This window comes from Neorhizobium sp. CSC1952, from assembly GCF_030378245.1.
GTDB classification, from domain to species: Bacteria; Pseudomonadota; Alphaproteobacteria; order Rhizobiales; family Rhizobiaceae; genus Neorhizobium; species Neorhizobium oryzae_A.
Genome location: NZ_CP128416.1, coordinates 446,109 through 498,720, shown reverse-complemented (window position 1 = coordinate 498,720; position 52,612 = coordinate 446,109). Strand labels below are relative to the sequence as shown.

Annotated in this window: 68 protein-coding genes (1 of these 68 running past the window's edge); 57 read left to right on the top strand and 11 right to left on the bottom strand. The window is 63.7% G+C overall.

Features of this window, described 5'->3' with window-relative positions:
- Positions 1–549: 549 nt before the first annotated feature.
- Positions 550–726: a hypothetical protein gene (locus tag QTA58_RS02620; protein ID WP_289671612.1), complete on the top strand. Its 177-nt coding sequence runs from the start codon at positions 550–552 to the stop codon at positions 724–726.
- Positions 727–749: 23 nt separating this feature from the next.
- On the opposite strand, the gene QTA58_RS02615 is transcribed toward QTA58_RS02620, so the two are convergent.
- Positions 750–1,331, bottom strand: a complete 582-nt coding sequence (locus tag QTA58_RS02615; RefSeq protein WP_289671611.1) for a DUF1254 domain-containing protein — start codon at positions 1,329–1,331, stop codon at positions 750–752.
- Complete coding sequence (locus QTA58_RS02610; RefSeq protein WP_289671610.1) at positions 1,324–1,911, bottom strand: DUF1214 domain-containing protein; 588 nt, start codon at positions 1,909–1,911, stop codon at positions 1,324–1,326. The genes QTA58_RS02615 and QTA58_RS02610 overlap by 8 nt, the downstream gene beginning before the upstream one ends.
- Positions 1,912–2,044: 133 nt before the next feature.
- On the opposite strand from QTA58_RS02610, the gene QTA58_RS02605 reads away from it, so the two are divergent.
- Positions 2,045–2,452 carry a type II toxin-antitoxin system PemK/MazF family toxin gene (locus tag QTA58_RS02605; RefSeq protein ID WP_289671609.1) on the top strand — a complete coding sequence of 136 codons (408 nt, stop codon included), beginning with the start codon at positions 2,045–2,047 and terminating at the stop codon, positions 2,450–2,452.
- Positions 2,453–2,599: 147 nt separating this feature from the next.
- Positions 2,600–2,920 carry a HigA family addiction module antitoxin gene (locus tag QTA58_RS02600; protein ID WP_289671608.1) on the top strand — a complete coding sequence of 107 codons (321 nt, stop codon included), beginning with the start codon at positions 2,600–2,602 and terminating at the stop codon, positions 2,918–2,920.
- A gap of 2 nt (positions 2,921–2,922) precedes the next feature.
- Here QTA58_RS02600 and QTA58_RS02595 read toward each other — a convergent pair whose 3' ends face one another.
- Positions 2,923–5,154 carry a transglycosylase domain-containing protein gene (locus QTA58_RS02595; protein WP_289671607.1) on the bottom strand — a complete coding sequence of 744 codons (2,232 nt, stop codon included), beginning with the start codon at positions 5,152–5,154 and terminating at the stop codon, positions 2,923–2,925.
- A 185-nt stretch (positions 5,155–5,339) separates the two neighbouring features.
- Here QTA58_RS02595 and QTA58_RS02590 point away from each other — a divergent pair, with 185 nt between their 5' ends.
- Positions 5,340–5,801 carry a YcgN family cysteine cluster protein gene (locus QTA58_RS02590; RefSeq protein ID WP_289671606.1) on the top strand — a complete coding sequence of 154 codons (462 nt, stop codon included), beginning with the start codon at positions 5,340–5,342 and terminating at the stop codon, positions 5,799–5,801.
- 163 nt (positions 5,802–5,964) lie between these two features.
- The gene (locus QTA58_RS02585; protein ID WP_289671605.1) at positions 5,965–7,062 is read left to right on the top strand and encodes a helix-turn-helix transcriptional regulator; all 1,098 of its coding nucleotides are present in this window, start codon (positions 5,965–5,967) and stop codon (positions 7,060–7,062) included.
- Here QTA58_RS02585 and QTA58_RS02580 read toward each other — a convergent pair.
- Both QTA58_RS02580 and QTA58_RS02575 read right to left on the bottom strand, forming a co-directional pair.
- Positions 7,059–7,874, bottom strand: a complete 816-nt coding sequence (locus QTA58_RS02580) for a hypothetical protein (protein WP_289671604.1) — start codon at positions 7,872–7,874, stop codon at positions 7,059–7,061. The genes QTA58_RS02585 and QTA58_RS02580 overlap by 4 nt on opposite strands.
- A gap of 2 nt (positions 7,875–7,876) precedes the next feature.
- Complete coding sequence (locus QTA58_RS02575) at positions 7,877–8,212, bottom strand: hypothetical protein (protein WP_289671603.1); 336 nt, start codon at positions 8,210–8,212, stop codon at positions 7,877–7,879.
- A 226-nt stretch (positions 8,213–8,438) separates the two neighbouring features.
- Here QTA58_RS02575 and QTA58_RS02570 point away from each other — a divergent pair, with 226 nt between their 5' ends.
- The 17 genes from QTA58_RS02570 (at position 8,439) to QTA58_RS02490 (ending at position 24,167) form a co-directional block, all read left to right on the top strand.
- Entirely contained in the window at positions 8,439–11,084 is a 2,646-nt protein-coding gene (locus QTA58_RS02570) for a heavy metal translocating P-type ATPase (protein ID WP_289671602.1), read from the top strand.
- Entirely contained in the window at positions 11,081–11,542 is a 462-nt protein-coding gene (cueR, locus tag QTA58_RS02565; RefSeq protein WP_289671601.1) for a Cu(I)-responsive transcriptional regulator, read from the top strand. Before QTA58_RS02570 ends, cueR begins: the two co-directional genes overlap by 4 nt.
- A 567-nt stretch (positions 11,543–12,109) precedes the next feature.
- A complete protein-coding gene (locus tag QTA58_RS02560; protein ID WP_289671600.1) occupies positions 12,110–12,310 on the top strand; it encodes a heavy-metal-associated domain-containing protein in 201 nt (66 codons plus the stop codon).
- A 195-nt stretch (positions 12,311–12,505) separates the two neighbouring features.
- The gene (locus QTA58_RS02555) at positions 12,506–13,930 is read left to right on the top strand and encodes an MFS transporter (protein ID WP_289671599.1); all 1,425 of its coding nucleotides are present in this window, start codon (positions 12,506–12,508) and stop codon (positions 13,928–13,930) included.
- 90 nt (positions 13,931–14,020) lie between these two features.
- Positions 14,021–15,481 (top strand): YdiU family protein, encoded by a 1,461-nt coding sequence (locus QTA58_RS02550; RefSeq protein ID WP_289671598.1) that lies wholly within the window; start codon positions 14,021–14,023, stop codon positions 15,479–15,481.
- A 442-nt stretch (positions 15,482–15,923) separates the two neighbouring features.
- Positions 15,924–16,574 carry a hypothetical protein gene (locus QTA58_RS02545; RefSeq protein WP_289671597.1) on the top strand — a complete coding sequence of 217 codons (651 nt, stop codon included), beginning with the start codon at positions 15,924–15,926 and terminating at the stop codon, positions 16,572–16,574.
- A gap of 277 nt (positions 16,575–16,851) precedes the next feature.
- Positions 16,852–18,027, top strand: coding sequence for a terminase family protein (locus QTA58_RS02540; protein WP_289673344.1), 1,176 nt, complete (start codon positions 16,852–16,854; stop codon positions 18,025–18,027).
- A gap of 233 nt (positions 18,028–18,260) precedes the next feature.
- The gene (locus tag QTA58_RS02535) at positions 18,261–19,058 is read left to right on the top strand and encodes a helix-turn-helix domain-containing protein (RefSeq protein WP_289671596.1); all 798 of its coding nucleotides are present in this window, start codon (positions 18,261–18,263) and stop codon (positions 19,056–19,058) included.
- 107 nt (positions 19,059–19,165) lie between these two features.
- Positions 19,166–19,504: a hypothetical protein gene (locus QTA58_RS02530; RefSeq protein ID WP_289671595.1), complete on the top strand. Its 339-nt coding sequence runs from the start codon at positions 19,166–19,168 to the stop codon at positions 19,502–19,504.
- Positions 19,491–19,760 (top strand): helix-turn-helix domain-containing protein, encoded by a 270-nt coding sequence (locus QTA58_RS02525; protein ID WP_289671594.1) that lies wholly within the window; start codon positions 19,491–19,493, stop codon positions 19,758–19,760. Before QTA58_RS02530 ends, QTA58_RS02525 begins: the two co-directional genes overlap by 14 nt.
- A gap of 87 nt (positions 19,761–19,847) precedes the next feature.
- A complete protein-coding gene (locus QTA58_RS02520; RefSeq protein ID WP_289671593.1) occupies positions 19,848–20,882 on the top strand; it encodes a phage major capsid protein in 1,035 nt (344 codons plus the stop codon).
- On the top strand, positions 20,879–21,064 hold the full coding sequence (locus QTA58_RS02515; RefSeq protein ID WP_289671592.1) for a hypothetical protein: 186 nt from the start codon (positions 20,879–20,881) through the stop codon (positions 21,062–21,064). Before QTA58_RS02520 ends, QTA58_RS02515 begins: the two co-directional genes overlap by 4 nt.
- On the top strand, positions 21,061–21,249 hold the full coding sequence (locus QTA58_RS02510) for a hypothetical protein (RefSeq protein WP_289671591.1): 189 nt from the start codon (positions 21,061–21,063) through the stop codon (positions 21,247–21,249). The genes QTA58_RS02515 and QTA58_RS02510 overlap by 4 nt, the downstream gene beginning before the upstream one ends.
- A 118-nt stretch (positions 21,250–21,367) precedes the next feature.
- The gene (locus QTA58_RS02505) at positions 21,368–21,517 is read left to right on the top strand and encodes a hypothetical protein (protein ID WP_289671590.1); all 150 of its coding nucleotides are present in this window, start codon (positions 21,368–21,370) and stop codon (positions 21,515–21,517) included.
- A 21-nt stretch (positions 21,518–21,538) separates the two neighbouring features.
- The gene (locus tag QTA58_RS02500) at positions 21,539–21,886 is read left to right on the top strand and encodes a gene transfer agent family protein (protein ID WP_289671589.1); all 348 of its coding nucleotides are present in this window, start codon (positions 21,539–21,541) and stop codon (positions 21,884–21,886) included.
- A gap of 3 nt (positions 21,887–21,889) precedes the next feature.
- Positions 21,890–22,294 carry an HK97-gp10 family putative phage morphogenesis protein gene (locus tag QTA58_RS02495; RefSeq protein ID WP_289671588.1) on the top strand — a complete coding sequence of 135 codons (405 nt, stop codon included), beginning with the start codon at positions 21,890–21,892 and terminating at the stop codon, positions 22,292–22,294.
- Positions 22,284–24,167 (top strand): hypothetical protein, encoded by a 1,884-nt coding sequence (locus QTA58_RS02490; RefSeq protein ID WP_289671587.1) that lies wholly within the window; start codon positions 22,284–22,286, stop codon positions 24,165–24,167. Before QTA58_RS02495 ends, QTA58_RS02490 begins: the two co-directional genes overlap by 11 nt.
- A gap of 52 nt (positions 24,168–24,219) precedes the next feature.
- Here QTA58_RS02490 and QTA58_RS02485 read toward each other — a convergent pair whose 3' ends face one another.
- From QTA58_RS02485 to QTA58_RS02475, 3 genes are all read right to left on the bottom strand, one after another.
- On the bottom strand, positions 24,220–24,645 hold the full coding sequence (locus QTA58_RS02485) for a hypothetical protein (protein WP_289671586.1): 426 nt from the start codon (positions 24,643–24,645) through the stop codon (positions 24,220–24,222).
- Between the two features lie 416 nt (positions 24,646–25,061).
- Positions 25,062–25,472: a hypothetical protein gene (locus tag QTA58_RS02480; protein ID WP_289671585.1), complete on the bottom strand. Its 411-nt coding sequence runs from the start codon at positions 25,470–25,472 to the stop codon at positions 25,062–25,064.
- Between the two features lie 125 nt (positions 25,473–25,597).
- A complete protein-coding gene (locus tag QTA58_RS02475) occupies positions 25,598–26,209 on the bottom strand; it encodes an Arc family DNA-binding protein (protein WP_289671584.1) in 612 nt (203 codons plus the stop codon).
- A gap of 121 nt (positions 26,210–26,330) precedes the next feature.
- On the opposite strand from QTA58_RS02475, the gene QTA58_RS02470 reads away from it, so the two are divergent.
- The 5 genes from QTA58_RS02470 to QTA58_RS02450 all read left to right on the top strand — a co-directional run bounded on the left by QTA58_RS02470 (position 26,331) and on the right by QTA58_RS02450 (position 28,793).
- Positions 26,331–26,516, top strand: coding sequence for an Arc family DNA-binding protein (locus QTA58_RS02470; RefSeq protein WP_289671583.1), 186 nt, complete (start codon positions 26,331–26,333; stop codon positions 26,514–26,516).
- Positions 26,517–26,558: 42 nt separating this feature from the next.
- Positions 26,559–27,071 (top strand): hypothetical protein, encoded by a 513-nt coding sequence (locus tag QTA58_RS02465; RefSeq protein ID WP_289671582.1) that lies wholly within the window; start codon positions 26,559–26,561, stop codon positions 27,069–27,071.
- On the top strand, positions 27,068–27,298 hold the full coding sequence (locus QTA58_RS02460; RefSeq protein ID WP_289671581.1) for a hypothetical protein: 231 nt from the start codon (positions 27,068–27,070) through the stop codon (positions 27,296–27,298). The genes QTA58_RS02465 and QTA58_RS02460 overlap by 4 nt, the downstream gene beginning before the upstream one ends.
- A 441-nt stretch (positions 27,299–27,739) precedes the next feature.
- A complete protein-coding gene (locus QTA58_RS02455) occupies positions 27,740–28,666 on the top strand; it encodes an integrase (protein ID WP_289671580.1) in 927 nt (308 codons plus the stop codon).
- A gap of 1 nt (position 28,667) precedes the next feature.
- A complete protein-coding gene (locus tag QTA58_RS02450; RefSeq protein ID WP_289671579.1) occupies positions 28,668–28,793 on the top strand; it encodes a large terminase in 126 nt (41 codons plus the stop codon).
- Positions 28,794–28,799: 6 nt separating this feature from the next.
- Here the strand turns inward: QTA58_RS02450 and QTA58_RS02445 are convergent, their stop codons facing one another.
- Both QTA58_RS02445 and QTA58_RS02440 read right to left on the bottom strand, forming a co-directional pair.
- The gene (locus tag QTA58_RS02445) at positions 28,800–29,135 is read right to left on the bottom strand and encodes a hypothetical protein (RefSeq protein ID WP_289671578.1); all 336 of its coding nucleotides are present in this window, start codon (positions 29,133–29,135) and stop codon (positions 28,800–28,802) included.
- 17 nt (positions 29,136–29,152) lie between these two features.
- Positions 29,153–29,281 carry a hypothetical protein gene (locus QTA58_RS02440; protein WP_272937844.1) on the bottom strand — a complete coding sequence of 43 codons (129 nt, stop codon included), beginning with the start codon at positions 29,279–29,281 and terminating at the stop codon, positions 29,153–29,155.
- 155 nt (positions 29,282–29,436) lie between these two features.
- On the opposite strand from QTA58_RS02440, the gene QTA58_RS02435 reads away from it, so the two are divergent.
- The 14 genes from QTA58_RS02435 to QTA58_RS02370 all read left to right on the top strand — a co-directional run bounded on the left by QTA58_RS02435 (position 29,437) and on the right by QTA58_RS02370 (position 37,896).
- Complete coding sequence (locus tag QTA58_RS02435; protein WP_289671577.1) at positions 29,437–30,051, top strand: hypothetical protein; 615 nt, start codon at positions 29,437–29,439, stop codon at positions 30,049–30,051.
- Positions 30,052–30,104: 53 nt separating this feature from the next.
- Positions 30,105–30,413, top strand: a complete 309-nt coding sequence (locus QTA58_RS02430) for a Dabb family protein (protein WP_085422750.1) — start codon at positions 30,105–30,107, stop codon at positions 30,411–30,413.
- Positions 30,414–30,478: 65 nt separating this feature from the next.
- Positions 30,479–30,766 (top strand): DUF6516 family protein, encoded by a 288-nt coding sequence (locus QTA58_RS02425; protein WP_289671576.1) that lies wholly within the window; start codon positions 30,479–30,481, stop codon positions 30,764–30,766.
- Positions 30,763–31,125, top strand: a complete 363-nt coding sequence (locus QTA58_RS02420) for a MarR family transcriptional regulator (protein WP_289671575.1) — start codon at positions 30,763–30,765, stop codon at positions 31,123–31,125. Before QTA58_RS02425 ends, QTA58_RS02420 begins: the two co-directional genes overlap by 4 nt.
- Positions 31,126–31,143: 18 nt before the next feature.
- On the top strand, positions 31,144–32,325 hold the full coding sequence (locus QTA58_RS02415) for a phage portal protein (RefSeq protein WP_085422753.1): 1,182 nt from the start codon (positions 31,144–31,146) through the stop codon (positions 32,323–32,325).
- A 58-nt stretch (positions 32,326–32,383) separates the two neighbouring features.
- Complete coding sequence (locus tag QTA58_RS02410) at positions 32,384–32,644, top strand: ribbon-helix-helix protein, CopG family (protein WP_085422754.1); 261 nt, start codon at positions 32,384–32,386, stop codon at positions 32,642–32,644.
- Positions 32,645–33,168: 524 nt separating this feature from the next.
- Positions 33,169–33,489: a DUF6107 family protein gene (locus tag QTA58_RS02405; RefSeq protein ID WP_085422755.1), complete on the top strand. Its 321-nt coding sequence runs from the start codon at positions 33,169–33,171 to the stop codon at positions 33,487–33,489.
- A 262-nt stretch (positions 33,490–33,751) separates the two neighbouring features.
- Entirely contained in the window at positions 33,752–34,333 is a 582-nt protein-coding gene (locus tag QTA58_RS02400; RefSeq protein WP_085422756.1) for an HK97 family phage prohead protease, read from the top strand.
- Positions 34,330–35,601 (top strand): phage major capsid protein, encoded by a 1,272-nt coding sequence (locus tag QTA58_RS02395; protein WP_289671574.1) that lies wholly within the window; start codon positions 34,330–34,332, stop codon positions 35,599–35,601. Before QTA58_RS02400 ends, QTA58_RS02395 begins: the two co-directional genes overlap by 4 nt.
- 138 nt (positions 35,602–35,739) lie before the next feature.
- Positions 35,740–36,309: a head-tail connector protein gene (locus tag QTA58_RS02390; RefSeq protein WP_289671573.1), complete on the top strand. Its 570-nt coding sequence runs from the start codon at positions 35,740–35,742 to the stop codon at positions 36,307–36,309.
- Complete coding sequence (locus QTA58_RS02385) at positions 36,309–36,641, top strand: phage head closure protein (protein ID WP_289671572.1); 333 nt, start codon at positions 36,309–36,311, stop codon at positions 36,639–36,641. Before QTA58_RS02390 ends, QTA58_RS02385 begins: the two co-directional genes overlap by 1 nt.
- Entirely contained in the window at positions 36,638–37,036 is a 399-nt protein-coding gene (locus QTA58_RS02380; protein WP_289671571.1) for a DUF3168 domain-containing protein, read from the top strand. The genes QTA58_RS02385 and QTA58_RS02380 overlap by 4 nt, the downstream gene beginning before the upstream one ends.
- 112 nt (positions 37,037–37,148) lie before the next feature.
- Positions 37,149–37,391, top strand: a complete 243-nt coding sequence (locus tag QTA58_RS02375; protein WP_289671570.1) for a DUF1778 domain-containing protein — start codon at positions 37,149–37,151, stop codon at positions 37,389–37,391.
- Positions 37,392–37,395: 4 nt separating this feature from the next.
- Positions 37,396–37,896, top strand: coding sequence for a GNAT family N-acetyltransferase (locus QTA58_RS02370; protein WP_289671569.1), 501 nt, complete (start codon positions 37,396–37,398; stop codon positions 37,894–37,896).
- Here QTA58_RS02370 and QTA58_RS02365 read toward each other — a convergent pair.
- The gene (locus QTA58_RS02365; RefSeq protein WP_289671568.1) at positions 37,893–39,101 is read right to left on the bottom strand and encodes an MFS transporter; all 1,209 of its coding nucleotides are present in this window, start codon (positions 39,099–39,101) and stop codon (positions 37,893–37,895) included. The genes QTA58_RS02370 and QTA58_RS02365 overlap by 4 nt on opposite strands.
- 93 nt (positions 39,102–39,194) lie before the next feature.
- Between QTA58_RS02365 and QTA58_RS02360 the strand changes: the two genes are divergently transcribed.
- The 16 genes from QTA58_RS02360 to QTA58_RS02285 form a co-directional block, all read left to right on the top strand.
- The gene (locus QTA58_RS02360; protein ID WP_289671567.1) at positions 39,195–39,602 is read left to right on the top strand and encodes a phage major tail protein, TP901-1 family; all 408 of its coding nucleotides are present in this window, start codon (positions 39,195–39,197) and stop codon (positions 39,600–39,602) included.
- Entirely contained in the window at positions 39,602–39,967 is a 366-nt protein-coding gene (locus QTA58_RS02355; protein WP_289671566.1) for a gene transfer agent family protein, read from the top strand. The genes QTA58_RS02360 and QTA58_RS02355 overlap by 1 nt, the downstream gene beginning before the upstream one ends.
- The gene (locus QTA58_RS02350; protein WP_289671565.1) at positions 39,964–40,182 is read left to right on the top strand and encodes a rcc01693 family protein; all 219 of its coding nucleotides are present in this window, start codon (positions 39,964–39,966) and stop codon (positions 40,180–40,182) included. The genes QTA58_RS02355 and QTA58_RS02350 overlap by 4 nt, the downstream gene beginning before the upstream one ends.
- Before the next feature lie 83 nt (positions 40,183–40,265).
- Positions 40,266–40,802: a phage tail tape measure protein gene (locus QTA58_RS02345; protein ID WP_289671564.1), complete on the top strand. Its 537-nt coding sequence runs from the start codon at positions 40,266–40,268 to the stop codon at positions 40,800–40,802.
- A 21-nt stretch (positions 40,803–40,823) separates the two neighbouring features.
- Positions 40,824–41,462, top strand: coding sequence for a DUF2460 domain-containing protein (locus QTA58_RS02340; RefSeq protein ID WP_289671563.1), 639 nt, complete (start codon positions 40,824–40,826; stop codon positions 41,460–41,462).
- On the top strand, positions 41,459–42,334 hold the full coding sequence (locus QTA58_RS02335; RefSeq protein ID WP_289671562.1) for a DUF2163 domain-containing protein: 876 nt from the start codon (positions 41,459–41,461) through the stop codon (positions 42,332–42,334). The genes QTA58_RS02340 and QTA58_RS02335 overlap by 4 nt, the downstream gene beginning before the upstream one ends.
- Positions 42,331–42,774, top strand: coding sequence for an NlpC/P60 family protein (locus QTA58_RS02330; protein WP_289671561.1), 444 nt, complete (start codon positions 42,331–42,333; stop codon positions 42,772–42,774). The genes QTA58_RS02335 and QTA58_RS02330 overlap by 4 nt, the downstream gene beginning before the upstream one ends.
- 334 nt (positions 42,775–43,108) lie before the next feature.
- Entirely contained in the window at positions 43,109–46,909 is a 3,801-nt protein-coding gene (locus QTA58_RS02325; protein ID WP_289671560.1) for a glycoside hydrolase/phage tail family protein, read from the top strand.
- Between the two features lie 18 nt (positions 46,910–46,927).
- Positions 46,928–47,140 (top strand): hypothetical protein, encoded by a 213-nt coding sequence (locus tag QTA58_RS02320; protein WP_289671559.1) that lies wholly within the window; start codon positions 46,928–46,930, stop codon positions 47,138–47,140.
- 116 nt (positions 47,141–47,256) lie between these two features.
- Entirely contained in the window at positions 47,257–47,523 is a 267-nt protein-coding gene (locus QTA58_RS02315; protein ID WP_085422773.1) for a hypothetical protein, read from the top strand.
- A 49-nt stretch (positions 47,524–47,572) separates the two neighbouring features.
- Entirely contained in the window at positions 47,573–48,244 is a 672-nt protein-coding gene (locus tag QTA58_RS02310) for a response regulator transcription factor (protein WP_085422774.1), read from the top strand.
- A 10-nt stretch (positions 48,245–48,254) separates the two neighbouring features.
- Positions 48,255–49,658, top strand: a complete 1,404-nt coding sequence (locus QTA58_RS02305; RefSeq protein ID WP_289673342.1) for a HAMP domain-containing sensor histidine kinase — start codon at positions 48,255–48,257, stop codon at positions 49,656–49,658.
- 281 nt (positions 49,659–49,939) lie between these two features.
- Positions 49,940–50,371 carry a hypothetical protein gene (locus QTA58_RS02300; RefSeq protein WP_085422776.1) on the top strand — a complete coding sequence of 144 codons (432 nt, stop codon included), beginning with the start codon at positions 49,940–49,942 and terminating at the stop codon, positions 50,369–50,371.
- A 142-nt stretch (positions 50,372–50,513) separates the two neighbouring features.
- Positions 50,514–51,662: a c-type cytochrome biogenesis protein CcmI gene (gene ccmI, locus QTA58_RS02295; protein ID WP_289671558.1), complete on the top strand. Its 1,149-nt coding sequence runs from the start codon at positions 50,514–50,516 to the stop codon at positions 51,660–51,662.
- Positions 51,659–52,147, top strand: coding sequence for a cytochrome c maturation protein CcmE (gene ccmE, locus QTA58_RS02290; RefSeq protein WP_289671557.1), 489 nt, complete (start codon positions 51,659–51,661; stop codon positions 52,145–52,147). Before ccmI ends, ccmE begins: the two co-directional genes overlap by 4 nt.
- A protein-coding gene (locus QTA58_RS02285) for a heme lyase CcmF/NrfE family subunit (RefSeq protein ID WP_289671556.1) crosses the window boundary here: on the top strand, positions 52,144–52,612 show its 5' portion. Its footprint extends 1,520 nt past the window's final position; 469 of the gene's 1,989 nt are visible here — the first part of the coding sequence; the start codon lies at positions 52,144–52,146; the stop codon falls past the right edge of the window. Before ccmE ends, QTA58_RS02285 begins: the two co-directional genes overlap by 4 nt.

The window sequence follows — 52,612 nt, the reverse complement described above, 5'->3', positions numbered from 1 at the left end:
CTGCCGGAAGGGGGGCTCTGGTTTAACCGGATGCTAACCCTCTGAGGGTTAACGGTCGGTGAAAACGGATCGTTTTGATACGTCTGTCGTTTTCGGGAGTTCTGGTGTGCCGGTGCGGGAAGGGGATCTTTCCTCCGCCGGCATCGGCCCCGGGAAATGAACCAAACAGCCGCTTCCGCGTTTTCATGCGGGCAACAGACATGCATCGGTAGCAAATGCTATTTTAGCATTTATCGATTGTTAACGCTGCTCTGGCTGAATTTGCGAAGTACCGGCGCGTGATTGCCGGGTTCAGGTTCCGGATGGTTCCTGCGTTTCCGGCCGGGCTAAGTTCCAGGTCCGGCCTTCGGGGCCATCCTTCATCTCCGGCCGGTTCGGCGGGGCCGGCCGTCAATGCCGAAATGTCGCTGCGCTTTTTTGAAGGCGCTCAGACGAGAAAGGCGCGCATGCCCGGAACTTTCATTTCGGGAAGCGCCGGCCCTCGGAAAGAGGGCAGGGTGAGATCGGTCCGTCTTCATCCGTCTCGAATTCCTGAAAACGGAGACGAGCATGGCAGAGATCGTAGTGTTGAACAGGTGGAAGGCCGAGCATGTGCCCCGGCCGCAGATCAGGATCGGCGAGAGCGGGGATGCCGGCCGGCTTCTGCTGTTCACGGGCGTGCGTTACGAACGTTTCGACGACCGGGGGGACCGCAAGGCCGAAAATCACGCCGTCCGGGCCGATTGATCGGTCGGCCTTGAAATTCACCGTCAGAACCGGCTCCGCGACCGCCATTCGAAGGGCGTGCAGGTCGCCTGCGACAGGAATTGCGAGGCGATATCCGCAAAGCTCGGCTGCGGCACGAGGCTTCTGAGAACCACATATCCTTCCGCCTGCGTCGTCTCCACGAGGATGGACTGCGAGAGCGCGGGAGGTTGTGCCTGGCGCAGCGACGTGAGCTGCACCGGCGTGGCGATCACCACGTCCAGCACGCCGCCGGCCGAGGTGCGGTCGTTGATGCTGAAGACCTCGTTGGACGACTGGTCGTAGACGGCAAGCGACCAGAAGGGCACGCCGCCATTGGGGGCGGTGAGCCGCAAGGGTCCTTCCGAGACGTCGAAGGCGCAGACAGCCGTATCCACGAACGGATCGTCCTTGGAAAGTCCCGCCCGGTCCGGTTTTTCGCCGAGGCGGTAGAAACGGTGGCTCTCGCCTTCCGCCAGCACCCGCGTATAGGCGTCGCGCTCGCTGAAGTCCGGCAGCAGCAGCACGATGACCAGATGCAGCAGCGCCGCGCCGATGAGGCCCGTGACGACGGCGAAAAGGACCTGCAGCGCGAAAATTCTAGGCATTCCCGCACCCGGTTCTCTCGATGCGCGGCATGGAAAGATCGATGAGGCCGGAACTGCCGGCCGTCGGCGTGTCGAAGAGCGTCAGCGTCAGCCGGAACGGGCCGGCTTCCGGCACGGCGAGCCAGTTGCCGGGCTTCGCGGTCGCGGACATGACGATGTCGAAACCGCCGTCTCCGTCGCGCAGGACCATGCGCGAGTTGAGCGCCCTCGGCAGGTCGGATTGCGCCGAAGGCGGCGGGGCGCCCGGAGCCGCGGCGAACAGCGTCCAGAAGCGCGCAGGCGGCGTGTGGCCCGTCAGGCGGTAGGAGCAGTTTCCCGTAAGCCGCGCGCCCGTTTCGTCGACCGCGGCGGTGAAGACGAGGCCCTCGGCGCTCGCATAGAGCAGCTTGCCGGCATTCGCCCGGTGCGATTTCGCGTAAGGATCGGCTTTCGCCGTCTGCGCTTCCGGAAAGGCTTCCCAGGCGCCGAGCCTGATGGCGCCGAATCCGATGGTCGCATCGAGCGCCACGAGGGTGGACCAGATCCCGCCGCCGAAGGCGATGGCAAGCGCGATCGCGATGAGGAAGGGAACACGGAACACGGGTTTGCTTTGGCCCTCGGGATAGCTGTGTCGGAGGGTTAGCATTGATTCCCGCAGGGGGGAATGGGTTGTTGGCGACAAGGTGGCTTGAAGATGCAACGATAATTCAACCAGCGGACGATATTATTCCCCCATGCCGATTCGCTATGCCGTCCCGCCCGGCACACTTTTGTTGTGCGATTATTCTCTCGGTGGCTTCGTGCCGCCGGAAATGGTGAAACGACGGCTCGCAATCGTCATATCTCCACGCCTGCCTCACCGGGATGGGCTCTGCGCCGTTGTTCCTGTTTCTACGACGCCGCCTCCGCGCAACGTCGCTTATGTCATCGAGTTCAAGCTTGATCCGGTGCTGCCCGCTCCTTTTGATTCGCCTGTGATGTGGGCCAAATGCGATATGGTCGCGACAGTGAGTTTTAGCCGTCTCGATCTCTTCCGCACCGGGAGAGACCAGCAAGGCAAGCGTAAGTATCTGGCACGGCGAGTGGATCGGGAGACCTTCGAAAAGGTTTGCGCCGGCATTCGCGCCGGCCTTGGAATTTAACTTGATATTCAGACCGCAATCTCCATATTGGGGATGATTGCTGGCGGCGAAAGCCGTTCAGCCTCAAGACCTCTCTGGAGGCAGACCCCGTCACTGCGATAACAAGCATGGCGGGGTTTCTTGTTTCTGATTTTGCGAGGCCTGCCCATGTCGAAATCATCGACTACCACGGCTGAGACCGAACGGCTGCACAATCCCCATCCCGGAGAAATCCTTCTTGAGGATTTCCTCAATCCGATGGCGCTCAGCCAGAAGGGGCTGGCGCGTGCCATCGGCGTGCCGCCACGGCGCATCAACGAGATCGTGCTGGGCAAGCGTGCAATCACGGCCGATACCGATCTCAGGCTGGCCCGCTATTTCGGCATGTCGGAAGGTTTCTTTCTGGGGCTTCAGGCCGATTTCGATCTGATGCAGAGGCGCCGTGAACTCGGCGATGAACTCGGTCGTATCCGACCGCGCGCCGCCTGACCCTACCGACGCAATTCCACACTGGCCGGTGTTGCGGCGATGGCGGAGGGTTGGGCCGGTCCGTTTTCGCCGGCATCGGCCACTTTCGTGCCGGCGGGAGCGAGCGGGCCGGCATTCTTCAGGTTCTCGGCGATCTGTTTCAGGACCCGGGTGGATTCGGTCGAAAGCGAGCGCGGACGGACGAGCGCCGGCAGGGCGGGTTCGCCCTCCTTCTTCGCCACGGCGGTTCCCTTGTGGTCGCCGGTCGGGAGCGGGCCCTTGATGCCGGGGATGGGTTTCAGTTCGATGCCCTGATGGGCATAGTCCATCACGGTCTTGAAGGTCATGGCCGGCAGCGCGCCGCCCGTCATGTCCTTCATCGGCGTGAAGTCGTCGTTGCCGAACCAGACGGCGGTCGTGTAGTTGCCGGTAAACCCGATGAACCAGGCGTCGCGATAGTTCTGCGAGGTGCCGGTCTTGCCGCCCGTGACGATGCCGCCGTCGAGTGCGGCCCGGCGGGCGGTGCCGATCACCGGGATCTGCGTCAGGATGCGGTTCATCGACGACATCGCCTGTTCGGAGAGGACGCGCTTGGCCGGCGGTTCGTCGCGGTTGAAATCGTAGAGCACCTCGCCGCCGTAGCCCAGCACCTGTTCGATGCCGTGGCGGCGCGACTGCATGCCGCCCGCCGGCATGACCGCATAGCCCGTCGCCTGGTCGAGCACGGTCACTTCCGAGGTGCCGAGCGGGATGGTCTTGTCGGTCCTGAGCGGCGTCTCGATGCCCATCGCCTTGGCGGTCTTGGCGATCACCTCGGTACCGAGATAGTCCTTGGCGAGCCGGACGGGCACGGTGTTGAGCGACTGCGCCATCGCCGAAAGCAGCGTCACCTTGCCCTTGTAGGAGCGGCCGTAATTTTGCGGCGACCAGCCGCGCCAGGTGATCGGCGCATCCGAGATGACCGATTCCGGCGTGAAACCGTTCTCCATGGCGGCGGAATAGGTATAGAGCTTGAAGGAGGAGCCCGGCTGGCGCAGCGCCTTGGTGGCGCGGTTGAACTGGCTTTCGCCGTAGTCCCGGCCGCCGACCATGGCGCGCACGGCCCCGCCGTTCTCGATCATGACGAGCGCGCCCTGCTTGACCTTGTAGGCTTCGCCGTATTCGCGCAGGCTCGATTCCATCGCGGCGTCCGCCGCCTGCTGCAGGCCCATGTCGATCGTCGTGCGCACGACCACGGAATGTTCGCGGATCTTGCCGGCGGCGGCGAGCCGCTGCACCTCCTCGAAGGCCCAGTCGAGGAAATAGTCGGGCGCCTTGACATCCGCCCGGTCTACGACGGTGGCCGGGTTGCGGCGCGCCGCGATCACCTGGCCCTCGGTCATCATCCCGCCCTGCACGATGTTGGAGAGGACCTCGTTGGCCCGGCCGCGCGCCGCCGGAAGGTTGACGTGCGGGGCGTATTTCGCCGGCGCCTTGAAGAGGCCGGCGAGCATGGCGGATTCGGCGAGGTTCACTTCCGTGATGTTCTTGCCGAAATAGAACTGCGCCGCCGCCGCCGCCCCGAACGTGCCGGCGCCCATATAGGCCCGGTCGAGATAGAGCGACAGGATCTCCTTCTTGGAGAGGTTCGCCTCCAGCCACACCGCCAGGAAGGCTTCCTTGATCTTGCGCTCGATCGACCGTTCGTTGGTGAGGAAGAGGTTCTTGGCGAGCTGCTGGGTGATGGTCGAGCCGCCCTGCACGACGCCGCCGGCCTTGGCGTTCTCGGTCATGGCGCGGGCAAGCCCGATGAAATCGATGCCGTAATGGTCGAAGAAGCGGCGGTCCTCGGTCGCCAGCACGGCCTTGATCAGATGGTCGGGCAGTTCGTCGATCGGCACGGAATCCTCGTGGATGATGCCGCGGTGGCCGATGACGTTGCCGTACCGGTCGAGGAGGGTGACGGCGAAATCGCCACGGTTTCTCCAGTCCTCCTTGGTTTCCTCGAAGGCGGGAAGGGCAAGCACCAGAAGGGCGACGAAGCCGGCCGTGCCGAGCGTCATGGCTTCGCCGGCAACCTCGAAGGCGGCGCGCTTCCAGCCGCGAACGCGGAACCTGCGGGAAAAGATGGTGATCTCCTCCCATATTTCGCCGAGCTTGAAGCCGAGATTCCAGACGGTGGAGTCGATCCAGGAGTCGATGCGCAGCAGGATGTGGCGCTTCCTGCGCGGCTGCCCCGGAGGCAGCTCTTCGGATGACTTTGGCTCGTCCTGCACCGTGCAATAACCCCCGCCCATTGTGAGATGTGCTTGACGCCGTCCCGCGCAGGGATCAAGAGCATGAGCCTCTCACCGTTATTCAGCAATAGCTGACAAATGGTTGATACGCGATAGCCAAATCGCAACAGGGTAAAGGGCGGCGCGGGCATTTGTTCCACGTTGCCGCAAAAGTGATCCGAAGAATGACCGACGAACCTTTCTGGAAGACGAAACGGCTGGATGAGCTGAGCCAGAGCGAATGGGAAAGCCTCTGCGACGGCTGCGGGCTCTGTTGCCTCAACAAGCTGGAGGACTGGGATACGGGGGAGGTGGCCTTCACCTCCGTCGCCTGCCGACTGCTCGACGGGGAAAGCTGTCGTTGCAGGGACTACGAGAACCGTCAGGCGACGGTGCCGGACTGCATTCAGCTGACGCCGGAGACGGTGGAGGAGATCACCTGGCTGCCGCCCACCTGCGGCTACCGGCTCGTCCGCGACGGCGAGGATCTCTACTGGTGGCATCCGCTCGTTTCCGGCGATCCGGAGACGGTGCACCAGGCCGGCATTTCCGCCCGCGGCCGCACGGTGAGCGAAACGGAGGTCGATGTCGACGATTTCGAGGACTATCTGGTGGAGTGGCCGCTGACGGTCGGCGGCAGGGGGTAACGGGGCATCGGCGAGGCCGCTGCCGATCCGTTCGGTAATATACTGAAACCGGCTGTGATTTCACTTCTACGTAATTTGGCGGATATACCTTGTCCGACACACAGGCTAATCCTGACCTGTGGTCACACCTGCTCGGTGGCATCCGATGACGGCCGAAGGTACATTGACAGATCGCCTTTACGAGGCAGCCCTCGTCCCGGAACTCTGGACCGAGACTTGCGAGCGGCTGGCCCGCGAAGTGAAATCCAGCACCGCGTCGATCTTCACCATCGACCACCAGGGAACCCACCGTTACGTCACGACGCCCAATCTGGCCGAGACGTTCGTGCGGTTTGCCGGAAGCGATCTGCGGTTCAGCAACCTGCGTCCGGAGCGTGCGATGCAGCGGTTTCCCTTCTCCTTCGCGCGCTCGACCGATATTCTCACCGCCGACGAATATGCGCGCGATCCCATCCAGCGGGCATTCATCGAGCCCGCCGGCATGGAATGGGAGGCCGGCTGGGTCTTCCAGGAGCCCACGGGGCATACGGTCGTCATCACCCTGATGCTTGCCAAGGGGCTCGACAATTTCTCGGACGAGCAGCTGGCGCGATTGAACGTCCTGAAGCCGGATATCGCCAGGGCCGCCTACATGTCGTCCAGGCTTGCCTTCAACGAGGCGCGGTCGATGACCGAGACGCTTTCCCTGCTCGGCCTGCCGGCGGCGGTGATCGGCGACAACGGCCGGGTAATCGCCATGAACCCGGAGATCGAGGCCTTGAGCCCCCGCATCCGCACCGGCGCCGAAGACCGGCTCGTACTGGAGGGGGCGGGAGCCGATGCCCTGCTGTACGACGCGATCCAGCGCTACAAGGCGCAGGTCGTGCCGACGGTGCAATCCCTGCCGATGATGTCGCGCCACGGGGCGCCGGCTCTCATCCTGCATCTCCTGCCGATCCGCCGGGCGGCGCGCGACATCTTCTCCCGCTCCATGGCGGTGGTGGCCGTGACCGAGGTGGGCAAGGTCGGCCCGCCGGACATGCGGGTGCTCTGCGGCCTTTTCGACCTGACGCCGGCGGAAGCGCGCGTGGCGCGCGGCATCGCCATGGCCGGAAGGCCGGAGGCGATCGCCGCCTCGCTCGGCATCTCTCTCGAGACCGCCCGCTCGCATCTGAAGCGGATCATGAGCAAGACCGGCACCACCCGCCAAGCGGAGCTGGTGCTCCTGCTTTCGGGACTTTCCGCGCCGACATTCGGGGGTGGCGAGCCAAAAAAAGGCTAACCGCGGCCGCCCCAATCTTCCGTCCGCTTAGGAAAGTAAGGCATCACCTCCGGTTCGGCTGTCGCCCGCCTGAGTTCAAAGATCTGACCGGTTTCGCCGGGCACTTCCAAGGGAACGCCTTCGGAGTTGGCCGCGAGCAGTCCGGTGATCTCTGGTGGCGCGGATCGAACATAGCTCTCGGCGCGATCAAGCGCGGCTTCCAGTTTCCGCCGGATCGCCGGCGCATCATATTCGGCGGGAAGCCCCTTCACGGACTGGTAGTCTTCGGACGCGATGGACAAACCCCTGTGCCGGATTTCATCGACGATCCTGAGGGGGGAATAATGCGGCGGTTTGCCGGCTGCCGCCATCATAAGAGGCCCGAGCGGGCAGAAGCGCTCCTCGATCATGACGAGATCGGCATAATCTCGCGCTTTGCGGCGGGTCGACGCCGCCAGAACCTTGTTGACCGCAAGGTCGGTCTGATGAAGCCTCGCGCCCCACTCGTCGTCGCGGACGAGTGGAAAGAACCGGTGCCTGGATTCGCTCATCCACTGGATGATCGTGCTTTCTCCCCCGCGGGATATGGATGCCTCCACGCAGCCATAGATGAAGACGTCGACGGACACCGTAAAGCCATCTGCGCGCAGGGTCTCGAGGTCTCGTTCCGCGACGGCCCCGATCTCCTCATCCGTGTCCTGAAAGATATCGATGTCGTCTGAAAGGCGCGGCCAATCGCGATTGAGGACGAGACCGCCGGCAAGATAACTGGTTTCCGACCGGTTCTTCGCGATCGAGCCCATGACGTTCTTCTGAAGCGGAGTGAGTGCCACGATCAGCTCCCGAGCTCGGCAAGCATCCGCCGGCCGATGGCGAAAGCGCGGGCATCGCCCCGCTCCATCAGGGCATTGGCGACGACGCGAGATTTCTCTTTGAGATCGGACAGACGGTCGAGGTCGATATTGTCGAGAACCCGCAGTCGATAAAGGCTGAGCGCCTGATCGATGGAGCGCTGAAGCCGCTCCTTCCTCAGCCTGTGCTCGTTTCGCATCCGGGCCGCCTCAGAAAGAATGTCGCCCCGCCTGTCGGCAGGCACGAGAACTTCCACGCGAACGAGATCGGCCGCTCCTCCGCTTCGTCGATATCGCTTGATCCTATCCTGAACCGCCATGCCGGCCTCCTGCGAACAAAGATAGGCGTATCCGGGATACGGATCAATCCCGTCTTCATGCCTCCTCCAAAAAGGCGTAATTGCGAAAACAGCCCGTCCAGCCATCATCGCCGCATTCGGCTGAAAGTCCGGGGCTTCCGCTCATGCCTGAGAAATCTTGAGAACGGCCCTTGACCTTCCCATGATGGGAAGGTCCACATAAGGCGGGAAATGGAGATTTCCGCTTATGAATGAGACCGTAAAACCGATCCGTCCCGCCGAACCTTTCACCGTTCCCGTCGAGGGCATGACCTGCGCCTCCTGCGTGCGCCGCGTGGAAAACGCCGCCGCCAAGGTGCCGGGCGTCGACAGGAGCGCCGTCAATTTCGCGACGAAGAAGCTGACCGTCGAATCCGCTGAAGGCTTTTCGCCGGAGGCTCTCGAAAAGGCGATCAGCAAGGTCGGCTACGAAATCCCGCCCGCCGCCATGGCCCATGCCCTCCGCGAGGCCGGCATGCTGCCGGAGGCCGCGGAGCACGCCGGGCATCGGCACCATCACGACCATGCGCAACACGCCGTCCATGACGTAGATGCGCATTCGGGTCATGCCGGGATGGACGGCGATCACGCTGCACATCAGCACGAGGGACATGCCGGCGGGCATGACCATATGCACATGCATTCGGGCGAGGAGGGCGCTCTGAAGCGCGATCTCGGCCTCGCCTTCGTGCTCACGCTGCCGCTCTTCGTGCTGGAAATGGGGAGCCATTTCTACGATCCCTTCCATCACTGGCTGATGGGCGTGATCGACACGCAGAACCTCTATTACCTCTATTTCGTGCTGGCGACCGTGGTGATCTTCGGACCCGGCTTCCGGTTCCTGAAGATCGGGCTTCCCGCGCTTCTGCGCGGCGCGCCGGAAATGAATTCGCTGGTAGCGGTCGGCGTGCTGGCGGCCTACGGCTATTCTCTGGTGACGACGTTCGCGCCGCAATTGCTGCCGGAAAGCGCCCGTTTCGTCTATTACGAGGCGGCGACGGTGATCGTCACGCTGATCCTGTTCGGCCGGCTTCTGGAAGCCCGCGCCACGGGCCGTACCGGCGAGGCGATCGAGAAGCTCGCGGGCCTGCAGGCCAAGACCGCCCGCGTCGAGCGCGACGGCAAGGTTCTGGATGTCCCGGCGGGCGACGTCGTCGCGGGCGATATCGTGGTGATCCGGCCGGGTGAGCGCATTCCGGTGGACGGCACGGTGATCGATGGCCAGTCGAACGTGGACGAATCGATGATATCGGGCGAGCCGCTGCCGGTGGAAAAGGCGGCGGGCGCCACCGTGGTCGGCGGCACGATCAACAAGACCGGCGCCTTCCGTTTCCGTGCCGACAAGGTCGGCCGCGACACGATGCTGGCGAGCATCATCCGCATGGTCGAGCAGGCGCAGGGGGCGAAGCTGCCGATCCAGACGCTGGTCGACCGGATCACCGCCTGGTTCGTGCCCGCCGTGATCGGGCTGGCGGCCGTCACCTTCGCGGTCTGGTTCTTCATCGGGCCGGAACCGGCGCTCACCCATGCGCTGGTCAATGCGGTGGCGGTGCTGATCATCGCCTGCCCCTGCGCCATGGGACTTGCGGTGCCGACCTCGATCGTCGTCGGCGGCGGCCGCGCGGCGGAGCTCGGCGTGCTCTTCCGCAAGGGCGAGGCGCTGCAGGAGCTGCGCAATGTCGGGCTGATCGTGCTCGACAAGACCGGAACGGTCACCAAGGGCCGGCCGGAACTGACCGATCTCGTGGCCGCCGAAGGTTTTGCCGGGGACGAGGTGCTGAGGCTGGTGGCGGCCGTCGAGGCGCAATCGGAACACCCGATCGCGGACGCCGTCGTCAAGGCGGCGGAGGCAAAGGGCATCGCCGTGCCGAAGGCGGAAGGGTTCGAAGCCGTGACCGGCTACGGCATCCGGGCCGAGGTGGAAGGACGTGCGATTGCGGTCGGCGCCGACCGGTTCATGGAGAAGCTGGGGCTTTCGGTGGAGGCCTTCGCCGAAGCCGCGGCAAGGCTGGCAGACGAGGGCAAGACGCCGCTCTATGCCGCAGTCGACGGCAAGGTGGCGGCGGCGATCGCGGTTGCCGATCCGCTGAAGCCTTCGAGCCGCGCTGCGATCAGGGCGCTCAAGGACATGGGCGTCGAAGTGGCCATGGTGACCGGCGACAACCGCCGCACGGCCGAAGCCATCGCCCGGCAGGTCGGCATCGACAAGGTGGTGGCCGAGGTATTGCCGGAGGGCAAGGTCAGGGCGGTAAGGGAGTTGCGTATGGGCAACGCCGAGATATTGCACGAAGGACAGCACGGCACACTCCCGGTGATCTCCCCCCTTGAGGGGGAGATGTCGGCGAAGCCGACAGAGGGGGGTAAAGACGGTTCGGCCGGCGAAGACGCTAATGATGTGCCCGCGCAGCACCCCCCTCTGCCCTGCCGGGCATCTCCCCCTCAAGGGGGGAGATCGGCCGGTGGCAGCGCATCCGCTTTTCGAACTGTTGCCTTCGTCGGCGACGGTATCAACGATGCGCCGGCGCTGGCGGAGGCCGATATCGGCATTGCCATCGGCACCGGCACCGACGTGGCGATCGAGAGCGCCGATGTGGTCCTGGTCGGCGGGGAACTCACCGGCGCCGTCTCGGCGGTATCGATGAGCCGCGCGACGATGAGAAATATCAAGGAGAACCTGTTCTGGGCCTTCGGCTACAACGTGGCGCTGATCCCGGTTGCCGCCGGAGCGCTCTATCCGGCCTTCGGCTGGCTGCTGTCGCCGATGATCGCGGCCGGTGCCATGGCGCTGTCGAGCGTCTTCGTGCTCGGCAACGCGTTGAGGCTGAAGACCGTCAAGATTGGAGAGACAAGATGAACATAGGCCAGGCATCCGAAGCCTCCGGCGTATCCGCCAAGATGATCCGCTACTATGAGGAGATCGGGCTGATCCGGCCGATGGGCCGCACCGGCAACAATTACCGGGTCTATGGCGAGGACGAGGTGCATATCCTGCGCTTCATCCGGCGGGCGCGCTCGCTGGGCTTCTCGCTGGAGGAGACCGAGACGCTTCTGAAGCTCTGGCAGGACCGGAGCCGCGAGAGCGCCGCGGTCAAGGAGGTGGCGACCGCCCATATCGTCGATCTCGAACGCCGCATTGCCGAGATGCAGGGCATGGTGAAGACCTTGAAGCACCTCGCCGACTGCTGCGGCGGCGACCACCGGCCGAACTGCCCGATCCTCGATGATCTAGCGGGCGATAGCTCCGCAAAGGGCGATAGCTCCGCAGAGGGTGAGGCGTCGCGGTCGGCGGGGAAAACGAAACTGCATGCTTGATGCTTAAGGTGAAGGTGAGCGGGAAGGAAAGCGGAGCGGCATACCGATCTCCCCCCTTGAGGGGGAGATGCCCGGCAGGGCAGAGGGGGGTGTCGCCTCGATACCTCCCGGCCTCGTCGTCTGCAGCGCCGCCGCCACCCCCTCTGTCGCTTCGCGACATCTCCCCCTCGAGGGGGAGATCGACGGGAATGTGCCGCAGTGGTCCACTCCCCTTTGACCTTCTTCCGGCAGCAGCTTGCCTGTCCGAGGCCGCAGCGCGCTCCCCTTCTCCCCGGCGGGGAGAAGGTGCCGGCAGGCGGATGAGGGGGGGCGAAGCCAAACCGGCGGGCGAAGAGTTTGCCGTATGCGCACCCCCTCATCGCCTCGCTTTGCTCGGCACTTCTCCCCGCTGGGGAGAAGTGGGAGCAAGCAGAACCCGCTTGGTTCCCCATGTGCGTTTGTCCCGCCGTTAACGGGGAGATCCGTCCTTCGACACACCAAGGGCCAGAGGGGGAGTTTCCATATACCCACTTGACCTTCCCCCTGTTGGAAGGTGCAGAAGACATTCATCGAAAAGGAGAACCTTAAATGACGACGATTTTCACCGTGCCGGACATGACCTGCGGCCATTGCGAAAAGACGGTGCGCGGCGCGCTCGCCGACGCGCTGCCGGGTGCCGCCGTGGCGATCGATCTGACGGCGCAGACGGTGACGGTGGAGGGCGATGCGGCGAAGGCCGAGGACGCGATCCGGGAGGCAGGATACAGCCCGGAAAGGGCTGCGGGCTGAAATCGGCGCATGACGCTATTTAGATCATGACGCTATTCAGGTCATGACGCTATTCAGGTCGTGCTTCAATGGATGTTCGGAAAGCCGGGCCGGGATGTCATCGGCGTAAAACCAGGCGGTTCCGCAACCCATTGAAGTGAAACGATCTTATTTTCATCTCCCTTTCTTGACCTCAACGGCGCTTGAGGTTGTAGCGTGGCCGCCGACAGTGAGAACGGGAAAGGGCGTGGCGTGCTGCAGGACGTGAATGTGGGGTGGTCGAGGCTTCTGAAGGGCCGCGACGGGGCGATGCTCGGGCTGATTTCGGCGGGTATCGGGCTGCATGCCTTCAACCAGTTCGCGATCGTCGCGGCACTTCCGCCGGCGGCGGCGGAGATCGGCGGCACCGCCTATTTCAGCTGGGCCTACAGCCTCTATTTCATGGGCTCGATCGCCGGCGGCACCGGGGCGGCGGCGCTGCGCGACCGGTTCGGCGCCCGTGCGAGCCTGGTGTTCTCGACGCTTCTCTTCGCGGCGGGCGGGCTGCTGGCGCTGGGGGCGCCCGCCTTCTCCTGGATCATGGCCGGACGCCTGCTGCAGGGCGTTGCCGACGGGCTGATCGTGGCGATCTGCTACAGCCTGATCCCGGCGAATTTCCCCTCCGCGCTGATCGCCCGCGTTTTTGCCGTGGAGGCGATCGTCTGGGCGGTCGCGGCGATCGCCGGGCCGCTCGCCGGCGGGTATCTGACCGAGGCTTTCTCCTGGCGGGCGTCCTTCCTGGCGGTGGCGCCCTTCGTCCTGCTGCTGCCGGTCCTGGCGCTTGCCGCAAGGCCGCGGGTGACCGAAGCCGCACCCGTGCCGCTGTCGTCGGCGACGATCGCGCTCTGCCTCGCCGCCTCCTTCGTGCTGTCGCTGTCCTCGGTCGCGACCGGCGGTGCGATGCAAGCCGCGGCGATCGCGGCGGGAGCGGCACTTTTCCTGGCGGTGCTGAAGCTCGACGGGAAGATCGGCCCGAAACTGTTTCCGGCGGGCGCCTTCCGGCTCGGCTCGGTGCTGGGGCACGGGTTCTGGGTGCTGTTCCTGATGTCCGCCAGCCATTCGGTCGGCAGCGTCTACCTGGCGCTGATGATCGGCGCCGTCTTCGATTTCCGGCCTGCCGTGGTCGGCTATGTGGTCGTCATCATGGCGCTCACCTGGAGCGCGGTCGCCGTGCTCGCGAGCCGGGTGGTGGCGCCGGCACCCCGGCATATGTGGATGCGCAGCGGGGCGCTGTTCCAGCTTGCCGGTTTCCTGGCGCTCGGCACCGCGTTCGCGACCGGTTCCGTCACCCTGCTAGTTCTCGGCCAGGTGGCGGTCGGCACCGGTTTCGGAACCGCCTGGGCGAGCGTCAACCAGGCGGCGATGGAGGCGGCCGGCCGCGCCGAGCGGGACCTGACCAGTGCGCTCCTGCCGACCATCTCGACCGCCGGCTATGCGATCGGTGCGGGGATTTCCGGCATGATCGCCACCGCCACCGGGCTGGTCGCGGCGCTCGAAAACGGCGGGGCCGGCGGGCCGGCATTCTGGCTTTACGGCACGGCGGCGGCGGGGGCCGCGGTAACCTTCCTGCTCGGCTTCGGCGTGCGGCTGAAGGAGGCTTGAGCCGCGCAACAAAAGCGCATTTGGCTTGTTCGGCGGGGGAGATTCCCCATATTGGGGAAGGCCGGTCCGGTCCGAAGGAGTCCTTTTCCCGTGTTCCAGTTCGACAATTCCTATGCCCGCCTGCCGGACAGGTTTTTCGCCTCGGTCTATCCCGAACCGGTCGAGGGGCCGAAATTATTGAAGTTCAACGAGGAACTGGCCGTGGAACTGGGCATCGAGGCGGATTTTTCCGACCCCGCGCGGCTTGCGGCGATCCTTGCCGGCAATGTCGTGCCGCCCGGCGCCGAGCCGATCGCCATGGCCTATGCGGGGCATCAGTTCGGCAATTTCGTGCCACAGCTCGGCGACGGGCGGGCAATCCTGCTCGGCGAGGTGGTCGACCGGAATGGACGGCGCCGCGACATCCAGCTGAAAGGCGCGGGACCGACGCCCTTTTCCCGCCGCGGCGACGGGCGCGCGGCACTCGGGCCGGTGCTGAGGGAATATATCGTTTCGGAGGCATTCGCCGCGCTAGGGCTTCCGGCGACGCGCGCGCTAGCGGCCGTCGCGACCGGCGAGCCGGTCCGTCGCGAGCGCATGGAACAGGGCGCCGTCTTCGTGCGCGTCGCGGCGAGCCATGTCCGGGTCGGCACGTTCCAGTTCTTCGCCGCGCGGGGCGACAACGAAGGCGTGAAAACGCTCGCCGATTACGTGATCGAACGGCACTATCCGGAGCTGAAGACGGCGGAAAACCCTTACTCTTCGCTGCTGAGGGCCGTGGCGTTCCGGCAGGCGGATCTGATCGCCCGATGGATGGGCGTCGGCTTCATCCACGGCGTGATGAACACCGACAACATGACGATCTCCGGCGAGACGATCGATTTCGGCCCCTGCGCCTTCCTCGATGAATATAATCCTATGAAGGTCTTCTCCTCGATCGACCAGGCGGGCCGCTATGCCTATCGCAACCAGCCGGGCATCGGCCAGTGGAACATCGCGCGGCTGGCGGAATGCCTTCTGCCGCTGCTCGACGAGGATCAGGACAGGGCCGTGGATGCGGCGAATGCCGTCCTGAAGGAGTTCGGCGAGCGGTTCCAGCGCGAGTGGCTCGGCGTTTTCGCAAAGAAGATCGGGCTCTTTTCCGAAGCCGACGGCGACGAGGGACTCATCCAGGCGCTGCTGGCCGCCATGCATGAGGGGGAAGCGGATTTCACGCTCGCCTTCCGGTGGCTCGCCGATGCGGCGGAGGGCAGGGACGAGGCGTTCCTCGCCTGTTTCGCCGCTCCGGAAAAGGCGCGGGACTGGCTCGGCGCCTGGCGGGAGAGGCTGGCGGGAGAGGCGCGATCGGGCGAAGAGCGTGCGGCGGCCATGCGGGCCGTCAATCCGGCCGTCATCCCCCGCAACCACCGGGTGGAGGAGGCGCTTTCGGCCGCCAACTACAACGATTTCAGCTTCTTCGAACGGCTGCTGGAGGCGCTGGAAAACCCCTATGAGGAACGGCCGGAATTCGCCGACCTGATGGTCCCGCCGAAACCGGAGGAGCGGGTTTCGATGACGTTCTGCGGGACGTGAGTGCTGTTCAAGCATCGGAATGCCCCTCATCCGCCCTGCCGGGCACCTTCTCCCGCAGGCGGGGAGAAGGAAATATGCCGCCCCTTTCGCAGGTGCGGCGTTGGATACGGCACGTCCCCTCTCCCCGCCTGCGGGGAGAGGGTGAGGGGCAAATTGGAGAGGCGATGAGCAGCGCCTTCATAAAAATCCGCCAAATAGGAAAATAATCCTTGACGGCGTGACGGTGGTTTGATAGGGTTCTGCCACAGTCGAAGAATTGCGCCGGCGGGCAGCCTTCAAGGGGCTGGCGGCGCAAGGCTTCCAGTCATCGGCCCGGTTCTCCAAACCGGGCCTTTTTTATCTCTGCAATCGGCATCGGGGCGTCAGGCGGCCGGAAACGGGCGCGGCGCGATGCCGTGTGCGCCGAAGACGCGCGCCGGAGACACAGCTATGGAAACCGGCCATGGATGAATTCGAGACTTTCGATCCCGCGCTCTTCGGGCTCTGGGCGGAACGGCCCGTCTATGGCGAAGGGCCGGCGATGGACGATGCGGCGCTGGCGGACGAGGTACGCGGCGTGCTGCTGGAGACCAAGTCGGCGGAGGGTGCCATCCCGCCCGCCGAGGAATTGCGCGGCCTGCTCAATGAGATGACGGTCGAGATGCGCGACCAGTTCGCCACCTTCCGGCGCATGCGGGCCTTGGCCGGGAAGGCGCTCACGGACGGCGACGAGGCGGCGCAGAAACTGGCGCGTGCCGATATGAAGGCCGCGACCGACGCCATGTCGCTGATCGTCCGCACGCTCGAAAAGGTCGACGGCCTCCAGCGCCAGCTCGCCCGCGACCGGGAGCTGGAAGCGGAGCGCGCGGCGGACGAGGGCGGATATGAGGAGGCGAAGGCCCGCTTCATGAAACTGATCGAGGAGCGCGCCAATGAAAATGCCGTCCGCCTTTACGAGGCATGGAAACGCGATGGGCCGCCGCCATCGGTCACCGAGCTACTTGAACGCAAAGCCTCCAAGCCGCCGGACTCAACGGTTGGCGCAGGAGAAGACAGCGGCCAAGGCATTGGCGGCTTCGACCAAACTCCGGCAAGGGATACAGCAGATACGTGAGGAAAAGGCAGCAGTCTCTGCGGAGATCGAAGTTCTCAGTGAGCTGATTGGCGGCGCAGCAAGGTCACCCGGCAACGATCAGCCATCCGTTGCGGGGGAGATGTCACACGAGGTGAAAGAGGTGGATGGCCATCGAGCGGTAAAACCGATCATCGATGAAGAGGTCGGGGTGACACCCCCCTCTGCCCTGCCGGGCATCTCCCCCTCAAGGGGGGAGATCGATCTACCGCCCGGTCCCGCTTCCATATGCAATCGACCTCCGGAGCAGGAGGGGCAGATTGTTGATCTCGCTGGCTTCACGCTCGATCATGAGCGCGATTGGGATTTCAAAGGCCGCCCGGAACAAAAACCTCCGGCGGGCGACTGGCGGACCTGGCTGATCATGGGCGGACGCGGCTCCGGCAAGACGAGGGCCGGGGCAGAGTGGGTGCATGCGCTGGCCTCGGCCGGCGAGCGGTCCGCTCTCCGGATCGCGCTGGTGGCGGAAACGCTGGGCGACGCCCGCGAGGTGATGATCGACGGCGTTTCCGGCATCTGCCGGATCGCGCGCTCGAAGCGGCCGGATTTCGAGATATCGCGGCGCCGCCTCGTCTGGTCGAACGGCGCGGTGGCGCAGATCTTTTCCTCCGAGGACCCGGAGGCGTTGCGCGGGCCGCAATTCCATTTCGCCTGGTGCGACGAGCTCGCCAAGTGGAAACATGCCGAAGAGACATTCGACATGCTGCAGTTCGGGCTGAGGCTCGGCGCCGATCCGCGCCAGCTGGTGACCACCACGCCGCGGCCGGTGCCGGTTTTGAAGCGGCTGATCGCCGATCCGGGAACGCGGCTTGCGAGGATTTCGACCGAGGCGAATGCCGGCAACCTGGCACCGGGTTTCATCCAGGCGCTGGAGGCGCGCTACGGCGGCACGCGGCTCGGGCGGCAGGAAATCGCCGGCGAGCTGATCGAGGACCGCGAGGATGCGCTCTGGAAACGCGCCGACCTGGAGGCCTGCAGGATCGGCTTTCATGGCGGATATCCGGGAGGACGGTTCACCGGGGCGCTGAGGCGCATCGTGGTGGCGGTCGATCCGCCGTCCGGTTCCGGCGAGGGGTCGTGCTGCGGCGTCGTCGTGGCCGGCCTGGAGACGGGCGGCAGGGCGGTGGTGCTGGCGGATTGTTCGGTGGAAGGGGCAAGCCCGGCGGGCTGGGCGCATGCCGTGACGAAGGCTTATGCGCGCTTCCAGGCGGACCGGGTGGTGGCGGAGGTGAACCAGGGCGGCGAGATGGTGACGGCGATGCTGAGAAGCGTCGATGCGGGCCTGCCGGTGACGATGGTGAGGGCGACGCGGGGGAAATTCCTGCGCGCCGAACCGGTCGCGGCGCTCTACGAGCAGGGGCGGGTCGCCCATGCCGGGCGCTTCGCCGATCTGGAGGACCAGATGTGCGAAAGTATCGCCAAGCGGAAAAGATAAGCCTCCTCAATCACTTACGTTTTGCTGGGAGGATGCGAAAAACCGTGAACATGAACGGAACAATGAGCCTGACTGTAAAACGTCAGTAGACCGGGTTTTGCAGGCGGGTTCCTGGCTCGCACGGAACCGTGACGCAATTATCGGTCCTCTTCTTCCTACCCTTCGTCGCAAGTTCGATCTGACGATCATCGAAGCCATCGACGCGGCGAAACTCGCTCACCGGATCGAGCATGATGAGCGATCGACCTGAGCTTCCCGGCAAGAACGACTTTGCGGTGGCCTTCAAAGCCATTGCCCTGGCGCGGGGGCTGTCCGGGGATGCTAAGACCGTTGCTGCGGTCATCATTACTCATTTCAACGCCAAAACCGGCCAGTGCGATCCGGGGACGGATCGGCTTGCGGCAAAGGCTGGTATCAGCACACGTAACGTCGTGAAGGCAACCAATGTCCTGCACGAGAGCGGTCTGGTTGTAAAAACGCGGCATGGCGGTAACGGTTTTCGAAGCAGCTATCAGCCGAACTGGAGCAAGTTTCGAGAGATCGTCGAGACCTTCGAACGGCCTGACGGTGGAGCGGAGATAGTGAACAAACGTGCACTTAGTAAGTGCACAAACGTTCACTTAGACAGTGAACAAACGTTCACCCTAACTCATATAAGGAACTCACCTAAGAAACTCACTCATACGGACGGAGCAAGTGGAAGGGCGCAGCCCTCGATGCCGTCGAAAGTCTCACCGGCAGTCACTGCCGAGATGATTAATGGGCTTGTGAGAAGGAGTTTGTCTCGACCGTATGCGAGCAAGCGTCAACCACCCTCGGTTGTAGACCCGAAGGAGGGCTTGAGGGATCAGTTCTTCGCCGCGATCGAAACGCTTGGCGACACGATGAAGGCGGTCGTCCTTAGCCGCCTGACGTCCGACATCGAGCGAGAAGCATTGATCGCCGAGCAGAAAAGCCGAGGCGCAGGCCTGCGGTTGGTGGTTGATCGCGTGTCCGGCTTGGACGCGACGCGAGGCAATCGCGATGGATAGGGGGGGTGGTCTCAAACTTCGGAAAGCCGTCGCCTTTGGACCCGCGCCCCTCTCATTCGCAGATTTTTTATTTGGCATCGGATTATTTTCACGAAAGGCCCCGAAAAATGAGCTGCTACCAGAGTGGTCTATTCGAACCTGTTGAAAACATTGATGAAAGTTCCGACCTGTCGGCGGAAAGCGCCAAAAACGAGGAATTAGTTTCCGTCCCCTCGAAAGCGAGGGTTTGCGTCATTTGCGAGCGTGAGTTTGTCCCGAAGCCGCGTTCACTCGGCTACACCTGTTCCGATGACTGCCAGCGGACACGTCGACTGCGTTACGGCGCGGCCTATCGTCAGGATCTCCGGGACAAGAAGGCGCGAATAATCGACATGTTCGGCGGCCGGGAGCCGACCTACCAGGATTTCCTCGACCTGGTGCAACGGAGGCGGCATGACCGGGATTGATTCGGCCGAGCTATCGGCTCTCATTGATCGTGTTGTATCCGATCTGCTGGAACTCAAAGCAGCCCTCGGAGGTGACACGATCACTCCGGCTGTTGAGGATCTGATCGATACCGCCACCGCTGCCGAGCGCTTCGGAATGTCCTCCGACACCGTCCGCTGGCTATGCGAGTCGAAGGGGTTCGGCGAAAAGAGAGGCGGACGGTGGATGGTGAGCCTTTCGGCTCTCCAGGCCTACAAACGGGAGAAACGGGAGTGAATTGGGCCTCAAACGGGAGAAAATGCCGGTTGTGCACTCCCGTTTCGTTTCCGACCCTAAGCGCAGTCCAACGCAAAGGGTGAAAACATGAATGATCCCATCAGTTCCGACGTCGGCGTCATCGCGAAGGCACTTGCGGCCGCCGGCGGATCATATCCGCTGGCGCGGGAAATCGCGGAAAACCGCAAAGGCTCTCCGCGCGTGCTGCGCATCCTCGACAAGGCCGCGATCAGCGGCGGCAGCTTGAGCGACGGCGATTTCGGCGAGATCCTTGCCGACTGGCGCATATCCTCGGCCGGCTTTTTCACGAGCCTGCGCTCCCGATCGATCTTCTTCCGCCTTCTGGACTTCGGCTTTGTCCGGGTTCCTCTGCGCACGCGCCTCGGCGTCGTGACGGCCTCCGCGACCGGCTGGATCGTCGGCGAAGGTCAGCCTGTCCCGGTTTCGAAACTCACGCTCAAAGGCGGCTCGCTCGATCCCGTGAAGGCGGCGGCCCTGCTGGTCATCACCTCCGAAGTTGCCCAGTCCATGACGGACGGCGCTTACACGCTCGTCAACACCGAGCTGCGCGGCGCCGTGAGCGATACCGTCGATGAAAAGTTCTTCTCGGAGGTCATTGACGGGTCCTCGCTGTCGATCGTCAGCAGCGGCAGCGATATCGCGAGCGTCAAGGCCGATCTTCTGCGACTGCTGAACAACGTCAACGACGGCGGCGGCGGTCAGATGCTTTGGGCTATGTCGCCCGACGTGGCCAACGGCTTGGCACTGATGCCGGAAACGTTCCGCAACATGTCGCCTCAGGGCGGCGAGTTGCTGGAGCTTCCGGCCTATGTCAGCCGCACCATTCCCGCCGGAACGCTGCGTTTGATCAACGGCGCTGCGATCGCCGCCGACGCGGATACCGTCGCTCTCGATGCCTCGCGGCAGGCTGACATCAAGATGGCCGACAATCCGACGAACAACAGCGTGACGCCGACCCGCGAGGAATTGGTGAGCATGTTCCAGACCGGCAGCGTAGCCATGAAGGCGATCGTCAGCTTTGGCGTACAGCGCGTCCGTGACAACGCGGTCGCCGAGCTGACTGATATCGGATGGGGTATCCCGGCGGAGCCGGCGCCATGAGTGGTAACGGCGCAAAATTTGGGGCGGATCTCGCCGAGGCAGTCAAGGGTTACGTTGCTCGGTCGCTTGCAGATTTCGAGGCTCGTCATCTCGAGCTCGCCCGCCGCGTCTCTGATCTGGAAGAGCGGATGAAGGCGGAAAAGCCTCGGGTCCGCGTACCGGTCGGGAGTGAGCGGGTATGATCGAAGCGGAAGCGGTCCTTTGCGAGGATGGCAGGACAGTCATGGTCTACCTCTACCAGGGCAAAGATCTTGTCGACACGCGGAGCCAATCCCTCCCCTTTGTGATCTCCGATGATGCTTTCGAAGACGTGCGGGCGGAATGGGAGCGGGCGTGGGAAACTACCGCGCATCGGCTCCTGATCTGAGGCGGGCGAGGCAATGGCAAAGCAGGTCTATCTCCGCCTCGTGAACCCCTCGGAGAATGGCATCACCGCATTTTACTGGCGGGGGCGTTTCTCTTGAAACTTTAGCCGGAAGCGACCCTTGTGGCGCTTCACCCAGATCGATGATGACGCGATCGGTGGGAACTGGCGAAAGATCCATGACCTTGGCCAGCCTGTGGTAGCGGACGCGCTGGCATTCTTTGACGAATATTTCGATGAAACCGGAAAGCAGATCAAGCTGCTTCCATAAGCAAGCAAAAAGGCAAATTCGATGACCGAGAAGCACTATGCAGAAATCGTACTGCCGTTTGGTGACGGCGATTACAAGTTCTGCCTGACCTTTCAGGATGTGGCAGACTGGGAGGAGCGGAACGAGCGACGTTCTCTCTTTGCGACGTTCAACGATATGGTCTGCAACCGCGCAGGATTGCTTTCCGATGTGCGTTCCATTGTCCACATGGGGCTCATCGGCGGAGGGATGTCGCCCAACGACGCGACGGCAATGGTCAGGACCTATGTTGAGCGCCGGCCGATTTCCGAGACCTTGCCGCTGGCGGTCGCGATCATGGAGGCGGCCTTTCTCGGCAACGACGAGTATCGCGCCACCAAGGGAGAATGATCCATGGCGCGGTCCGATAACGCGGAGTTTCGCAGGCGTCTCGCGCGGCTGCCGAAGGCCATCCGCGATCAGGTAAGCGCCGCCATCGCGAAGGACGCCGACGAGTGGGTGAGGCTGTCCCGCGCAATCGCCCCGAAGGACCCCGAGGACGGCACGCCCCTGCATGACAGTATCCGGCATCATGAGACCGACACCGGCGGCCAGGTGGTGAGAGCCGGAGGCGAGGCGACGACGAAGCCGAGTGCAGGCGGGCCGTTTGATTACGCAGTCGGGCAGGAGTTTGGCACCGTGAACAGTCCGGCGCAGCCATTTTTCTGGCCCGCTTATCGATTGCTGAAGAAGAAATTCCTTAGTCGGCGCCGGAGCGCCCTGAACAAGGCTGTGAAGGATTTCAACAATGGCAGATGACGCCGTACTCTACACGCGCATGGAGATGCGCCTCACCGACGCGGAGAAGAAGCTTGCGAAGTTCCAGTCCAATGTCGACCGGAACATGGGCGGGATCGAGCGGCGCACGAAAAAGGCGGCGCAGAATATGGAAAGCTCGTTCTCATCGTCGATCTCGAAGATCAGCGGCATGTTCAAGAGTTTCGGCGCCGGTCTCTTCGCTGGCGTGGCGGCCGGGGGGATCGCCGGCGTTGTTTCAGGCTTCCGGGACGTTGCGAGGGGTGTCGCCGAAATAGGCGATGCTGCCAAGATCGCCGGCGTTTCCACGAAAGCATTTCAAGAATGGAAATTTGTCGCCGAACAGGCGCGTATTCCGGTCGACGCGCTGACGGACGGCCTGAAGGAGCTTTCCCTTCGGGCGGACGAGTTCGCGGTGACGGGCAAGGGCTCCGCAGCCGAAGCGTTCCAGCGGCTCGGTTTGTCGCCGCAGGAGGTCAAAGGGCGGCTGAAGGATCCGGCCGAGCTGCTGATTCTCCTGATCGAACGAACGCGCCAGCTCGGTGACACGGCGGCAGGTGTGCGTCTTTTCGACGAACTGTTCGGCGGTACGGGTGGCGAGCGCATGGTGGCGCTGATCGACCAGGGTGAGGCGGGCATTCGCGCACAGATCAAGGCGGCGAATGACTTCGGCATCGTCATGAACGATGAGATGATCAAGAAGGCGGCGGAAACCGATCGTCTCTTCAATCAGATTACCACTACCGTGGGCACAAGGCTTAAGGCCGCCGTGGTCGAGGCTGCTGGCGCCTTGCAGGTATTCATCAATCTTTACGATCAGTACCAGCAGCGGCTTAACCTTTCCGACGCGGGAGCCGAGATCGGCGCCATGGTGAATGGCCCGTTTGCACCGAGGGCTCCCGAGTCATCCCCCGCGGCACCCAAAACCGGGCGCCTGCCGTCCGGCGCGGATATCCTCCGGCAAAAGCTCATCCAGCAGCGGATCGATGCGGCTTTCGAATCGCCGGAAGGTTCGCTTCCGTCCGACAAGAAACAGTCCGGCCCGTCGCAGGCCGAGCGAGAGCGCCAGGCGATCAAGGATCTCATTTCGGAGCTTGAGGAAGAGCTGCGGCTGGTCAACGCCACGGATGCCGCAAAACGCGCCGCTGCGGCATCCAGGCAGGCAGGGGCGGCCGCCACGGAGGACGAACGCCAGAAGGTCATCAACCTTACGGAGGCGATTTACCAGCAGGAAGAAGCGCGGCGCCGGGCCGAGGAACAGATGCTTCTGTACAGGGACTTGACGCGCGCCGGCCTCGACGACCTGTTCAGCGCCCTCGAAAACGGAAAGAGCTTCTGGCAGTCCATGGGGGATGTCGCCGTCAACAGCCTAAAGCGGATTGGCGACACACTTCTTGACGATGTGCTCGACAGCCTCTTCAAGGTGAATAGTGCGGCGGGCGGCGGCAGCTTTCTTTCAGGTATCCTTGGCGTCTTGGGTGGCGGTGCCACGAAATTCCCGTCCGCGCCAGGTGGCCTCTATTCTGACGGAGGCTACACCGGGCCTGGTGGGAAATATGAACCTGCAGGGATTGTTCATAAGGGCGAATACGTCTTCGACGCCGACGCCACGCGCCGCCTCGGTGTGGATAATCTGCACCGGCTTCAAGGTTACGCGCAGGGCGGATTGGTAGGAGCGCCAAGGTTGCCATCGTTGTCCCTGCCAAGCAGGGGCGGATCTACTTCAATCAACTTCGCGCCGCAGATAGACGCGAGAGGGGCGTCCTTAGAAGCGGTGGCTCGGATTGAGAAGGTAATGGAGCAGCAGAAGCGGGATTTTTATGCAAATGTGCTGAATTCGCTAAACAAGGCACGCCGAGCCCGGGACTGGCCGTGACCGACAAGACCGGGGAGAAGATCGATGCGCTTAGGAAGGAGGTGGCCTCCGCTTAGCCCCGCTGCCAAAGATATCGTGGCACATACCCGAACTCCGATTGGCAATTAGGGCATTTGCTTTTGCCACCGCTGAGTTCTGCGATATGGAATAATCGCCCTTCCTTTTGCTCACATACAGGGCAGAACGGATCTCCCCTCGGTGTTCCATCTTCGAAAGCTAACATCGAGAAGCCATCCTTTTTAATGGTGGTTTCTTTGATCGCAAAAGAAGCTCGGAGGCGTTCAATTTCCTGATTCCGAGCCTTTAGTTCCTCTTGTGCATCAGCAAGCGCCATTTTGACGTCTGCAAGCGAGCTATAGAGCTCGGCCATCTTCGCCTTGAACTCGCCTGCGTCTAAGCCCTTGTCGATTTCGCGGAGATCTTTTGCGATCCCGATCGCCTGCGCGGCCATGCTGAGGCCTGTTGCTATGTCGACCATGCTTGTCCCTGTTGCCGTTTATATCGCTTCAGTTCGATTACTCGGCCTCAATCACCTAAGGTTTTTTCCAGGTAGCAGCAGACAAAAGGCGATTGGTAGATCCGCCGCTTGAAGGCGGAACTTGTGCGCCGGGCGAGTGCCCTTCGGATGGGAAATCCGACCGACTAAACCAGGGCCATGCCTCCGGCGGAAGGCGTCCACTAAGGTTTTCAGGGTTAACTTCTGCAATCAGGAAGTTTTGTAAACCAAGTACCGGCTCAAAGTGAGCGCGAAGTTCATTCACGCTCGCCCTAGACTTTATGCAGTACACTAGGGGAAGGTAATTCCAGTAGCTCAGCACATAAGGACTGTACGTAATCCACCGGTTCAGAGTTTCCACGTCTACCTTGGGATTGAAAAAGACGATTATGTAGGTTTTAACGTCCATCTATTTTCGCTACCTCTCCGCCTTCAACAAATACGTTCGGCTCTTGCTCTACGGAAAGATCTATGGTCGTTGGTTGCTTCCCGCTTTCCCTGAGCAAAGATATGCGCCGGATTTCTGTGAGATATTCCTCCGACTGCAGCCGGTCAGGATCGCGCAATGCAAAATAAGCGAAGAAGCCAACGCCGGATATTACAACGATGGCTACTAGGTAGGTGAGAATTTCTTGGACATGACCGGTAGTTAGATAAACTGCTGGTAGCAGCGTTGTCAGAGCGATGCCGAGTAACCACAACATTGGAGACATCGCGCTCTTTGTGGTCATTCGCTGTATGGCTTCACCGTGATGAGGCACACCTGGAATTGTTAGTCTGCTTGACTGATCTTTGGCTGAACTCGCCATCTACTCCCCCGAGCCTTTTCTAACATTACATTATGCTGTAGTCAGCCTTTTTGGGAACTGTCATTGTGACTTGCGGGAGCCTCATCCTCGTCGGTTGCTAAGATCTCCCTTTGGGTGCTCGATCGTCAGCCATCTTCCGGCCCATCTTCGTTGCGGCCAACCTCGTCCGCAATTGCCTTCATTTCCGTTTCACTGGCCGGTCTGCCCAAAATCGGACTGTAATCACTCTGGGGCTGCCTCAGATAATGGCGTCCACGGTTACCGATGGGATTAAGTTTAACGAACTTTCCGATGTCTTTCGATGAGACCTTCATCTTCCGCGCATACTCGGCAATTTCCGCTCGCTCCTCCAATAGCCGTCGCTCCTCTGGGGTGAGTTGAATGAAGAGCTTCAAAAGCTCTTCATATTGACGCTGCGCGTTCCACGCCTTGGTCTCCAGTTCCCCGATCACTGTACGTTCGGGTGCCAAGCTCTGTTTAAGTCGAAAAATCATCTCCTCATGAAGTGAGCGACTGTTGCGCTCAGCCGCCAGCATCAAGTCGAAGTCGAGTTCTTCGCCCAAGCCAAGCGCAAAATCGGCGAACTTGGGGTTGTCGAGGCTGTTAGCGAGCCGATGCACGATTTCTGCATTCATGGAGCGGCCAGATTTCGCCGCCTCCTCCTTTATACGGTCTCGCATGCCTTCGGGAAACCGCAGCATGAACTTATCGCTCTCGCGACCTGTGTTTGAACTCATGGATATCGGTTTACCGTAGCTGATGTGTGGGTGATGTCACCGTGACGCATTTTTGCGGTTGACGCAATGAAGTCACCGTGACATCTTTTGATGTGTCACGGTGACACATTGGAGGTTCGTCATGATCCAGCAGACACGCGAGAGCGGCCAGTTTCCCCTTAGGCTTCCGAGCGAGCTTCGTGAGGAAATCAAAGCGTCGGCATCCGAAAACGGCCGATCAATGAATTCTGAAATCGTATTCCAGCTAATGCGGGCCTTCCGGAAGGAAGGGGTCACCTCAACGAAAAAAGCCGACGCTCTGGCCTAGGAACCAGCGTCGGCTTTTTCTGCATCCAGAAAGGAAAATGAAATGCAGGAAAGACATACACCAACAGAAGGCGAGGGCGCAAGCCTTTCGCGACGCAACTTCATCACCATCGCCGCCGCCAGCACCGCCGCAACATTGCCGGCCGTGGCGCTCGCTGAGGCAAGCGGCAAGACCAGCCGCTTGCCTCAGTCCCTCGATGCGCAGTTTGACGCCTGTGTGGCGCAGCTCCGCGAGATCCTGGCGAAAATGCATCCGTACATCTCGGTAATGCATGATACCTATTTTAGCACCCGGCGGGATGGATCATTCAATTTCTTAATTCAGGGAGATGTCGAATTCCAGCCGTTCCAAGGGGACGGGATTTACCTCGTCAGCATCGAAGGTCACCCATACGAGTACCTGGTTCGCGAGCAGCGGGTGGTCTCGTATGAGGGGCGAGATCTCGGCTTTAGCCACTATTATGGCCGCGCACGCTGCGATGATGGCGGATGGGATGATTACGAGCGCTATCTGTCGCCGAAATTCATCCGCAAGCTGGGGGAGGTGCCGGCATGAGCGAGCATTCTCGCCAATTGGAAGATGCCCTTGATCGCATGCTGGAAGCTGCAGCGGTCATGCGCCTGACGGCCTTCGTCCTCGACGATCTTCCGGTGTCCCCGGGACCGAGGCATGATGAACTGATCGCGGCTGTTGGGCGGGCTGCGGAGGCCGGCATGCGGATCACGTATGACGCGGTCGAATTGGTCGAGCGCGTTTCACTTGCTGTGCGGGAGGCGGCATGAAGCCCGGTCTTCCCGCCCATTCTCGCCCGCGCTCTTACCTGTCCTGCAAGAGCTTGGCAGACGAGCTGGACATGTCGGAAACGACCGTCCGTGAAATGGTGGATCGAGGCGTTCTGCCGAGGCCCGTGAAGTTGTCCAACGGCTGCGTTCGTTGGTCGTGGAATGACGTTCAGATGGCTCTCGGCGGCATGGCGGTCGCCGGAGCTATTACCTCGGACGATCCTTATTTGGTGGGGGCTCTCAATGCCACGTCGGCGTCAAAGAGCTAAGATCAGCCTCCCTAAAAACGTCCATAAGGTCATTTCGCGAGGCAAGGAATACTTCTACTTTCAGAAGGGCCGGGGGACAGCAACCCCCGGCCCACGCGTTCCGCTCCCGGGAGATCCACATAGTGTAGAGTTCTGGGCTGCGATCCAGCAGCATCGGGGCGAGGCGGTGTCTTTGCCGCCCGATACATTCAATGCTGTCCTCGATGAATGGCTCGTGCAGCTCCGTGCGGCCGGTGAGGTGACGGAAGGCACGATAGACTTCTACGACCAATCCTCGCAGGTTGCTCGCAAGGCCTGGGGCGGCCTCTCACCGCGCGGCCTCAAGCCGCTTCACGTGCAAGCTATCTTGAATGGTCTAGCTGACAAGCCAGGAGCGGCGAACAACTTCCTGTCGACGATGCGCAGCTTTTCGAAGTGGGCGCGGCTCAACGAACATATAGAGGTTAATCTGACGGAAGGTCTGACACCCCGGAAAACGCGAAGTGGTCACAAGCCATGGAACCCGACGCAGATCGACGTGGCGAAGTCAAAGCTGAAGGGCGTCGTTCGCCGTGGCGTGATCCTCTATCTCTACACCGGCATGCGCGGGAGCGATGCCGTGCGCGTGGGGCCTCAGCATATCGACGAGGGTGGCTTTGATCTGACGACGCAAAAGAAAGGGCGAGATATCTACTGCCCGATCCTGCCGGAGTTGGAAGAGGAAATGAGGACGTGGGACATGGTGGCGCCTGGCCCTTTCCTCAAACAGGAGGAAGGGCGTGCGGCCGGGAAGCCGTACACGAGGAAACTCTTCTCCAAGCACTTTGCCGAGCAGCGCGATCAGATCCCCGAACTTGCCGGAGTAACGTTACACGGGCTGCGCTGTACCGCCGTCATCAGGTTGCGGCGTGCCGGCCTCTCGATCGGGCAGATAGGCGATATCGTCGGGATGTCGATGGCGACAATCGAACGCTACTGCCGGTTTGTGGATCGGAAGGCGAGCGGAAAGGCGGCGCTCGCCGCGCTTAAAAAAGCAGAGGGAAAAGCGCCAACTGTAAAACGCAGGAAATCGGCAAAACAGAAATCTAGCCAAATCAACGAGGTAGGGCCAGAAAGATGAAATGTGCGATTTCGGCCCGGACGGGCTCTCGTCAGGCCGCTCGCCCGACCGCCTGGACGCCCTGGTCTGGGCGCTGACGGCGCTTCTTTTGGAAGGTTCCGGCGAGCCGCGCGTCAGAGGCATATGAGACAGTTCAGAGCGAGCAGCCCTGCGCCAGGTCGCCGTAAAGGCGGGCTTCCGTCCGAACCCTGTTCGCGTCCGGACCGCGGCCGGGGCTGATACAGGCCTGGCCCGGGCGAACTTTGTCGGCAAAGAGGGCGGCACGCTCCCGATAGAAGTCGCACCTGTCCCTGATGCTGAGAGATGAGAGACGGGCCAGCAGAGCCTCCGACTGCGACATGCGGCGATCGTGATCGGCGCGGATGCTGGAACAGGCCGGGTCCAGACTGCTTCTCAGCAGCAGTCCGAAGAAAAGCAGAAGCACCGCTCCCAAAAGGACCGGCGCTACACGTGCACGCACTCTGGACATTCAGTTTTTCAGGAGGATCAGCGCGGGCCGGCCGGCTTGGGCGGAGCGCTGTCGCGCATCTGCTTCCATTCGGATTCCATGCGCTCGACGACATGCTGGGGGATCGGCTTGGAAGGAGCGGTCTGCACCTGCTTCTGCATCGTCATGATCTCCTTGTTCGTTGGACGGCTGACATGAACGTCGTGTGACGCAGTTGGTTCCACAGCGTTAGGAAAAAGTAAACTGCCGCCTAAGCGCTTAAAACGATTTAGTTTTTCTAAACCGATTGAAACCCTTGGAAGGGTGAGGAGGTAAACTTAACATGGGGCGCGAGCGGGCGGTTTTCTTCGATGTCATCCGGCCGGGGCTATTCAAGGGGCGGCTGTCCGCGGGGCAGGTCAAGGGATTGACGGCGATTCTCGACTACTGGTTCCGGCATGCGCCGGAAGGGCGGACCGACGCGCTGGCCTATGTGCTGGCGACCGCCTTCCACGAGACCGCCGCCACCATGCAGCCCGTCCGCGAGACGCTGGCGAAGAGCGACAAGGCGGCGATCGGCAGGCTGGATGCGGCCTTTTCGGCAGGCCGGCTCCCATCGGTGAGGACGCCCTACTGGCGCCTGGACGCGGAGGGGAAGAGCTGGCTCGGCCGCGGCCTGGTGCAGCTCACCCACCGGCGGAACTACGAGGCGATGTCGAAGGTGACGGGCGTGGATCTCCTCGCCGACCCGGCGCGCGCCATGCAGATGGAAGTATCCGTGGCGATCCTCGTCGAGGGCATGCGGCGCGGCAGTTTCACCGGCAGGCGGCTCGATCACCATTTTGCGCCGGGCAGGTCCGATTGGGTGGGGGCGCGAAAAATCATCAACGGTACGGACCGGGCGGAACTGGTCGCGGGTTATGGGCGGATGTTTTCCGGAGCGCTCGCCGGGCTTTGAGACCGGACGGATATGTGCTAGCCGCCCGTCGTTGCCGCACAGGGAAATGGAACATGATCCGCCACATCGTCTTTTTCACCGCCCGCAGCGCGGAGGACCGCGATGCGGTGCTGTCCGGCCTGTCGCTGCTGACCGGGAACCCGCATGCGCGGCTCCTGGAAATCGGCACCAACGCGAAGACCGACCAGCTCGGCAACGCGGTGGATTTCGTCGTCTACGGCGAGTTCGAGGACGAGGCGGCGCTGGCGGCCTACAAGGCGCATCCGCTCTACCGGCAGTCCATCGAGCGGGTGAGGCCGATCCGCGAAATGCGGATCGCCGCCGACTACGACACGGAAACGGCGGCGAAACGGCCGGCCTGAGCCTCAGGGTGACGTGCACCGCAAAGCGTTGATGATACGCAGTGCATATGCTATGAATTACATATATGGCTCCTGCAACCTTGATCCTCGACAGAAAGCTCTTCCTGGAAAACGGAGCGATTCTGCAGATGAAGGTCTGGAGGCTTTCGGCTCCGAGTGGGGAACGGCCGCACGGCCTGAAATATTCTCTCTTTTACGGCAGGCCCGGCGAGCGGATCATCGGATACGACAACGAGCAGGGTAAAGGCGACCATCGCCATTACCGGGGCCGGGAAGAGGGATACCGGTTCACAACCCTCGAACAGATGATCCTCGATTTCGAAGAGGATGTCAGACGGGAGATCGGCATATGAGCGAAGTAAAACTCCACGTCACGGGCATGGACCAGTTCTTCGAGAGCGCAGTCGAGGCGGCCAGGCGTATCGATGCGGGTGATCTGCGCGAGCAGCCTGCAGACTTGGCCTTCGAAAGCATGGATCTTCTGTTGAAGGTATTGACGCCCAATCGCTGGCGGCTTCTGCGCGCCTTGAAGGCTTCCGGTTCGTCATCCATACGGCACCTCGCCCAGAGCCTGCGGCGGGACTATCGCGGCGTGCATGCCGATGTCGCGGCTCTGATCGAGGCGGGGCTGATCGAAAAGACGCCGGACAACGCGATATTCGTGCCTTGGGACCGGATCACCGCCGAGATGGCGATCACCGAAGCAGCATAGTCCAGAGGATAATTCATCATGAGATCTCCATTCCGGCTGCCGTGGGGCTCCGCGGCGGCGCGACAGGGCGTGCGCGCGGAAAAGCGTGTCGAGACGAAGATGGCGGGCAGTTTCGCGATCGTCTCCGGAGAGGGCGCGGCGCACTGGTCCGGCCGGTCCTATGCGGCGCTGTCGCGTTCCGGCTTCATGAAGAACCCGGTCGCCTACCGCGCCATGCGGATGATCGCCGAAGCGGCGGCGGCCGTGCCCTGGCTCGCCTATGAGGGCGCGAGCGAGGTGGCGGACCATCCGGCGCTTTCACTCATCGCCCGGCCGAACGCGCGGCAGGGCGGCCCGGATTTCTTCGAGGCGCTCTACGGGCATCTCCTGCTGTCCGGCAATGCCTATGTGGAGCCGCTGGCGATCGGCGGGGCGCTGAAGGAACTGCACCTGCTTCGTCCCGACCGCGTCAGCGTGGTCGAGGGGCGCGACGGCTGGGCGGTCGGCTACGATTACCGGGCCGGTAGCACGACCCGGCGGCTGCCGGCGGAGGCGGACGGCGAGGGGAGCCTCGCGCTGCTGCATTTGAGGCTCTTCCATCCGCTCGACGACCATTCCGGCTTTTCGCCGCTCGGGGCCGCGGGCGCGGCGCTCGACCTCTCCAACGCGGCGGCGAGCTGGAACAAGGCGCTGCTCGACAATTCCGCACGGCCTTCCGGCGCGCTGGTCTACCAGCCGAAGGATGGCGGCAATCTTTCCGCCGACCAGTACGAACGGCTGAGGGAGGAGCTGGAGGCGGGTTATTCCGGCGCGGTGAACGCCGGCCGGCCGCTGCTGCTCGAAGGCGGGCTCGACTGGAAGTCCATGGGGCTTTCGCCCAAGGACATGGATTTCATCGAGGCGAAGAACGGCGCTGCGCGCGACATCGCGCTTGCCTTCGGTGTGCCGCCGATGCTGATCGGCATTCCCGGCGACAATACCTACGCCAACTACCAGGAAGCGAACCGCGCCTTCTACCGGCTGACAGTGCTGCCGCTGATCGCCCGCACCGCCGCAAGCTTCGCGGCCTGGCTGTCGGATGCCTATGGCGAAGCGTTGCGGCTGGAGCCGGACCTCGACCGGATCGCCGGCCTGTCCGCCGAAAGGGAGGCGCTCTGGGCGCGGATAGGGGCGGCGGCGTTCCTCACCGAGGAGGAGAAGCGGGAGGCGGTGGGGTATTGAGAATTCCCACTTTTAAGAGTAATTTTGTAATACGCCGTATTACAAATTGGAGGCTCCGATGGCCAAGCCCGTTCTTTCCGATCCGATCACGCTCCGCCTGCCGCTCGACATTCTGGAGGACATCGAGAAGATCGCCGAGACGGCGGACAGAAGCCGAAGCTGGGTGATCGTCCGGGCGCTGAAATATTACCTGATGGCGGAGGGGAGTGAAGTGCTCAGCATTCGGCGCGGCGAGGAAGATATCGAGGCGGGGCGGTTCGTGGACGCGGAAGAGTTTTTCGCCGAGCTTGATCGCCTCAACCGCGAAGACGCCGCCTGATGAAGGTGTTCCTATCGGAGGAAGCGATACGCTACGTCGAGAGGGAACGGGCTTATCTAGCCTAATTCAGCCGACGGGCATCCGCTGCCTTTACGGATCAAATCAAGAGGGCAACCCGACTGATTGCGGATCATCCTCATGTGGGAACCGCCGTGGCACCGGTCAAAGGAATTCGCCGCTTCGTATCTGCACCCTATCATCTGGATTATATAATCCAGGCCAACCGGATATCGGTTGTTTCCATCATGCACGCGCGACAGGGGCCAGCCGATCTCGAAAAGGACGAAGACGACGACTTCGAATGAAAACGTTGAACGGCAATATTTTCCGCTAGGTCGTTAAAGCGATTTCCCGGCGATCTGACTGACTTACGACGTCGCTGATTCGGCTTCGCAGCAAACGCATCCAAGCGATTCCGACGATTCACGAAAATTAGAACCGGCTATGCCCGCGGAAGGCCGAGGATCGGCTCGCCGGCGGGCGCCGCCTGCTATCTGCGTGAAACTCCAAAAGAGAGATCAAACATGTCTGACCTCGGAAGCGATCCGGGCGTCGGGATCGCCAAGGTCCTGGGCGCCACGGCGGGAGCCGGCGTCTCGCTGATCTATCTCCTGCCCAAAAGCCGCCGCGAGGCGGCGAGCCGGTTCCTGACCGGCGTGAGCTGCGGGCTGATCTTCGGCGCGCCGACCGGGCTGTGGCTCGTCGAGCGCCTCGGAATAGGGGGCGAGCTCTCGGGCGCCGAAGTGATGCTGGCGGGCTCGGCGGCGGCAAGCCTCTCGGCCTGGTGGGTGCTGGGAATGCTGGCGCGGGTGGCGGAGAGATATGGGAGAAGGGCGGGCGGCTGAGGCGCCGTTCTTCACGCCAGCGGCTTCTCATCCATTTGCTCAGTGCCCCTTATCCGCCTGCCGGCACCTTCTCCCCGCAAGCGGGGAGAAGGGCGGATGCCGCGCCGATTTCCCTCTTCATCGGCATGATCGAGACAGAACCTTCCTCACAGGCGGAGAGGGCGAGACGCCGCCGCTTGCTTCCTTCTCCCGGTCAAACGGGGAGAAGGTGGCGGCAGCCGGATGAGGGGCAAAATTCATGAAAATCGCAGGGAGAATGCCAATGCACGCTTATCGCGGGCCGCGCCCGACCGCGCGCAAATTCGCCAATCTGGAACTCGCGGGGCTTACCGGCGACGGAGTGTTTTCCGGTTATGCCAGCGTCTTCGGCGAGGTCGACCTCGGCAAGGACCGGATCGAGCAGGGTGCTTTCCTGAACTCGCTGGTCGAGCGAGGGCCGGGCGGCGTGCGCATGCTCTACCAGCACGATCCGAACGAGCCGATCGGCGCCTGGAAGACGATCCGCGAGGATGCGCGCGGGCTCTATGTCGAGGGCGTGCTCTCGCCCGGCGTGGCGCGGGCCCGCGAGGTGCTGGCGCTGATGAAGTCGGGCGCGCTCGACGGGCTCTCGATCGGCTTTCGCACCGTCAAGGCCCGCACTGACGCCAAGACGGGCGTCAGGCGGATCCTGGAGGCCGACCTCTGGGAAATCTCCGTGGTGACCTTTCCGATGCTGCCATCGGCCAGGGTCTCCAACGTCAAGCATGCGCGGTTCTTCCGCGACCGGGAAACCGAACTCGTTCGCCACATGCGGCGGGCGGCGAAGATGATGATGCAGGCAACCTTCAAAGGAAAAACGATATGACGGAACAGAATGCGACAGGTGCGGCGCTCGAGAGGAAGGCCCCGGAAGTCAAGGGAGTGCCGGAAACGGTGACGGCGGCCTTTGACGAATTCATGGAGGCGTTCGAGGCCTTCAAGGAGGTGAACGACCGCAGGCTCGGCGAGATCGAGCAGAAGCTTTCGGCCGACGTCGTGACGCGCGACAAGGTGGACCGCATCAACCGTGCGATGGACGACCAGAAGAAGGTGCTCGACCAGCTCGTGCTGAAGAAGGCCCGTCCGCAGCTCGGCGGCGGAGCCGAGCTTTCGGCCGACGCGACGGAGCACAAGGCGGCTTTCGACGCCTATGTCCGCCGCGGCGAGGAGGTGGGGCTGCGCGAGCTGGAGGCCAAGGCCTTTTCCGGCACGACGGGCGCCGACGGCGGTTATCTCGTGCCGCCGGAAACGGATACGGAGATCGGCCGGCGCATTTCCGTCGTCTCGCCGATGCGGGCGCTCTCGACCGTGCGCACCGTTTCCTCCGCCGTGCTGAAGAAGCCCTTCGCGGCGGCCGGGCTTTCGACCGGCTGGGTGGCCGAGACGGCGGCGCGGCCGCAGACGAACACGCCGCAGCTAGCCGAGCTCTCCTTCCCGACCATGGAACTCTACGCCATGCCGGCGGCGACCCAAGGCCTGCTGGACGACTCGGCGGTCGATATCGAGGCCTGGATCGCCGGCGAGGTGGACATCGTCTTTGCCGAACAGGAGGGCGACGCCTTCATCCGCGGCGACGGCGTGAACAAGCCGAAGGGTTTCCTGTCCTATACGACCGTTGCGGAAAGCGCCTGGAGCTGGGGCAATATCGGCTATATCGCCTCCGGTGCCGCGGGCGCCTGGAAGGCGACCGGTCCTTCCGACACGCTGGTCGACCTCGTCTATGCGCTGAAGGCCGGCCACCGCCAGAACGGCACCTTCATGATGAACCGCAAGACGCAGGGCGACATCCGCAAGTTCAAGGATGCCGAGGGCAATTATCTCTGGCGCCCGCCGGTGGCCGGCGACCAGCCCGCCTCGCTGATGGGTTTCCCGATCGCCGAGGCGGAAGAGATGCCCGACGTCGGTGCGAACGCGCTCGCGGTCGCCTTCGGCGATTTCCGTTCCGGCTATCTCGTCGTCGATCGGGCCGGCGTGCGCATCCTGCGCGATCCCTACAGCGCGAAACCCTATGTACTCTTCTACACGACCAAGCGCGTCGGCGGCGGGGTGCAGAATTTCGAGGCGATCAAGGTGGTGAAGTTCGCGACGGCGTGAGCCGCCGCGAACAGGCAGTAGTGAGTAGGCAATAGGCAATGGCAATAGGCCGGTTGCCTCGGCCAAACCGGCCTGTTCCCCTTTCGCTACTGCCTACTGCCTACTGCCTACTGCCTACTGCCTTTCCGAAGGATTCCCATGACCTACGCCCTTGTTACTCCGCCCGCCGCGGAGCCGCTGACGCTTGCGGACGTGAAGGCGCATCTGCGCATCGACGGAAGCGAGGAGGACGCGTTGCTGGCCTCGCTCGTCACGACCGCCCGAGAACATCTGGAACGTGAGACCGGACTTTGTCTGATCGTGCAGGCATGGCGGCTCCATCTCGACCGCTGGCCGAAGGACGGCGTGATCCGGATTGCGAAGTCGCCGGTGCAAGCGATTCAGAACATTACCGTTTACGAAGCGGACGGAACCGCCGTCGATGTTCCGCTTCAAGATCATCTGCTCGATGGCGCTGGCCGGCCGGCGCGGCTCTGGCTGAGGAGCCCGCTGGAGCCGGGGCGGAGCGTCAACGGCATCGAGATCGATTTTTCCGCCGGTTTCGGCGAGGCGGGGATGGACGTGCCCGACACGCTGAAGCGGGCGATGTCGATCCATGTCGCGCACATGTTCGCCTTCCGGGGCGTGGTTTCTCCCGACCAGCAGCCGGCCGGCATTCCCGACGGCTATGAGCGGCTGATCGCACCTTTCCGGATGCGGAGGCTCTGATGGTCGTCTTTTTCGATCCCGGCCAGATGACGGCACGGCTCGATCTCGAAGCGCCGCAGACGGAGCCGGACGGGCAGGGCGGCGCGACCGTGACCTGGCAGGTGGTGGCATCGCTCTGGGCGCGGATCGAGCCCGTCTCGTTCGTGGTGGCCGAAGAGGCGGCGGCGGAAAGCGGCAGGATCAGCCACCGCATCTGGGTGCGGTTCCGCGAGGATATCGTCGCGGGGCAACGGTTCCGCAAAGGCGCGCGCCTCTTCGTCGTCAGGCTGGTGCGCGATCCGGACGAGACGGGCCGCTACCTCGTCTGCCAATGCGAGGAGGAAGCCCGATGACGGCGGCGAACGCGCTTTTGGCGACCATCCACCAGAGGCTTGCCGGCGATGTGGTCTTGGCGGGGATGATCGGGCCGGATGGTATTCGGGACCGGCTTCTGCCGCGCCCGAAACTGCCCTGCGTTGCATTCGGCGAGATGGAGACGCGGGATTATTCGACTTCGTCGGAAGGCGGCGAAGAGCATTTCCTGACGCTCGAAATCTGGTCCGGCGGCGAGGGGCGGCGGGAGGCGCAGGAGATCGCCGGGCTGGTGCGCGGGCTATTGCACGATGCGGCGCTGACGCTGGATGGGGCAGTGCTGGTGAGCCTGCTGCAGGTGGGCATGCGGACGCGCCGCGAACCGAAGACGAGGTTCCATCTCGCGGAGATGCGGTTTCGGGCGGTGACGGAGTGAAAGGGAGTCTGGATTTCTCCTTGAGTAACCCCGGTTATGTCTGTATATACAATGTATGTACAGGATGAGGCCCTGAGCTATGGGAGCACTTCGGAAGAGCGAAACGATCAATTTGCGGGTCGATGCCGACACCCGCGAGGTGATCGCGCGTGCGGCTGAAGTTTCCGGCAAATCGCTGACGGCCTTCATGACGGAGGCGGCTTTCGCTGCTGCCCAGAAAGAGCTGCTCGATCAGAGGTTCGTTGGCGTGGATGCGAAAGTGTTCGATGCGGTGGAGAATCTCCTCGCAGAGCCTGCGCAGGCCAACGAAAAACTTGCGGCCTTGTTCAAGTCGAGCCGGGAATGGCTCGATTGAAGCCATGTATCGCAAACCGGTTCCACTGAACGAACAGCACCGTCTCGAGGGTTTCGATAGCGGCAAACCGGCGCTGGATGCCTTCCTCAAGGAAATGGCACTTCATAACCAGGCGCAGGGCTACACACGCACTTTCGTCATCGCCGATGCCGATTTTCGCGTTGTGGGCTATCACTCGCTCTGTGCCGGCATGATCTCGCGCGAACATGCTCCACGCCAGGTCAAAAGCCATCAGGCGCCGGGCGAGATACCGGTGGCGCTGTTGGCCCGGCTGGCGGTGGACAGGCGATGTCAGGGGCTGGGGCTCGGCGGCGAGCTTTTGAAGAACGCGCTGCTGGCAGTCGTCGCAACCGCCGAAGTGGTGGCGTTCCGGGCCGTCATGGTCCATGCGCTTGATGAGGATGCGGTTCGCTTCTACCTTAAATACGGTTTTCGGCAGGCCAAAGGCCTGGAACGCACCTTGCTTTTGCCGGTGAAGGATATCGTCGCCTCGATCGGCGCTTAGGTGGACCGCCCTCCCGCCTTCCGCACCAGTTCAACCAGCATCAGCACGAAGATGAGCGAGATCGCCGAAAGGACGGCGCCCGTGAAAAGGGCGGCGGTTGGGCCGATGCGGTCGAGGATCGCCGTGAAGATGACGGGTGCCAAGGCGTTCGCGAGGTTCTGCGGCAGCGACAGGCGGGCAGACTGCAGGCCGAATTCGCGGGCCGAGAACAGCGACAGCGGCAAGAGCGCACGGGCAACCGCGACGACGCCGGTGCCGAAGCCGTAAAGCAGCACGAAGATCACCAGGACCGATGCGGAGGACGGCAGCGTTGCGGCGACGAGGAAGCTTGCGAGCATGAGGCCGGTTCCGACGAGCGAGGTGAGCAGCGCATTGCCGCGCCGACCGAGCAGCATATCCACGAAACGGGCGGAAACGCCGATGGCGCCGCGCGCCGAGCCGAGCTGCAGGGCAAGTGCCGGCGACGCACCGGCCTGGCGCAAAAGTTCGAGCAGCGAAGGCGACAGGCCGAAGCTGACGAAGGAGCTGATGGCGGTCGCCGCCGCGACCAGCAAGAAGGCCCGGCGGCGTTCCGGCGGCGTGAACTCGACCGGGACGATTTCGGCCGCCTGTGCCCGCTCGCGGTTTTCGACCCTCTTCGGCAGGCCGTAGAGATAGAGCGGCAGGCAGACGAAGATCTGCAGCGCGGCGCACAGCCCGAAGGTCAAACGCCAGCCGACGAGATCGTTCACGAGCGCGAGGACCGGCCAGAAGACGGTCGCCGAAAGCCCGGTGAACAGCATGAGAATGGCGATGACGCGCTTTCCGTTCAGCCCCTCGCGCTCGACGACGGCCGTATAGGCGGGTGCCGACAGGCCGAGCGCGCCGCCGATGCCGATGACGACCCAGGCCGCGGCATAGGCCACGAACTCATGGGCGGCGGCAAGCAGGAGAAGGCCGGCGGCGAAGACGACGGAGGCCGTCGCCATCACCCTGGCGGCGCCGTGGCGATCGAGCAGCCGGCCGGTCGCGGGACCCGCCAGCGCGCTCACCAGCATCATGATCGTCAGCCCGAAGAAGATCACCTCGTTCGGCAGGCCGAGATCGGGCGCGATGACGCGGCCCATCACGCCGAGCATGTCGAAGGTGGTGCCCCAGGAGACGATCTGGGTGACGGCGAGCACGGCGATCGTCCGCGCCGAACGCAGAGGGAAGGTTTTGGACATACGGGAATCGTGGAAGGGCTTCGGACGCAAAGGCTGTAGCAGTTCAGCCGGTGGCGCGGAAGCAACAATTGCAACGGCTGGAAGGATTGGAACATGGTGGCGCAGAAGGGCAAGGACCTTCTCCTGAAGATCGACAATGGCGGTTCGTTCGTGACGGTGGCGGGGCTGCGCTCGAAGCGGCTCGCCTTCAACGCCGAGACCGTCGACATCACCGACGCGGAGAGCGCCGGGCGCTGGCGGGAGCTTTTAGGGGGAGCCGGCGTGCAACGGGCATCGCTGACCGGGGCAGGCATCTTCAAGGACCAGGCGAGCGACGGGCTGGTGCGGACGGCCTTTTTCGCCGGCGGCATCCTGAACTGGCAGATCCTGATACCGGCCTTCGGCACGGTGTCCGGGCCGTTTCAGGTGACGGCGCTCGAATATTCCGGCGAGCACGATGGCGAGATCCGGTTCGAACTGGCGCTGGAATCGGCCGGTTCCTTGAGCTTCGGAGCGCTCTGATGCTGCCGGACAATCGGTTTACGGGCGGGCGGGCGAACCGCAGGCGCGGCGAGGTGGAGGCGATGATCGACGGCGAGCGCCGCATCCTCTGCCTCACATTGGGTGCGCTGGCGGAGCTGGAGACGGCGTTTGCCGCGGGCGATCTGAATGGTCTCGCGGAGCGCTTCGCCTCCGGCCGGCTGAAGTCGGCGGACATGATCCGCGTCATCGGCGCCGGTTTGCGGGGCGGCGGCAACCTCTTTTCCGACGAGGAGGTGGCGGCGATGGCGGTCGACGGCGGGATCGCGGGCTATGCGCGCATCCTCGGCGACCTGCTCGCGGCGACCTTCGGCGGGGCGGAAGGGGAGGCCTCTGCAAACCCTTGAAGGCCGCAGCGGGTATCGAGGCACGGGCAGAACCGTTTCCCTGGGAAGCGGCGATGCATGTCGGCCTCTGCCGGTTGCGGCTGAATTCAAGGGATTTCTGGGCGCTGACGCCGCGGGAGTTCTTCGCCATGGCGGGAGGTTCGGGACCGCGGGGCGAGGCGATGGAGAGAGCCGGGCTGGAGGCGCTGATGAGGGCGTTTCCGGATGGGACTTAGAGCCCCCTCACCACCAAAATCTAGCACTCAGCTAAAGCTAGGCTGCTGATTTTGTAACTTCTCCCACCAAGGGGATGACAACCATGGAAGACGACGAGAACGATTTTTCCGGCACGCTCGCCAATGCGGAGGCGCTTGCCGGCGTGATGGCCGATCTGGAGGGCCGGTCGCAGCGGTTCGGGGCGGCGCTGACGGGGGCGCTGCGCTCAGCTACCGCCGGCGGGCGGGGGCTGGAGGACGTGCTGTGGGGTCTGGGCAACCGCCTGACGGATATTGCGCTCGCTGCCGGGCTGAAGCCGCTGGAAAACATGCTTGGCACTGCCATCGGCGGGCTCGTCGGTTCGGTGACGCCCTTTGCCGACGGCGGCGTCGTGCGTTCGCCGAGCTTCTTTCCCATGGGAGGCGATATGGGCCTGATGGGTGAGGCGGGCGCGGAAGCGATCCTGCCGCTCAGGCGTGGGCCGGACGGTGCGCTCGGTGTTGCGGCGTCCGCGGGCGGGACGGCGCCGCAGATCGTCTTCAACGTGACGGCGACCGATGCGGCGAGCTTCCGCAAAAGCGAAGGACAGATTTCCGCCATGCTGGCGCGCAGCGTCGCGCGCGGGCGCAGGGGCCTTTAGGTCGGACTTTGAGGTGAAACGATGAGCGGTTTTCACGAGGTGCGGTTTCCGCTGCGGCTGGCGCTCGGTGCGACCGGCGGGCCGGTGAGGCGCACGGACATCGTCAATCTTTCCAACGGGCGCGAACAGAGGAACCAGCGCTGGCGGGATTCGCGCCGCGGCTACGACGCCGGGTCGGGCGTGAAATCGCTCGCCGATCTCTATGCCGTTCTGGAATTCTTCGAGGCGCGCCGCGGGCAGCTCCACGGCTTCCGGTTCCGCGATCCGCTCGACTGGAAATCCTGTGCGCCCGGCGAGACGATCTCGGCCGCCGATCAGGTGATCGGCATGGGCGACGGCACGACTGCCGCATTCCAGCTTGTGAAGACCTATGCGGACAGCGGCGGAAGCTGGGTGCGGCGGATCGCCAAGCCTGCGGCCGGGACGATCGTGGTGTCGGTGGACGGGGCGGCGAAACAGGCGGGCTCGTTCTCGACCGATACGGCGACGGGGATCGTGACCTTTTTCGGCGGGCACATTCCCGGGGCTGGTGCGATCGTGCGCGCGGGTTTCGAATTCGACGTGCCGGTGCGCTTCGATACCGACCGGATCGACGTCAACCTGGCGCATTTCGATGCCGGACGCATCCCGACCATTCCATTGACGGAGATACTGGCATGAAGACGGTGCCTGTGGCGCTGGCCGCGCATTTAAAACAGGAGGCGACGACGACCTGCCATTGCTGGCGGGTGACGCGGCGCGACGGGACGGTGCTCGGTTTCACCGAACACGATCGCGATCTCGTCTTCGACAGCACGATCTTTCTGGCGGCGAGCGGCTTTTCGACGAGCGAGGCGGAAGCCTCGGCGGGGCTTTCCGCCGGTGCCGACGAGGTGGCGGGCGGGTTTTCGAGCGCGGCGATCCGCGAGGACGATCTGACTGCGGGGCGATATGACGGGGCAAGGGTGGAGCTGTTCATCGTCAATTGGGCCGAGCCGGAAGAGCACATGCTGCTGAACGTGCGCGAGATCGGAGAGGTTTCGCGCGCCGGCGGGCAGTTCCGGGCGGAGCTGCGGAGCCTGGCGCATCGGCTGAGCCAGCCGCAGGGGCGGATTTACGGCCGCCGCTGCGATGCCGTTCTGGGAGACGCGCGCTGCGGCGTGAATCTGACGGCCTGGCGTGGCGAGGGAGCGGTCGTTGCCGTGAAGGATGCGAGCCGGATCCTGGTGTCCGGGCTCGGCGGTTTCGCAAGCGGGTTCTTCCGGCAGGGCACGCTGACCTTCTCCGGCGGTGCGATGATGGATGTCGAGACGCACGAGCGGAAGGCGGACGGCACGGCGGAGCTGACCTTGTGGCTGCCGCTGGAGGAGCCGGTTTCGGTGGGGGAGGCGTTCTCGGTGACGGCGGGTTGCGACAAGACGTTTTCGACGTGCAGGGCGCGGTTCGCCAACCACCTTAATTTCCGCGGCTTTCCCCATGTGCCGGGCGCCGATTTCGCCTATTCCTACGCGGATGGGGAGCGGCTCCATGACGGCGGTCCGATCTTCGAATGAGCGGGACGGGAGAGACGGTCTTGGCGCTGGCCGAGAGCTGGATCGGCACGCCCTATCGGCATCAGGGCGCGGCGAAGGGGATCGGCTGCGATTGCATCGGCCTGATCCGCGGCATCTGGCGCGAGCTTTACGGTAAGGAGCCCGAGACGGTGCCGGCCTATGCGCCGGACTGGGCCGAACGGAGCGGCGAGGACCGGTTGATGGATGCGGCGCGACGGCTGTTCGGTGAGCCGATAGCGGTGGGCGAGGCGGAGCCGGGCGATCTGCTGCTGTTCCGCTGGCGGCCGGATTGCGCGGCAAAGCATGCGGGGATACTCGCCGGGCCGCGGCATTTCATCCATGCTTATGAGCAGGCGACAGTGACGCGCTCCACGCTGGTGCCTTCGTGGCGGCGCAGGATTGCGGCGGTGCACCGGTTTCCGGATGTACGGAGTGGTTGAAAAAATTCCATTTGGAATGTATGTTTATGGAGTGGTGAGCGAGGCGGCTACCTCGCCCACCGTGGACTTATCTGGCGAATGTTACCCGGACGGCTATAGACCAGCCCGTCCGGGTTATCCGCAAGCTAAGCGTAATGCCAATCGGCAGAAGCCTCATCGCATCACCTCCATGATTGAGAACTAAGGCATCTGCCCACGTCGGCGGAGCCCATCTTCGCCGACGCGCCGGCTGGCACGGCGCATTCTGCTTCTAATCCTCAACCGACATAAACCTAACATGCAATCATAGAGGGCGAACAGTAGCAATTTCGCCTCGATGCACGAGGTTGTATCTATGGCCACTCTTCTTCTTCAGGCTGCGGGCGCGGCGCTCGGCGGCGTGTTCGGTCCTGTGGGTGCGATCATTGGCCGGGCCGCAGGTGCGCTTGCGGGGAGCGCAATCGATCGGGCGCTGATCGGCGGCGGCGGTACGGTATCGGGCGCGAGGCTCGCGACCGCACGCATTCCGGGTGCCGACGAGGGAACCGCGATCAACCGCGTTTATGGCACCGCGCGGATCGGCGGTACGCTGATCTGGGCGACGCGCTTCGAGGAGGAGGTGACGCGCGAGCGCTCCGGCGGCAAGGCGACAGGGCCGCGGGTCGAGACCTTCCATTATTTCGCAAACCTAGCGGTAGGGATCTGCGAGGGACCGATCGCCGGCGTGCGGCGCGTCTGGGCGGACGGGCGAGAGCTCGACCTGACGGCGATCGAGATGCGCGTCTATCGCGGCGACGAGGAGCAATTGCCCGATCCGCTGGTCGAGGCGAAACAGGGCGAGGGCAATACGCCGGCCTATCGCGGCCTGGCCTATGCCGTATTCGAACGGCTGCCGCTCGACAGCTTCGGCAACCGCATCCCGCTGCTGCAGTTCGAGGTGCTGCGGCCGGTGGGCGGTCTGGAGCGGCAGATCCGTGCGGTGACGATCATTCCCGGTGCGACCGAGCACGGGTATGCGACCGTGCCGGTGACCGAGAAGACGGGCGAGGGAAGCGCACGTATCCTCAACCGAAATACACTGGCGGCAGGAACGGACTGGCAGGCCTCGCTCGACGAGCTGCAGGCGCTCTGCCCGAACCTCGAACGGGTGGCGCTGGTCGTGTCGTGGTTCGGGACCGACCTGCGCGCGAGACACTGCCGGATCGTTCCGGGGGTGGAAGTGGCGGCGCGGCGGGACGAGAGCATTGAATGGTCCGTCGCAGGTATATCGCGTGCGGATGCGCATCTTGTGAGCCAGGAGGACGGGCCGGCCTTCGGCGGCACGCCGAGTGATACGAGCGTCCGCCAAGCGATCGCCGATCTGAAGGCGCGTGGGCTCAAAGTCTATCTCTATCCTTTCGTCATGATGGACATTCCGCCCGGCAACGGTCTGCCCGATCCCTACGGCGAGGCGGAGCAGGCGGCCTTTCCGTGGCGCGGTCGGATCACCGCCTTTCCGGGGCCGGGACGGCCGGGAACGGCGGACAAGACGGCGGCGGCGCGGGTGCAAGCCGAGGCGTTTTCGAACGGCGCCGAAGGCTATCGCCGGATGGTGCTGCACTATGCGGGTTTGGCGGCGGCCGCGGGCGGCGTCGATGGGTTCATCATCGGTTCGGAACTGCGCGGCCTGACGCAATTGCGGGACGAAACGGGTGCATTTCCCTTCGTGCAGGAACTGGTCGGGCTGGCGGCGGACGTGCGAGCGGTCGTCGGGCCGGAGACGAAGCTGACCTATGGCGCCGACTGGAGCGAATATTTCGGCTATCATCCGCAGGACGGTACGGGCGAGGTTTTCTTCCATCTCGACCTGCTCTGGACTTCGCCGGATATCGACGCGGTCGGCATCGACAATTACATGCCGCTCGCCGACTGGCGGGACGAGGATCTTGCGGCGGACAGTCCGGACGGGTTCCGCTCGGTGGACGATGCCGAGGCCATGGCAGCGCAGATAAATTCGGGCGAGGGCTTCGACTGGTATTACGCGAGCGAGGCGGACCGGGAGAACCGTGTGCGCTCGCCGATCACCGATGGACTGGCGGGAAAACCGTGGGTGTTCCGCACCAAGGACCTGTCCGGCTGGTGGTCGAACCGGCACTACGACCGGACGGGCGGTGTGGAGAAGGCGACGCCGACGGCCTGGACGCCCGGCATGAAGCCGATCTGGTTCACCGAGCTCGGCTGCCCGGCAGTGGACAAGGGGGCCAACCAGCCGAACGTCTTCATCGATCCGAAATCGGCGGAAAGCGCCGCGCCTTACTTTTCGAGCAGCGGACGGTCGGACGGCATGCAGCGGCGGTTCCTGGAGGCGCATCACGGCTGGTGGCAGGGTGAGGGTCCGTCTTCCGGGATGGTCGATCCCGACCATGTCTTCGTCTGGACCTGGGACGCGCGGCCAACCCCGGCCTTTCCAGACGACCTGTCGATCTGGAGCGACGGCGGCAACTGGCGCACCGGCCATTGGCTGAACGGTCGGCTGGGGGCGACCACGCTGGCGGACGCGATCGCGGCGATCCTGATCGAGCATGGGTTCGAGGATTTCGACGTCTCGGAGGTGAGCGGTGACCTGACGGGTTACGTGCAGGGCGAGGTGACCTCGGCGCGGGCGCTTCTGGAGCCGCTGCTCGAGGTTTTTCAGGTCGACGTCGCGGAAGATGGCGGAAGATTGCGCTTCCGGTCGCGGCTGAAGGCCAGCCTCGCGCCAAGGGAGATCTCTGTGGTCGCCGATACGGACGGCGAGCCGTTCTGGTCGGAAAGCCGCGGTCACGACAGTGATTTTGCGGCGGAGGCGGTGCTGACGTCGTACAACCCGGTCCTCGATTACGAGCAGGGGAGCGTGCGGTCACGGAGGGCACGGGCGGAGAGCCGGCGGACACTCAGCTACGACCTGCCGGCAGTGCTGCCGGGGGAGACGGCGCTCGGAGCGGTCGAGACGCTGCTGCGCGGCCAACGGATCGGGAGGCGAACGCTCAGCTTCGCGCTGCCGCCTGCGGGTGTCGCCGTGGAGCCGGGCGATACGGTGCGGCTGGCCTTGCCGGATGCGGAGGGTCCCGAAGGTGTCTTCATCATCGATCGGGTCGAGGGAGGCGCGGTGCAGCGGATCGAGGCACGCCAGCATGCGCCGCTCGCCCCGGCGAGCCATACCGGCGAGCCCGGGCGCCGGATGGGCGGCGGCACGGTTTCGGATGCCTTTGCGCCGGTCCTGCATTTCCTCGACCTGCCGCGGTTTTCATCGGGCGAGACCACAGGTTTCGCGAGGGTCGCCGGCTTCTGCAGGCCATGGCGGCGCATGGCGCTGTCGTCTTCGTCCGGAACGGAAGGATACCGGACGCGCGCCGCACTCGACCGGCCGGCGAGGGTCGGCGTCCTGGCGGCTTCGTTGGCGGCCGGTGTGACCGGTCGTTTCGACAGGGCCGGTACGGCGGAGCTTGAACTCTTCTTCGGCGGTTTGTCGTCGGCGGACGAGCGGGCCGTGCTGAACGGAGAAAACCGCATCGCCGTGATGGCGGAAAACGGCGTTTGGGAGGTGATCGGCTTTGCGGATGCAGAGGAGGTCGGCCCCAACCGCTGGCGGCTCGCGAACCTGTTGCGCGCCCTTGCAGGCACCGAGGATGCGATGCTCGCGGGTGCCGTCGCCGGGGCTCCGGTCGTGGTGCTCGACGAAGCGGTCGTGCCTTTGGGGCTTGCGGCGGAAGAGCGCGGCCTTACATTGAACTGGCTGGCGGAAAGCCTGGGGCAGGGCGGCGGACGTTCCGGCCCGCATGGGTTCGCAGCCGGACTGCGCGCAGAGGCGCCGCTTTCGCCGGTGCATATCAACGGCGAACGGCAGCCGGGAGGCGGCGTGCGCCTCACCTGGGTCCGGCGCGGCCGGGTGGAGGCGGACGGCTGGGACGGCACGGACATTCCGCTCGACGAGCCGGAAGAGCGCTACCGCGTCGAGCTTCTCGATGGAGAGACAGTCAAGCGAACGGCCGAAGTGACGCAAGCGGCTTTCCTCTATCCGGCGGCAGACGAGGTCGCGGATTTCGGCGCGCCGCAGCCGAGCCTTTCGTTGCGCATCCGCCAGATGGGGCGTGCGGTGCCGCTCGGCATTCCGGCCGAAACGGTCATTACATTCTAGGTTGAAAAGGAGACGAGCATGGACGGAATGAAGGCCTGGTACCAGTCGAAAACGGTCTGGGGCGCGCTGATCGCGGTCGGCGCATCGTTTTTGCAGATGGCGGGAATTGAACTCGGCCAGGATGTGCAGGCCGATCTGGCGGATATTGCGGTGACGCTGGCAGGCGTTGCGGGCGGGCTTCTTGCAATCTATGGGCGGATCGCGGCCCAGTCGGGAATCGGGGGAAAATAGGCTTGTGAATGGCAGCGTTACCGACCATTCATTTGCCATTCAGCCGCCTTTGGCTACATAATCCATCACATGCTTTGGACATGAATCCTGTTGTCTCGTGAGTGGAAAGTGTAACCATGGCGCGATTGCCGATCATCGCGATTTTGGCCGCCGGCATAGCCGGTTTTGCCGGTCTTGAGCCGGAAAAGGCCTCCGCGCGTGATTATCTCATCCTGGTCGCAGGCGACTGCGGCTCGGCAGCATCTCGCGTGGTGCGGGAAACCGGCGGCCAGCTTCTTTCCGCTCAGCCTTCCTCCGATGGCCAGACCTGTGTCGTGACGGTGCTCGTCCAGGGCAGCGGCAGCGAAAGACCGCGCAAGGTAACCGTAAGGGTTCCGATGTAAGCGGAAAGGCAGGTATCCATCTGCCGGCATATCATTCGAGGGACGGTTCATGCGCATTCTGGTGGTCGAAGACGACGTCAATCTCAACCGGCAGCTTTCCGACGCCCTGAAGGAGGCCGGTTACGTGGTCGACCAGGCCTTCGATGGCGAGGAAGGCCATTATCTCGGCGACACCGAGCCCTATGACGCGGTGATCCTCGATATCGGCCTGCCGGTGATGGACGGCATTACCGTCGTCGAGAAATGGCGCGCCGAGGGCAAGGGCATGCCGGTGCTGATGCTGACCGCCAGAGACCGCTGGAGCGACAAGGTGGCGGGCATCGACGCCGGCGCCGACGATTACGTGGCGAAACCCTTCCATGTGGAGGAAGTGCTGGCGCGGGTGCGCGCGCTGATCCGCCGTGCCGCCGGGCATTCCTCCTCGGAGATCGTCTGCGGCCCGGTCCGGCTCGACACCAAGGCCTCCAAGGCGAGCGTCGACGGCGTGACGCTGAAGCTCACTTCGCACGAATTCCGTCTGCTCTCCTACCTGATGCACCATATGGGCCAGGTCGTTTCCCGCACCGAGCTTGTGGAGCATATGTATGACCAGGATTTCGACCGCGATTCCAATACGATCGAGGTTTTCGTGGGCCGGCTTCGCAAGAAGCTCGGCGTCGACCTCATCGAAACTGTCCGCGGCCTCGGCTACAGGATGCAAGCGCCGACAGATGCGCGTTAGATTTCGCACCATCGGACCAAGATCGCTGACGGCCAGGGTGTTGCTTCTGGCAACCGCATGGTCGGCGCTGGCTCTGGTGGTGATTTCGATCGTCATCTCGCAGCTCTACCGGCAATCGGCGGAGCGGGCCTTCACCGACCTTCTGCGCGCCCAGCTCTACAACGTCATCAACTCGATCACGATCGGCGACGACAACCAGCTCTCCGGCAGTCCGCAGCTCGGCGACCTGCGCTTCTCGCAGCCGGAAACGGGCTGGTACTGGATCATCGAGCCGCTCGGCACGTTTGCCGCAAGGCCGCTGTCGTCGTCCTCGCTCGGCACGTCGAACATCAGCGTGCCCTCGATCCTCGCAGTACCCTTCAACAACCGCTACGAACGCTTCTATCCCGCCAACGACGCCTTCGGGAACCACGTTCTCGTCGCGGAGACAGAAGTCGTGCTCGACGGCGAGGGCCGTGCGGCCCGCTTCCGCGTCTCCGGCAATCTCGCGGTGGTGGAGGAAGACATCCGCGGCTTTTCCCGCAATCTCTATATCGCGCTTGCCGTCTTCGGTTTCGGCAGCCTGGTGGTGAACGGCCTTGCGATCCTCTACGGATTGCAGCCGCTCGACGGTGCCCGCCGCGCGCTCGAAAGGGTGCGCAGGGGCGAGGTGGAGCGGCTGGAGGGCGAATTCCCGCGCGAGATCATGCCGCTCGCCAACGACGTCAACGCATTGATCGAAAGCAACCGCCGCATCGTCGAGCGGGCGCGCATGCAGGTCGGCAATCTGGCGCATTCGCTGAAGACGCCGATCGCGGTCCTGCTCAACGAATCGCGCATGCTGGACAAGGTGCAGTCCGATCTCGTCCGGTCGCAGGCGGAAGCCATGCAGGCGCAGGTGCAATCCTATCTGAACCGGGCGCGCATCGCAGCCCAGCGCGAATCCCTGCTCGCCCGGACGGATATCGAACCGGTGCTGGAACGGCTGGTGCGCGTCATGCGCCGGCTCAACCCGGAAAAGGAGTTCCATCTCTCCGTCTTCCCACCCGGCGTGGCGCTCGCCATGGAACAGCAGGACGTCGAAGAGACGATCGGCAATCTGCTCGAAAACGCCGCCCGCTTCTGCAAGACGGGCGTCTGGATCACGGCCACGCCGACGGCGGGGCCACAGACGGCCGAAGGTGAGCACGCGCGCCGCAACTGGGTGGAAATTGCGGTCGAGGACGACGGCCCGGGGCTCGAGCCGGATCAGATCCGCGAGGCGATGAAACGCGGCACGCGGCTCGACGAAAGCAAGCCGGGCGCCGGCCTGGGGCTTTCGATCGTGCGCGAGATCACCGGCGAATATCAGGGCACGGTCGAGCTGACGCGCGGAGCGCGGGGCGGTTTGCGGGCGCAGCTGCTTCTGCCGGGAGTGACGAAAGATGCGGCGTGACGTGGGGCGTTCGGGAGAGCTCCGCCGAAGTGTGGCCGGTGGGCAACATCCTACCAATCCCAGCCAAGGGGCATGGACGAATGAATCGCCTGCTATATCTTTGATGCGAGGAAACTTTTTATTGAATTCTAATGTAATTCGCGTGACGATCCGGCAGAGGCTGGAAGCTCACATGGATTTGCGTGTTTCCCAGTGACGCCATAAAGACGCCATGTCGGGACGGGAACTGTCCCGGCGGGGATTCCCGAACGAAAACCGACCGAGAGCCAGTTTCTGACACGATGCGATCCTTGAGCTTCCGAAATGTCGTTTCATCGCTTGTCGTGGCAGGCCTGCTCGCCGGCTGCGGCACCTCTTCCAACCGGGCGACCGGGCCGCGCGGCCTGCTTTCGCCGAAGCCTTCGGCATCCGCTTCCTATATTTCCGCGCTGCAGGGCGGCATTGTCGGCCGCACCGGCGCCACGCTCTCGGCGAGCGACCGTTCCCGTGCGCTGGAGGCGGAATACCGGGCCCTGGAGACGAGTGCCAGCGGCCACACGATTCCCTGGAAGGGGAGTGACGCAAGCGGCGAGGTCGTGGTCAACGCGCCTTACCAGGTCGGAACGCAGAACTGCCGCCAGTACCGCCACACGGTGACGGCGGACGGCAAGGAAGTGACGGCACGCGGTGCGGCCTGCCGCAATTCCGACGGAACCTGGACGCCGTTGACGTGATCTGCGACGGTTTGACCTGGGCCATGGCCGCAGGTACGCACGAGATCCATATCCAGGACGAACTTGCGGCGAAACGCCTCAAATTCGCGTCAACACCGGCTCCGCGGTTGGAAAGAGCCGGTGGTTGCAGTAATGGGACGCTATGGTTTTATGGATCGTCTTCGCAGTTCTGACGGCGGCCGTCGCGGCAGTCCTCATCATGCCCTTCGCCCGAAGCGCCAAATCCGCGCCCGCAGATCGCGCCGGTGAAGTCGAAGTCTATCGCGACCAGCTGAAGGAACTGGAGCGGGATCGCGACCAGGGCCTCATCGAGCCGCAGGAGGCCGAATATGCCCGCGCCGAGATCGGCCGCCGGCTGATCGCCGCCGCCGGTGCGGACGGGGGCAGGCAGCAGGCCGCTCTCAAGACCCGCAAGCATACGCTTGCGACCGCCGTCGTGACGCTCGTTCCGCCCGCCGTCGGGCTCTGTCTTTACGTGATGCTGGGAAGCCCCGGCATCCCCGACCAGCCGCTCGAGGCGCGGCTTGAAAATCCCGGCAACAACATCGCGCTGCTCGTCGCCAAGGCCGAGCGGCATCTGGCTCAAAATCCAAACGATGGAGCCGGCTGGGACCTGCTGGCGCCGATCTATTTCCGCTCCATGCGCCTCGGCGATGCCGAGATGGCCTACCGCAACGCGATCCGCCTCCTGGGGCCGAACGCAATGCGGCTGGCCGGTCTCGGCGAGACGCTGGTGGCGTCGAACGACGGCATCGTCACGGAAGATGCGCGCTCCGCCTTCGAGGAGGCGGTGAGGCTCGAGCCGGGCAATCCGCGCCCGCGCTTCTATGTCGGGCTCGGGCTGGAGCAGGCGGGCAAGGCCGCGGAAGCTCGGACGGTGTTCGAAGGGATCGCCAAGGTTTCCCCGCCGGACGCGCCCTGGATGCAGCTCGTCAACCAGCATATCGCCAAGAACGGCGGCACGGTCGCTCCCGGCCCGGATACCGGCAGCGAAGCGGCACAGGTGCCGGGCAATCCGAGCCAGCAGGATATCGCCGCGGCACAGAACATGTCGCAGGACGACCGGCGGGCGATGATCCGCGGCATGGTCGACAGCCTCGCGGCGCGGCTGAAGGAGGATCCGAACAATCTCGAAGGCTGGCTGAGGCTGGTGCGCTCCTATTCCGTGCTCGGCGACAAGACCAAGGCCGAGGAGGCGTTGAAAAGCGGCCTGAAACAGTTCCCGTCATCGGGCGAGCTGGTGGCGCTCGCCAACGAGATCGGGATCGCCGTGGAAGGGACTGCCCAATGACGCGAAAACAGAAACGGCTTGCGGTGATCGCCGGCGGCATGAGCTTCATCATCGTCGCGGTGCTGCTCGTGATGTTCGCCTTCAGCCAGTCGGTCGCCTATTTCTTCATGCCGGCCGATCTCGCCACGGCCGACATCAAGCCGGGCACGCGCATCAGGCTCGGCGGGTTGGTGGCGGAAGGCTCCGTCAAGCGCGGCCAGGGCTCGACCGTGAGCTTCACCGTGACGGACGGCAGCGGCAACGTGCCGGTCACCTATACCGGCATCCTGCCCGACCTCTTTCGCGAGGGGCAGGGCGTGGTGACGGAAGGCGCCTTCGACGCGGCAAGCCATGAATTCGTGGCCGACAGCGTGCTCGCCAAGCATGACGAGAACTACATGCCGAAGGAGGTCGCCGACCGGTTGAAGGCCGAGGGCGTCTGGGAAGACGGCAAGGGCGGCGGCCAGGCGGCAGGCAAAACACCGGCAAGGGAGGCGACACGATGATCGTCGAGATCGGCCACTACGCGCTCGTGCTGGCGCTCGCCACCGCCTTGATCGTTTCGGTCCTGCCGGTGATCGGCGCGCGGCGCGGAGACGCGGCGATGATGGCGCTCGGCACGACCGGTTCGCTGACCATGTTCGCGCTCGTCGCCTTTTCCTTCGGCGTGCTCACCTGGGCCTATGTGGTCTCCGACTTTTCGGTGGCGAATGTCTGGGAGAATTCCCATTCGCTGATGCCGCTCATCTACAAATATTCCGGCGTCTGGGGCAATCATGAGGGCTCCATGCTGCTCTGGCTGCTGATCCTCGTCCTCTTCAGCGCGCTGGTGGCCGTCTTCGGCCGGAACCTGCCCGACACGCTGCGGGCCAATGTGCTGGCCGTGCAGGCCTGGATCTCGACGGCCTTCCTTCTATTCATCCTCTTGAGCTCCAATCCCTTTCTGCGCCTCGACCCCGCTCCAGCCGAAG

What these genes read in the sequence shown, in the direction of transcription:
- QTA58_RS02485 (WP_289671586.1), bottom strand. Translation starts at nt 24,645, where the DNA reads ATGGTCGACATAGCAACAGGCCTCAGCATGGCCGCGCAGGCGATCGGG.
- QTA58_RS02620 (WP_289671612.1), top strand. Translation starts at nt 550, where the DNA reads ATGGCAGAGATCGTAGTGTTGAACAGGTGGAAGGCCGAGCATGTGCCC.
- QTA58_RS02530 (WP_289671595.1), top strand. Translation starts at nt 19,166, where the DNA reads ATGAGCTGCTACCAGAGTGGTCTATTCGAACCTGTTGAAAACATTGAT.
- QTA58_RS02345 (WP_289671564.1), top strand. Translation starts at nt 40,266, where the DNA reads ATGGAAGACGACGAGAACGATTTTTCCGGCACGCTCGCCAATGCGGAG.
- QTA58_RS02300 (WP_085422776.1), top strand. Translation starts at nt 49,940, where the DNA reads ATGCGATCCTTGAGCTTCCGAAATGTCGTTTCATCGCTTGTCGTGGCA.
- QTA58_RS02415 (WP_085422753.1), top strand. Translation starts at nt 31,144, where the DNA reads ATGAGATCTCCATTCCGGCTGCCGTGGGGCTCCGCGGCGGCGCGACAG.
- QTA58_RS02355 (WP_289671566.1), top strand. Translation starts at nt 39,602, where the DNA reads ATGCTGCCGGACAATCGGTTTACGGGCGGGCGGGCGAACCGCAGGCGC.
- QTA58_RS02405 (WP_085422755.1), top strand. Translation starts at nt 33,169, where the DNA reads ATGTCTGACCTCGGAAGCGATCCGGGCGTCGGGATCGCCAAGGTCCTG.
- QTA58_RS02435 (WP_289671577.1), top strand. Translation starts at nt 29,437, where the DNA reads ATGGGGCGCGAGCGGGCGGTTTTCTTCGATGTCATCCGGCCGGGGCTA.
- QTA58_RS02525 (WP_289671594.1), top strand. Translation starts at nt 19,491, where the DNA reads ATGACCGGGATTGATTCGGCCGAGCTATCGGCTCTCATTGATCGTGTT.
- QTA58_RS02365 (WP_289671568.1), bottom strand. Translation starts at nt 39,101, where the DNA reads ATGTCCAAAACCTTCCCTCTGCGTTCGGCGCGGACGATCGCCGTGCTC.
- QTA58_RS02445 (WP_289671578.1), bottom strand. Translation starts at nt 29,135, where the DNA reads ATGTCCAGAGTGCGTGCACGTGTAGCGCCGGTCCTTTTGGGAGCGGTG.
- QTA58_RS02520 (WP_289671593.1), top strand. Translation starts at nt 19,848, where the DNA reads ATGAATGATCCCATCAGTTCCGACGTCGGCGTCATCGCGAAGGCACTT.
- QTA58_RS02385 (WP_289671572.1), top strand. Translation starts at nt 36,309, where the DNA reads ATGGTCGTCTTTTTCGATCCCGGCCAGATGACGGCACGGCTCGATCTC.
- QTA58_RS02320 (WP_289671559.1), top strand. Translation starts at nt 46,928, where the DNA reads ATGGACGGAATGAAGGCCTGGTACCAGTCGAAAACGGTCTGGGGCGCG.
- QTA58_RS02440 (WP_272937844.1), bottom strand. Translation starts at nt 29,281, where the DNA reads ATGACGATGCAGAAGCAGGTGCAGACCGCTCCTTCCAAGCCGATCCCC.
- QTA58_RS02545 (WP_289671597.1), top strand. Translation starts at nt 15,924, where the DNA reads ATGGATGAATTCGAGACTTTCGATCCCGCGCTCTTCGGGCTCTGGGCG.
- QTA58_RS02495 (WP_289671588.1), top strand. Translation starts at nt 21,890, where the DNA reads ATGGCGCGGTCCGATAACGCGGAGTTTCGCAGGCGTCTCGCGCGGCTG.
- QTA58_RS02395 (WP_289671574.1), top strand. Translation starts at nt 34,330, where the DNA reads ATGACGGAACAGAATGCGACAGGTGCGGCGCTCGAGAGGAAGGCCCCG.
- QTA58_RS02480 (WP_289671585.1), bottom strand. Translation starts at nt 25,472, where the DNA reads ATGGCGAGTTCAGCCAAAGATCAGTCAAGCAGACTAACAATTCCAGGT.
- QTA58_RS02570 (WP_289671602.1), top strand. Translation starts at nt 8,439, where the DNA reads ATGAATGAGACCGTAAAACCGATCCGTCCCGCCGAACCTTTCACCGTT.
- QTA58_RS02510 (WP_289671591.1), top strand. Translation starts at nt 21,061, where the DNA reads ATGATCGAAGCGGAAGCGGTCCTTTGCGAGGATGGCAGGACAGTCATG.
- QTA58_RS02340 (WP_289671563.1), top strand. Translation starts at nt 40,824, where the DNA reads ATGAGCGGTTTTCACGAGGTGCGGTTTCCGCTGCGGCTGGCGCTCGGT.
- QTA58_RS02420 (WP_289671575.1), top strand. Translation starts at nt 30,763, where the DNA reads ATGAGCGAAGTAAAACTCCACGTCACGGGCATGGACCAGTTCTTCGAG.
- QTA58_RS02475 (WP_289671584.1), bottom strand. Translation starts at nt 26,209, where the DNA reads ATGAGTTCAAACACAGGTCGCGAGAGCGATAAGTTCATGCTGCGGTTT.
- QTA58_RS02460 (WP_289671581.1), top strand. Translation starts at nt 27,068, where the DNA reads ATGAGCGAGCATTCTCGCCAATTGGAAGATGCCCTTGATCGCATGCTG.
- QTA58_RS02380 (WP_289671571.1), top strand. Translation starts at nt 36,638, where the DNA reads ATGACGGCGGCGAACGCGCTTTTGGCGACCATCCACCAGAGGCTTGCC.
- QTA58_RS02470 (WP_289671583.1), top strand. Translation starts at nt 26,331, where the DNA reads ATGATCCAGCAGACACGCGAGAGCGGCCAGTTTCCCCTTAGGCTTCCG.
- QTA58_RS02535 (WP_289671596.1), top strand. Translation starts at nt 18,261, where the DNA reads ATGAGCGATCGACCTGAGCTTCCCGGCAAGAACGACTTTGCGGTGGCC.
- QTA58_RS02425 (WP_289671576.1), top strand. Translation starts at nt 30,479, where the DNA reads ATGGCTCCTGCAACCTTGATCCTCGACAGAAAGCTCTTCCTGGAAAAC.
- QTA58_RS02560 (WP_289671600.1), top strand. Translation starts at nt 12,110, where the DNA reads ATGACGACGATTTTCACCGTGCCGGACATGACCTGCGGCCATTGCGAA.
- QTA58_RS02500 (WP_289671589.1), top strand. Translation starts at nt 21,539, where the DNA reads ATGACCGAGAAGCACTATGCAGAAATCGTACTGCCGTTTGGTGACGGC.
- QTA58_RS02315 (WP_085422773.1), top strand. Translation starts at nt 47,257, where the DNA reads ATGGCGCGATTGCCGATCATCGCGATTTTGGCCGCCGGCATAGCCGGT.
- QTA58_RS02335 (WP_289671562.1), top strand. Translation starts at nt 41,459, where the DNA reads ATGAAGACGGTGCCTGTGGCGCTGGCCGCGCATTTAAAACAGGAGGCG.
- QTA58_RS02370 (WP_289671569.1), top strand. Translation starts at nt 37,396, where the DNA reads ATGTATCGCAAACCGGTTCCACTGAACGAACAGCACCGTCTCGAGGGT.
- QTA58_RS02330 (WP_289671561.1), top strand. Translation starts at nt 42,331, where the DNA reads ATGAGCGGGACGGGAGAGACGGTCTTGGCGCTGGCCGAGAGCTGGATC.
- QTA58_RS02390 (WP_289671573.1), top strand. Translation starts at nt 35,740, where the DNA reads ATGACCTACGCCCTTGTTACTCCGCCCGCCGCGGAGCCGCTGACGCTT.
- QTA58_RS02325 (WP_289671560.1), top strand. Translation starts at nt 43,109, where the DNA reads ATGGCCACTCTTCTTCTTCAGGCTGCGGGCGCGGCGCTCGGCGGCGTG.
- QTA58_RS02465 (WP_289671582.1), top strand. Translation starts at nt 26,559, where the DNA reads ATGCAGGAAAGACATACACCAACAGAAGGCGAGGGCGCAAGCCTTTCG.
- QTA58_RS02600 (WP_289671608.1), top strand. Translation starts at nt 2,600, where the DNA reads ATGTCGAAATCATCGACTACCACGGCTGAGACCGAACGGCTGCACAAT.
- QTA58_RS02310 (WP_085422774.1), top strand. Translation starts at nt 47,573, where the DNA reads ATGCGCATTCTGGTGGTCGAAGACGACGTCAATCTCAACCGGCAGCTT.
- QTA58_RS02615 (WP_289671611.1), bottom strand. Translation starts at nt 1,331, where the DNA reads ATGCCTAGAATTTTCGCGCTGCAGGTCCTTTTCGCCGTCGTCACGGGC.
- QTA58_RS02400 (WP_085422756.1), top strand. Translation starts at nt 33,752, where the DNA reads ATGCACGCTTATCGCGGGCCGCGCCCGACCGCGCGCAAATTCGCCAAT.
- QTA58_RS02590 (WP_289671606.1), top strand. Translation starts at nt 5,340, where the DNA reads ATGACCGACGAACCTTTCTGGAAGACGAAACGGCTGGATGAGCTGAGC.
- ccmE (WP_289671557.1), top strand. Translation starts at nt 51,659, where the DNA reads ATGACGCGAAAACAGAAACGGCTTGCGGTGATCGCCGGCGGCATGAGC.
- QTA58_RS02575 (WP_289671603.1), bottom strand. Translation starts at nt 8,212, where the DNA reads ATGGCGGTTCAGGATAGGATCAAGCGATATCGACGAAGCGGAGGAGCG.
- QTA58_RS02605 (WP_289671609.1), top strand. Translation starts at nt 2,045, where the DNA reads ATGCCGATTCGCTATGCCGTCCCGCCCGGCACACTTTTGTTGTGCGAT.
- QTA58_RS02430 (WP_085422750.1), top strand. Translation starts at nt 30,105, where the DNA reads ATGATCCGCCACATCGTCTTTTTCACCGCCCGCAGCGCGGAGGACCGC.
- QTA58_RS02360 (WP_289671567.1), top strand. Translation starts at nt 39,195, where the DNA reads ATGGTGGCGCAGAAGGGCAAGGACCTTCTCCTGAAGATCGACAATGGC.
- QTA58_RS02410 (WP_085422754.1), top strand. Translation starts at nt 32,384, where the DNA reads ATGGCCAAGCCCGTTCTTTCCGATCCGATCACGCTCCGCCTGCCGCTC.
- cueR (WP_289671601.1), top strand. Translation starts at nt 11,081, where the DNA reads ATGAACATAGGCCAGGCATCCGAAGCCTCCGGCGTATCCGCCAAGATG.
- QTA58_RS02490 (WP_289671587.1), top strand. Translation starts at nt 22,284, where the DNA reads ATGGCAGATGACGCCGTACTCTACACGCGCATGGAGATGCGCCTCACC.
- QTA58_RS02450 (WP_289671579.1), top strand. Translation starts at nt 28,668, where the DNA reads ATGTGCGATTTCGGCCCGGACGGGCTCTCGTCAGGCCGCTCGCCCGAC.
- ccmI (WP_289671558.1), top strand. Translation starts at nt 50,514, where the DNA reads ATGGTTTTATGGATCGTCTTCGCAGTTCTGACGGCGGCCGTCGCGGCA.
- QTA58_RS02515 (WP_289671592.1), top strand. Translation starts at nt 20,879, where the DNA reads ATGAGTGGTAACGGCGCAAAATTTGGGGCGGATCTCGCCGAGGCAGTC.